Source organism: Acinetobacter variabilis (assembly GCF_000369625.1).
GTDB classification, from domain to species: Bacteria; Pseudomonadota; Gammaproteobacteria; order Pseudomonadales; family Moraxellaceae; genus Acinetobacter; species Acinetobacter variabilis.
This window is the reverse complement of the sequence record NZ_KB850113.1, coordinates 153,850-211,520: the sequence shown is the minus strand read 5'-3', so window position 1 is coordinate 211,520 and position 57,671 is coordinate 153,850. Positions and strand designations below refer to the sequence as shown.

Genomic DNA, 57,671 nt, shown 5'->3' with positions numbered 1-57,671 from the left:
CATCAATAATATGCTTCTGCTCATGCGGTGCCTGGCTTTGATAGAATAAACGGGCATGAGTGAAGTGATCGTTAAAGGACTCACTACGCTGGCGGATTTTATGACCGTCAATACGCTCCTGATAGCTTTCGAAACCACCTGCCTGAGTCGCACCTGGTGCTTCAGCTGGCCAGTTGTCATCAATCGAGTTTGGTTCGTAGTTGGCCTGTCCGGTATGAATAAGACGTTGATGCAAACCATCACGCTGATTGTTATGGAATGGGCAAACCGGCTTATTAATTGGAATCTGATGGAAGTTTGGACCACCCAAGCGGCTCAGCTGAGTATCAGTATAAGAGAACAGTCGTGCCTGTAGTAGCGGGTCGTTGGTAAAGTCAATGCCTGGTACAACATGCCCTGGACAGAAGGCTACCTGCTCAGTTTCACCAAAGAAATAATCAACATTACGGTTCAACACCATACGGCCAATTGGAGTCACTGGAACCAGTTCTTCCGGAATGATTTTGGTTGCATCCAGCAAGTCAAAATCAAATTTCATTTCATCTTCTTCAGGAACGATCTGTACACCTAATTCCCATTCCGGGTAATTACCTGAAGCAATTGCTTCATATAGGTCACGACGATGGAAATCCGGATCCTTACCTGCCAGTTTTTGCGCTTCATCCCATACCAGCTGTGTCAGACCTTGTTTAGGCGTCCAGTGGAACTTCACAAAAACAGCTTTATTTTCAGCATTAATTAAACGGAAGGTATGCACACCAAAACCTTGAATAGATCGTAAATTACGTGGAATTGCACGATCCGACATTGCCCACATCACCGCATGTGCAGATTCAGGTACAAGAGAGACAAAGTCCCAGAAAGTATCATGTGCTGACGCACCTGATGGAATCTCGGTTTGTGGTTCAGGTTTCAGCGCATGGACAAAATCAGGGAACTTGATGCCATCCTGAATAAAGAACACTGGCGCATCGTTGGCTACTAGGTCAAAGTTACCCTCATCCGTATAAAACTTGGTCGCAAAACCACGAATATCACGTACCGTATCTGCTGAACCGCGAGGACCTTGTACTGTAGAGAATCGAACAAAGACTGGAGTCTGAGCACCGGTATTGGTTAGAAACCCGGCTTTAGTCCATTTTTCATTGCCTGGATAAGCTTCAAAAAAACCATGTGCCCCAACACCACGTGCATGCACAATTCGCTCTGGAATACGCTCATGGTCAAAATGGGTAATCTTTTCACGGAGAATAAAATCCTCCATTAAAGTTGCTCCACGAACGCCCGCTTTTAGACTGTTCTGGTTATCCGAAATCTTGACACCTTGGTTGGTAGTCAGTGTCTGTTCGGTTGAGTCGCTACGATATGCATCAAGCTGCTCACTTTTTTTATTGGTATTCTGCTTATCTAAACCATTTTTACCTGTGGCTGGACTGTTCGCCTTAATTTTCATGAAATTTTCCTTGCTGATCTTGAGTTTAGTGAAGTCTTTTTTTGCCTATCTCAAATTCGCTTGAGTTTTATTCAACATCTTGCCGTTTTTACAGAAAAATAAAGTTCCACTTTTATCTGTATATGGTGAGCTGTTGCTGAGTATGAAAATCTTTTTATTGATTTCGTCTGTATCCCTAACATAACGAGATTTGACGAATACATTGCTGAGTCTTTGTAGTGGCTTGTTTAATAAAGGCACAGTTCTGTTATTTTTCTTAACTAGACAGTTTTTTTTACCGAGTAAAGATCACAAAGTTCAAAAAATTTAAAGCTGATAGTTTTTACTAAAGGATAAAATCATGAAATAAAGGCTTAATCATCTAAAAGTGAAAACAAGTTTTTAAAAAACTGATCCAGACATTTGAGTTTTATAAGGTAAAACTAATTTCTTTGTACAGTTACAATCCTGTCACCAGGCTATACAGAACGCCTAAACTTATATCTTTGCCCGTCCTATAAACTATATAACTCAGAAGTTCTTAAATTATTTCCACATATAAATAGTGGCAAAAATCTATTTCATATAAATAAAAGGTCATGCTGCCAAGATTTCCTATCTTTTCAGCCATGACTGGCAAACTTCTATTTTAAAAGATATCTCTCTACAAAATTGTTAAGGAGTAAAACATGGGCTCTTCAGAAAAAAATGCTAAAGCTATGAAAATTGATATTGGTATTTCTTACGAAGACCGTGCCAAAATCGTCGAAGGTCTATCTAAATTATTGGCAGACAGCTATACCCTCTATTTAATGACCCACAACTTTCACTGGAATGTCACCGGACCACAGTTCAATAGTCTGCACAGCATGTTTATGACCCAATATACCGAACAGTGGAATGCTCTTGATCTGATTGCAGAACGTATCCGGGCCTTAGGCTTTGCCGCACCCGGCACTTACCAGCAATTTGCTAAGCTGACTGCTATTAAAGAAGTAGAAGGTGTACCAGATGCCCAAGAAATGTTGCGTTTATTGGTAAATGCTCATGAAACTGTAGCTCGTACCGCACGCAATCTTTTTGAAGTTGTTGATGAAGTCAACGATCAACCGACTGCAGATTTAATCACACAACGTCTTGATGTGCATGAAAAAACAGCCTGGATGTTAAGAAGTACTTTAGAGTAATTAATTTTTCTCATTGAGAAAACAACTGTAAAATCAAAAAATTAGCTTTTCCTAAAATAAATAAGTGTTCAAATTTAATTGATATCCTTTTGAGCACTTATTTATCCCAACTTTCACCCTATAGTGAAGGCTTTGAAAAATAAATATTTACCTTTTAAAAGATTATTTTTTAATCAATAAATCTTTATTTATTATCTATTTAATTATATTAGGCTAGATAAAAAATTTAGCTTTTAAGTAAAATTTTCTTATATTATAAAAATATAATTTTTACTAAATCAGTATTTTATTATTTTTTTGATCTTAGTCTTTTTCCATATCTTTTAAATATATTGAACAAATGAACCAAACCATTTCTGCTTACAAAATAAGCAACAGATTAAGCTTCAAAAATGCTTACAAACTGAATATTATTCATCTAAAATAGAGAACCACATCACATAATATAATTATTGAAATATATTGTATACATTTTGTATTTCTGAAAGATTTAAGGGATTAAGTTATGAGTGTTCAAAAGTTGCTCATTTCACTCAAACTTAATTTACGTAAATTGATTTTAATCCTTTTACTTGTGAGTCTGGTGATTCTTTTTTCAATTACATTGATTGTGAGCAATGTAATTCACCGACAGCAACTGATTAATAATTCTCTTGCAACTAATTATGAGTATGCAGCTAAAGTTGCTTCTATTTCTGATTTATATTTTAAAAATATATTTAATGATTTAAGCCTCAGTGCCAATATTATTAATAATGGCTTTCATAATGAGCAGTTATAGGACTTACGCACTATTATTTAAAGATTCTCTGTGGTAGCAGATGATTTTTATCGAGAATAAAGTCATCAATGAAGTTTTTGATAACTGGTCTAAATAATTTCTTCTGCCAACGATATACATTTTCAAAGATCCGCTCAAACTGGTTCTTTTGTATCTCGACGTAGGCCATCAAGGCTGAAAAAATATGATTCAAAATCAGTTTAGATCGTCTTACTTGAAACTTTTCAATATGACAAACCTGTTTAATCACCCGGTGATATTGCTCTATTTTCCAATGACTTGAATGTAATTCATCAAAACCCTCAAAGGACAATAAATCATCTTCATCTTGATGCACAATATAAAACCTCTGCTGTTCTTTTAACTGAGTCTTAAATAATTGTACAAAGCCAAAATCTTTGAGCCAGACCACTTGACCCTGATGGAAATTTGGCAATAAACGCAGTTGAAACCATTGTCCTTTTTCTGGGGAAACCTTACGGTTACAGTCGATACCAAACATAAATCGAATACCATATTTTCTTATGGTTTTTAGATTTCCAGTCGATGAATACCAACTATCACCTGTAATAAATTGAATCTTTGCACCCCAATTGAGTACTTCACTTAACATATCCATAAAGTAATCATTCTTGGTTTTACTTTCAGATTTGTCATAAATTCGGAAATTAATTGGAATATTTTGACCATTCTGATCTGTCGCATACAAGGTAATGAGATTAATACCCTTGACGGATCGGTGGTGTTTGCCTGACCAAAAATAGCTAACCAAGTCCATATGTTGACTATAGGGTTTATCTAAAACAGTATCATCAATACTGACTATAAGTTTATTATTATCAATATGTTGAATTGCTTCTTGATATAGGTCGTGAGGTGTGTAGTCTTCACGTTCTAGAAAGCGATTTACACTATCATGCGAGATGTTATAAGTCTCGGCAAGTTGTGTGCAGCTAATAGAGTTCGGTTCTGTCATGAGAAAGCCCATATAAATGGGTAATGTACAAGTTGCTGTAGAAGCATGTTTAATTCGTCTGATCACAGATACTTTATAAAGTATTTTAATACTTTTTTGAATCCGTCAATGCGTAAGTCCTAAGTTATTAAAAACTGAATTAAACAGATTGATTCAACAATCTAATTCTTTTAGCAGTGTTTTGATCAGCGATGCAGATGGTCATGTCATCGAATATGCGCCTGAAACCTTGAAATTAGATAAAGTTGCGATTATCCGGTCTTTGGGCTTTAGCAAATCACTCGAATCAAAGAAGCCTTATATTTCCTCACCATATTATTCATTAAAAGGTAATCTAGTCGTCCTGGTTAGTTTTCCCATCTTTGATCAGAATAATAAATACCAAGGCTTTATTGCAGGGTTTATCTATTTACATGAAGAATCCTTATTAAAGACAATTTTAAGCGAAAATTATGGTTATAAAAATAGCTATTTATATGTTTTTGATAAAGAAGATAAAATTATTTATCATCCAGAAAGAGAGAAAATTGGAAAAACATTCCAACACAATACCGGTTTAGCTTATATGGAGTCTCATAGCTCAGGAAAAATAAAATTAAACAACGATATGGGAGTTAGCGAACTAGTAAGTTTTGCAAAAATTCCTACGACTAACTGGACCGTGGTGTTTCAGCAGCCTACAGAAGATTTATTCGCCCAAGCCCGTCTTCTTGCCTACAAAGTGATTGGCACAATTTTTGTTATCTATATTATTATCTTTTTAATCATCTGGCGTATTTCAAAATTTATTACCTCTCCATTAAATGATCTTGCCAAAATGGCAAGTCATTTGAATGATCCAGGTATCACTGAAAAGATTAATCATATTAAGCCTTGGTATTTTGAAGTTTTTAAATTCAAGAAGTCCCTATTATCTAGCGTAAACGTTTTTAATCAGGAAATCGAAGAACTTAAACAGGACACTTTAACCGATCCTTTAACCGGCTTTTATAATCGCCGTGGCTTTGAACTATTTTTAAATGATTTGATTAGCAATAAAATTTATTTTGCTGTGGTGGTTTTAGATATTGACTATTTCAAGAAAATTAATGATCGTCATGGGCATGATATGGGTGATGTGGTATTAACCAAAGTTGCCGGATTCATTCGGGAAAGTTTTCGTGAACAGGATATTTGCTGTCGGGTCGGCGGTGAAGAGTTTATTATTCTTGCGCCAGTTAAAGAGATTTCACAAGCCACTAAAATTGCTGAAAGATTAAGGCACAAACTGGCATCGACTTATTTACTAGAAGTTGGTGTAGTGACTGCCTCACTTGGTATTGCACACTGGCCTTTAACTTCTTCTGATATTAAAGAAGTTTTAAAACAAGCAGATACAAATTTATATCAAGCCAAACATTTAGGGAGAAATCGTGTGGTGACAGGTGAAAAAAGTGCCTAGTAATAATATTTTTATACAGTTATTAAGTAGATAATTTAAATATATTATTTTGTTATTGTGTTATAGCGTTTAGATCTTTAATTCCAAAAAACAGTATAATTTCTCTAATACTTCTAGGTTTATATAGAGGTTTATACTTAAGGATACAATATGACTTCTTTTTATAATGGAGGCACCAGCCAAGAGATTTTTAATCTGATTGGTCAAGCTGCTGCCTTAGAGGATATCATAGATGCGATTACCGCATGGTTAGGGGATAAAATTCCGGATGCGTTGGTATCTGTCATGTTGTATTCGGAACAGGAACAAACGCTTAATTTAATAAAAGAACCAGCCTATTTTTCCAGAGAATATATAGCCGCTTTAAAGGATCTAAAAATCGGTCCGAATGTAGGCGCTTATGGTGCAGCTGCATATCATCGTCGTTTAGTGGTCTGTGAGGATTTACTCAATGATCCAAACTGGGTCGCATATAAAGATCTGGTTAAACAAAATGGTTTAAGAGCCTGCTGGTCCCTACCAATTGCCCATGGGAGTGGCAAACTTTTTGGCTCTTTTGGTACGTATTATCGTTCGATCAAGTCTCCTACTCCCAATGAAATTGACCTGCTGCAATATGCAGCTTCGCTGATCGCCTTAACCTTTGAGCTGTATGAAGAACGCAAAAAACGAAATCAACTCAAAGATAAATATCAGTCATTTTTCTCTTTTCATCCCGATGCAATTTTTGAGCACAATCTGGATGGCAATATTGTAGATGCCAATCTGGCCACCAAGTTTTTTAACGAAGTTGGTGTTAAATCGCATATCGGAACTAAAATTGATCATTTTATTGAACCTGAACATCGCCCTCTTGCCTTAGAAGCCTTTGAGCAGGCCAAGCATGGCTTGACTGGACATCTTGAAGTTCAGGCACATAACTCGGCAGGACAGAAATACTGGCTCGATTTAACTTTTTTGCCAATTAAAGTGAATGAGGAAATTGTCGGTATCTTTAGCGTGGCACGCGACATTACTGAACGCTATCAAAACAATGAAATGCTGCGCTTAATGAAACGTAGTGTCGATGCAAATCCGCATGGCATTATTTTAACTTCGGCAGAAAATGACCAGCCTATTGAATATGTTAATCCGGCCTTTGAGCAGATTACCGGTTATAGTCTGGAAGAACTCAAAGGGAAAAATTGCCGCATCTTGCAGGGACCCGATACTTCAGCGGAAAGCGTCCAGCAAATCAGCGAAGCCATTCAGAATAAATCTGAAATCAAGATTGTCCTGAAAAATTATCGTAAGGATGGACACTGGTTCTGGAACAAGCTGAATCTCGGCCCGGTCTTTGATGAAAATCATAAATGCACTCATTTTATTGCTATTCAACAGGATGTGAGTCAGCATGTTGCCCAGCAAGAACTAATCGCTTATCAGGAATCACATGACCATTTAACCGGCTTTATTAACAATAAGCTGTTTGAAAAAGTGATACAGGAAAAACTGCATTTAGCTCAGACAGGTTCTGCAAATCTGGTGCTTTTATATCTGGATCTGGATGATTTTGAACCTTTGAATCAAAGCCTCGGTCATGATATTGGCGATAAAATTTTAAAACTGGTGGGCAATCGTCTGAGTCAAAATCTGCAGCCTGAAGATGTGATTTCCAGATTTTCAGGAGATGAGTTTGCAATTTTATTAACTCAAATGACTGATCTCAAGCAAGTCGCTGTACGTGCCGAAGAAATCATCGCCGGATTATCTCAACCTTTCCATGTGGATGGCTATGATATTCACCTGAGTGCCAGTATTGGTGTCGCTGATGCTGATCCAGACATTAAATGTGTTAAGCAGTTTATCAATGCTGCTAAAGATGCCATGCGTGACGCCAATGCCGAAGGGGGTAATACCTGGCACTGGTATAATTTCACGAAAGAGCCTTTACCGAAGGTAGATTATGTACAGCTTCGTCATGAACTGATGGTCGCGCTGCATGAACAGCAATTTAAACTGTTTTATCAGCCAATTCTGGACAGTGAAACGGGTAAGGTCAAATGTCTGGAAGCTTTGATCCGCTGGCAACATCCAGAAAAAGGCTTTATTTCTCCTGCCGATTTTATTCCTTTTGCAGAAAGGACCGGTCAAATCGTCTCGATCGGCGAATGGGTACTCAGACAGGCTTGTGAGGAAGTCAAAGCCTGGAATATGCAGCATGAGACTCAAATTTCGGTTGCCATCAATCTATCTCCTTTACAGTTTAAAAGAAGCGGATTCCTAAGCGATCTACAGCAATTATTAGCAGAAATTGAATTCCCACATGAGTTACTAAAACTGGAAGTAACTGAAAGTATGTTGATTGCTAGCGGTGATAAGTCGATTGAGATCTTAAAAAATGTCCGGGCTTTGGGTATTAAAGTGTCGGTAGATGACTTTGGCACTGGTTATTCGAGTTTAAGTTATTTACGTAGCTTACCGATTGATGAGATCAAATTGGATCGCAGCTTTGTCCAGCATTTACCCGGCAATCTACGAGATGAGGCAATTATTGAAGCTATGATTACCCTAGCACATAAGCTGGATCTGGAAGTTGTTGCGGAAGGAATTGAAAATCCTGAACAGGCTGAGTGTTTAAAATCGCATCATTGTGATTATCTGCAAGGTTTTTATTATGCAAAACCTGCCCGGCTCAATCAGCTGGAGTTAATCAGTTCCTGATTAATATGCCCTGTTTGAACTGTACAGTTTCAGCTTCTAAGTAAGCTAACTCTTCTAAATGATGGGTCACATAAATCATGGGTAGATTTAACTCATCTTTCATCCGTTTTAGAAAAGGTAAAATCTGTTGTTTTAACTGCTGATCCAGGCCTGTTAAAGGTTCATCCAGCAATAAAAGATTCGGTGAAGACAGTAATGCTCGGCCAATAGAAACGCGCTGCGCTTCTCCACCTGAGAGCTGGTGTGCTCTACGATATATTAAAGGTTTTAATTCTAATAATTCTACGATGTCTTCAAACTGGAATTTTCGATTTTCTCTAGATACCAGTTTTTCTGCATAGCATAGGTTCTGCTGCACGTTCATATGTGGAAACAGCAAAGCATTCTGGAAAACTAATGCAATCTTGCGCTGATGCATTGGAATATTAATTTTCTTTTCTGTATTGATTAAGTCCTGCTGATTAAACTGAATATATCCTTGGTCAGGTTTTAATAGTCCGACAATATTTTTGAGTAAAGTACTTTTTCCACTTCCAGATGTACCGACAATCCCTAATAGTTGCTGCGACATTTCCAGTTTAATATTCAACCCGAAATCGGCTTGTTGATATTGAAAATCACATTTCAACATTTCAGCCTCCCAATTTCCGTTGATAGTTTTGCAAAATAAAATAATTGGCAATTAAGGCAGTAAATGCCAAGAAAATAGACAATGTCACCAGACGCATCGCCATTTCTTCACCATTTGGTTGTTGCAGTAAGGAATAAATTGCGATGGGAATAGTGCGGGTTTCATTCGGAATATTTCCCACAAAAGTAATGGTGGCGCCAAACTCACCCAGACTGCGGCTAAAACACAAGATGCTGCCAATCAGCATACCGGGAATCGCCAGAGGTAAATTGATATTCCAAAATACTTTCCACGGTGCTGCGCCCAATGAACCTGCGATATGTTCGAGTTGCTGATTCATAAGCTGAAAAGACAGACGAATCGGTTGCACCATCAATGGGAATGCCACAATCATCGAGGCCAATACTGCCCCTTTCCAGTTAAATGCCAGTTGCAGTCCGAGTGTATTGAAATATTGGCCAATCATGCCTTGATTGCCAAACAGCACCAGAAGCAGATAACCCAAGACCACAGGTGGCAGCACCATAGGCAATTGCAAACATGCTTCGACCACAAACTTAAGCCGAAATTCATATCTGGCCAAAACCCAAGCCAATGCTACTGCAAAAGGTAAGCAGAATAAGGTTGCAAAGCTGGCCACTTTGGCAGACAGATATAGCGCACTTAGTTCTTCTAGACTTAACATCTTGCAGTTATTTCTCCAGTCATTGTCTAGGGATTCAGCCTAAATCCATATTTTTGAAAGATGACTTTGGCCTGTGTACTTTTTTGTATAAATTGTTCAAATTGAATGGCATCCGCATTTTTTTCGCCCTGTTTGGTCAACGCAATCGGATAAATAATCGGATGATGCGAATCTGCCGGGAAGGTACCAATAATTTTCACTTTTCGGCTGATCAAGGCATCAGTTTTATAGACAATCCCAACTTTACATTCACCTCGTTCGACAAAAGCCAAAGTCGAGCGTACATCATCTGTTCCAACAATTCGTCCTTTCAAGCCATTTAACCAGTTCAGTTTGGTCAGACTTTGCTTAGCATATTTCCCGGCAGGCACTGACTCCATTTGCCCGGTACATACATAACCTTTAAAAGATTGGGCAAAATCAAAATTGGATTGGGGTTTAAAATGAATAGTCAGATGTTTGGGACTAATGGCCACCAACTGATTTAACAGGATGGGATGAACTGAACTGGAATTAATCAGTTTCTTTTGTACCAGATAATTCATCCAATCCTGATCAGCTGAAAAGTATAGATCACTACTGGCTCCTGCTTCGATCTGCTTGGCTAAAGTAGAAGATGCACCAAATACGGAAATAATCTTAGTTTGTGGATGTTGAGCTTGGTAAGTTCTGGAAATTTCGGTCACAGCATTATTTAGACTCGCTGCGGCGTAAACTTTCACTGTTCCTGCATGGACGGAGGACAACATCGTGGCAATGCACATGGTTAAAAACAGAGATTTTTTCATGTGCATCTTCCCCATCAGTGAATAAATAAACCTTGAACAATATCCCCTTCTTTTAGGCTTTTTCCTGCCGGAATTCGAACCAGACAATTGGCCTGCATGAGATTGCTCAGCATATGTGATTGCTGTTTGGGCAGACTTTTAACTCGTAAAACCGACTGCTCAAAACTGGCGGACATTCTTAAAAAGCGCTCTCTGGCATCCATTTTTAGATCATGGGTGAGTACAGCATTAAACCAGTTCGGCTGAGATTTGTGTCCTTGTAAGGCATTTAATAAAGTTGCGGTGTATATCTGTATGCCCACATACACTGCTGCGGGATTTCCCGGTAAACCCAGCAGATAACAATGTGAACTATCATCGCGCTGTAACTGAGCAAAGAACATCGGCTTGCCCGGCTTCTGTTTTACTTTCCAGAATATCTGTTCGAAACCTAAATTTAGTGCTACAGGCCGAATGAAATCATAATCTCCGACAGATACCCCACCCGTGGTTAAAATCAGGTCATGGCTTGCTGATAATTCTTGAATGAGATTCCGTACTGCCGCCTCAGTATCTGCAACATGAAAAATTTCAACTTGCTGCCCGACTTGCTGAAACCAAGCTTCAATCAAGGGACCGTTGGCATCAAAGATTTTACCCGCTACAAAGTCTTCTATACTTTCAGCAACTTCATCACCTGTAATAACTACAGCCACTTTAGGATATTGAAGAACCTCAACAGTATTGATCCCCGCCATACTTAAAGAGGCAATTGCACCGACTGACAGTTGCTGACCTTTATTGGCTAATAATTGCCCGGCTGAAATTTCTTCGCCCACATCGCGAATATCGGCATGAACTTTAAGCTGTTCCGTAATTTTGATTCTGGATGAATCAATCACTTGAACAATTTCCTGTCGTGCGACCGTAGTAGCCCCAAGCGGAATTTTAGCACCGGTAAAAATCCGCACCGCTTGTCCGGCTTGGAGTTCTATCTCATCCTGTTGTCCCGCCCGAATTTCACCGATGAGCTGAAACTCACTTTCTGGTTCAATTGCAGATTGGGTACACAACGCATAACCATCTACGGCACTTTGCGAAAATAACGGTAGATTAATCCCAGAATAAATATCTTCTGCCAGATAACGATTTAAGGCCTGATTCAACTTCAATCGTTCAGTTGCTAACACTTGAGTATGCTGCAAAATTAATTCTAAAGCCTGATCGACTGTAATCAGATCATGTTCTGCTCCGCATCCAGACATTATTGATAACCGCCTTGATGTGGAATATTTTTTTGCACATCAAATAAATGTACCAACGCTGGTAGTACAGCAATTAAAGATTCTTTTGCCCCTTGTCGGCTGCCCGGTAAAGTCATTACCAAACTGTTATCAATATAGCCAGCAACGCCACGACTTAAAGCCGCATAAGGCGTGCGTTTCTGCCCGAAACTGCGTGAAGCTTCCATGAGTCCAGGAATTTTCCGTTTCAGTAAAGGCTGTAAAGTTTCAACCGTTAGATCTTTAGGACCTAGGCCTGTTCCACCCACAGTCAGGATCAATGGATAGTCATTTTTTTGCTGTTCAACTAGTGCCAATAACTGTTCAGGGTCGTCTGGAATTACCTGATAGGCAATATTTTCAAAATTGGCTTCTTGTAATATTTTTAGGACATTTTGCCCTGCTGTATCCGGTTTTTTACCGGCAGCGACTGTATCTGAAAGCACAATGATGGATGCTGGCAAGGCTTCTTTTAAGACACGGGTAAAATGCGATTTACCGCCTTTTTTCTTTTGTAATTTACATTGATCCAGACATAGATCTTCCGGTTCACAATGTGGTTTGAGCATATCGTAAAGGGTCAATCCAGCCAGACTAACGGCAGTCAAAGCTTCCATTTCCACACCAGTTGGACCAATAGTCTCTACTGTGGCAATAATTTCGACATGCGCATCACACAGCTCATACTCCACATCTGCACGATAAATTGGTAAGGGATGACAAAGTGGAATCAGTTCATCGGTTCGTTTAGCCCCTAAAATCCCGGCGATGCGAGCTGTCTTTAGTGCATCACCCTTTTCCGTATTGCCATTCCGTAATAATTCAATGCAATGTGGCGGTGCATGCAGAATCCCTGTAGCTACTGCAGTCCGATAACTTTCTGCTTTCATCCCGACATTTTTCATTGCATGATCCTATAGTTCATTTCTTCTTTAAACGTGTGTATGTTCTGACTTATATTGGCCATTGATAGATGAATGGCGTATTCTCTTTGGCATGATGGCAATGTTGATGCGTCTCATCTGAATGTTTTGGATGATGATGCATGTGAGCAGTTTCTACATCTTTACGGATACAACATCCCTCAACATATTGACTGCTGCCATCCATATAAAACTCTTCTTTCCAGACTGGTACTTCATGTTTAACCCGCTCCACTGCTTCCTCACAAGCGGCAAAAGCCTCACGTCGATGTGCAGCATAAGCAATCGCGATAATGGCTTTTTCACCAATATCTAATGCCCCAATTCGATGAATCACCCGCACATAGGATACGCCGTATTTGGCCTGGATTTCCTGTTCAATCTGGCGAATCATTTTTTCTGCAACAGGTGCATAGGCCGTATATTTCAGTGCCTTGACCGCTTTACCTTCATGGTGATTGCGTACCGTTCCGATAAATACGCCGACTCCACCACATTCAGGAAAAGACTGGATCGGATCAAAACTTTCCAGATCTAAAGCAGTATTCTGAATCCTAGAAAATTGCTTGAATTCGCTCATTTCAGCCTCCTGCTACAGGTGACAACAGCACCAAAGTACTGTCAGCATTAAGAGGTGTCTGACGTGAAATGATGTCTTCACCGATGGCACAGGCACAGCGTTCAATCATGCCAAATGCATCTGGATAATCTTGTCCTACCTGATTCAAAACTTCAGATACGGTACTTTGAGATTTACAAATAATTTCGAGATCTTGCGGTAACTGTCGTTCTACCGCACCGAAGGCTTCAATTCTGATTCTGATCTGTGACATCTTAGCCTCCTATCATGTACATACTAATTTTGCGGCTGTTTTGATTCATACTTTGATTTTTTAAGCGCTGCTCTATGGCGTGAAAGCCCTGTTCTTTGTTCCAGATATATCGGGATAAAGCGCCATACAAATTCAACTCACTTAGAGCGGTAGATGAATTTAGTGATTTGATTTCATTTTTAAGATTCAAGCCTTGAGGTGCAAACAGGCAATTGTAAAATTCACCTTGTGCAGTCAATCGCAAGCGGTCGCAGCTGCCACAAAATGAATTGGTAATAGTTGAGATAATTCCAATCGGATGGCCATCAATCAGATACTGGCGTGCGGGTTCCGAAGCTGATTGGGAAGTATTATTAGTTTTTTGAGTGAGCGTAAATTCAGTCGCCAAAGTTTCTAAAATGTATTGTTCACTGACTACATACTCAGTAGACCAATTGTGATCACCATCAAGTGGCATAAATTCGATAAAGCGCAGGACAATATTTTGCTGAACTGACCAGCGCGCTAATGGCAGGATCTGATTATCATTGATACCCTGCATCAATACGGTATTGATCTTAATCGGTAATCCAGCGGCTTGTGCTGCCTGAATTCCTTCCAGCACAGGTGCCAAATCTTTTTGAGTTAGCTGCTTAAACTGATCAGCATCCAGACTGTCCAAACTAATATTCAGATCATCAAGTCCCGCCTGCTTTAAGGCTTGTGCATATTGTTTTAAGTAATGCGCATTGGTGGTCATGGAAATACGTTGTAATCCCAGCTTTTTCAACGCTTGCAGTTGTTCAACAAAATGAACCACTCCCTGACGCATTAAAGGCTCACCACCAGTAATGCGGATATACTGGATGCCATGATGCACCATAAAATCGCAAAACTGATACAGCTCTTCAAAACTGAGCAGATCGTGTTTTTTCATCCATTCCGGATGTTCCGGCATACAATAAACACATTTAAAATTGCAGCGATCGGTCACTGAAATCCTTAGCTTGCGCTTGCCACGACCGAATTGATCGACAAACAAGGCATCATTTTTAAGCTGTGTCATCATATTCATGTTGAACATCCATCTTCAGGCATTGGGTGAGTTGTTGCACATATACAGTGCGCGAAACTCAAATCGCCCAATCTTGTAATAATTAGATTTGCAATAAGTGTTCCAACTTTGTGCCAAAAGCAAAATATTCAGTTTTTAGTGCAGAAATTTGAGCTGTTGATACTGTTGCAGTTCATCCAGCGAGTTAATACTGTGAAAAAATAGCGCACGATTTTTAAAACGTGCCACTTGTGCGTGCAAATCAGCAAAACAGTGTTTAAGGCTGCGCTGTTCCTGTTCAAGATATAAATTCAAGGTTGCCAGACTACTGCGTTTGACCAGACAAAATGGATAAAGTGGCTTGCCGTTAATTTCCACATAGGCCACTTCAGCCAGGCTGTTTTTGGCTAGAGCCTGGTGCAACTTGAGCAATACTCTGGAAGGAATATAAGTTACGTCACAAGGAACAAACAGCACATAATCCGACTGTACATGCGACCAGGCACTTTTCATGCCCATTAACGGCCCCTGGAATCCTGGCTCATCATCTTGATAATAATGAACACTAGGAATAAGTTTCTGGTAAATGGAATAGTCGCGATGGCTGTTAATCCAGACCTGTGCAACATTCGATTTCAGCTGTTGGTGAATCTTGATCAGCTGAATCTGGTCATCAAATTTCTGCAACAGTTTATTGATGCCATTCATGCGTCTTGCCTGTCCACCCGCCAGAATTACCAGATCAGTACGTGGATAGGCTGTTTTATTATTTTCTCTCTCGGCTCCTTTTTTCATTCTACCGTCTCCAATTGACATGTTTTAATCAGGCCACGGATTTCAGGTAAACACGAACCACAATTCCCTCCGGCTTTTAAACATGCGGTCACCTGTTTTTCATCCGTAATATTTTTAGTTTTAATAGTTTCAATGATGCGGTTTTTACCGACTTTAAAACAGCTACACACCAGTGGACCTTCATTATTTGCCATCGACATCGGCTGTCCGGCAAGTAAGGCTTTACGGTGCATAGCACTTAAACGTTCACGTTTAAACAGACTTGCTACCCAGTCGCGGTCCGGCAATAAGGCCTTCGGTGCAATATATAGGCTGGCAATCACATGACCATCCTGAAGTATCACACTATGACTAATGTGGGCGGTCTGATCTTCGAGATTCAGCCATTCAAAACTTTCATCCTGAAATGGCAATAATTCTTTTAAATGCTCAGTGGTGTAGCTAAATTTCTTCCGGTCTGCCAGTTCATAACGTATGGCCTTGCTGGTAGTGATTTTAGTCCACCACACGGTGGCTTCAATCGACGGCTGTACGATTTTTTCAAAGCCTTGACGCACATAAAATACGCCTTGCCACTGGCTATAAAATGGATGGATGATAACCGGAGTATGCTTGAATTCTGGCTCACCCGAAATAGCATCCACTACCGGATTCACCACCTTGCCAATCCGGGCATCGGATGCGACCTGATCATTCCAGTGAATCGGGGCAAAGACCTGTCCACGGCGGATATTGTCACTAATAGTCGCACGCAAGACACAATTGCCCCATTGCGATTTGACTTCTACCAGCTCGCCATCTTTAATCCCGTATTTCAAAGCATCATGTGGATGAATCTCACAATAAGGTTCAGCACGATGTGTGCTGAGATTTGCAGATAATCCAGTGCGGCTCATAGTATGCCATTGGTCACGAATCCGACCAGTATTCAGAATTAAAGGATATTCACTGGAAACCTGATTGACCGGATCAATTGCAGTAGTTGCAATAAATCTTGCTTTACCATCAGCATGACTGAACTGGCCTTGGGCAAATAATCTTCCTACAGATTGAGCAGGTTGCTGTTTACCCCAAACCGGCCATTGCACTGGTTCCAGTTGCTCATATTCTTCTGCGGTTAAATTGCTTAAGCCTTGCAGATTAAAATAACGGAAATATGGGGTTTCTAGACCTTCGGAAATTTCTACATTCTGATAGGCAGAGAGCTCGGCATGCTCTTTAAAAATTTCATGACTATTGTGAAAATCAAACCCTCTGAAGCCCATTTGCTTCGCCACCTGTGCAATCGCCCACCAGTCAGCTTTGGCTTCACCCGGCGCATCTAAAAAGGCATGTTGCCTTGAAATACGGCGTTCCGAATTGGTGACGGTTCCATCTTTTTCGCCCCAGCCTAAAGCTGGAAGTAATATATCAGCATATTGAGTAGTATCCGTATCCTGACAGATATCAGAGACCACTACGAATTCACATTTATCCAGAGCACGCTTCACTTGATCGGCATCGGGCAAGCTGACGACCGGATTTGTGGCCATGATCCAGATGGCTTTGATCTTGCCGCTTTCGACTGCCTGGAATAGATCAACTGCCTTAAAACCCGCTTGCTTGGCAATATATGGACTTTGCCAGAAGTTTTGCACCAGCTGTTGATGCTCCGGGTTCTCTAAATCCATATGGGCTGCCAGCATATTGGCCAAGCCACCGACATCACGGCCGCCCATCGCATTTGGCTGGCCGGTCATAGAGAATGGGGCTGCACCGAGCTTACCAATTTTTCCGGTGAGCAAATGGCAGTTAATAATACTGTTGGCTTTATCTACGCCACGGGATGACTGATTTACGCCCATGGAGAACAACGTCATGACTTTGTCAGTCTGGGCAAATTTTTCAAAGAATTGACTCAGCTTACCCGCTGAAATACCGGTGCGTGCCGCAACATCTTCAATCGAAGCTTCCGCAGTACTGCTGGCCAAGGCCTGTTCCAGCCCTTGGGTATGTGCAGCAACAAATTCCTGATCTACATCACCATGCTGATATAAGTACTGTAATAGGCCATTAAATAGTGCAACGTCTTGCCCTGGCAGAATAGGCAGATGCAGATCTGCTGCTTCACAGGTACTGGTAAAACGCGGATCAATCACCACTACAAACAGGTCACGTTGTTCCTTGGCTTTCATAATGCGCTGATACAGCACTGGATGGCACCAAGCGGTATTGGAACCGACCAGTACCACCATATCGGTATGTTCAAAATCTTCGTAGCTGGCTGGAACCAGATCTTCACCAAAAGCTCGTTTATGTGCAGCAACAGCTGAAGACATACACAGGCGTGAATTGGTATCAATATTCGCCGTACCGAGATAGCCTTTGACGAATTTATTCACCACATAATAATCTTCGGTCAGCAACTGACCTGAGACATAAAATGCAATACTGTCTCGGCCATATTGATCGATGCATTGCTGGAATTTATTGGCAATGGAAGAAACTGCAGTATCCCAACTGGTAACTTCACGCTGATCTTTACGACCCAGCATTGGCTGCAGTAAACGGGTTCCCAGTCCTAAAGTATCTGCCAGATTACTACCTTTGATGCATAACTTGCCGTAATTAGAAGGATGGTTGGCATCGCCTTCAACAGTCACTTTCGGGCCTGATGTGGTCGGCGTTACATGTGCAGTCACACCACAACCCACGCCACAATATGGGCAAGTGGTCTGTGTGGTTTTAGTTTTTAATTCTGTGGAGCTATGCAGTTCCACTACTGGGATACTATTCATTGCTGCTGTGCTCCTTAATCATCTAAATTCACTTATCTCGCCAAATCTAAAATGTCTAGCTTTTACAGGTTTGATTTAAATTTTTTCTTGGTCTCAAAAGCTTTAATCCTCCCCAACCCTCCTTTGTTAAAGGAGGGAGATTCCCCTCTTTTTAAAGAGGGGTTAGGGAAGATTTATGTGATGGATTACCCTGCTTTCTTTAATGCAAAATCCCGACCAAACAGCAGTTTATTTCGAATCGAAGTGATCGGTGTCTGATCTGCAATTAGCTCAGCATACCAGGCACCATCCTCAGTATCCCCAAACAGCACGGCACCAATTACTCTATCTTTTTGAATAATAATGCGTTTATAGATCTGACGTTTCTCATCATTTAGCACGATATCTTCAAAATCCTCTTTTGGCTCGAAGTCACCTGCCGAAAATACATCACAGCCACTTACTTTCAGCTGAGTCGGAACAGTTGGCGCTTTGAACGTCAGACTGCCATGCTCGGCCAGATGTGATGCACAAATAAACGCCTGGCCCCAAAGTGGTTCAACCAGCCCAAAAGTTTGACCTCGATGTTCAATACATTCACCCACCGCATAAATACTTGGGTCAAAAGTCTGCATGGTGTCATTCACTAATACACCACGGTTACAACGTAAGCCTGCACTTTGTGCTAAAGCCATGTTTGGACGGATCCCCACGGCAAACACCACCAGATCAGCATCCAGCACAGTCCCGTCTTTGAGTTTGACTTGAGTCACATGACCCTCTTCACCGATCATGCATTCGGTATTCGCTGCAGTCAGGATGGTAATGCCTTTCTGCTCAATCGCTGTTTTCAGCATCTGGCTGGCTTTACTGTCTAGCTGGCGATCCATGATGCGGTCCATCAGGTGCAATACAGTCACATTCATGCCTTGCTGTTTTAGTCCATACGCTGCTTCCAGACCTAAAAGTCCTCCGCCAATGACTACGGCATTTTTCTTGGTTTTGCAGTAGTCCAGCATGTTGTTGACGTCATAAATGTCGCGGAAGCTCAGTACACCTTTTAAGTCACTCCCCGGAATTGGCGGAACGAACGGCTTGGAACCCGTTGCCAGAATCAGGCGGTCATAACTGATCACTTCGCCCTTTTCGGTATATACGTGTTTACGAGGACGGTCGATGCGAACCGCCGGATCACCGGCAATCAGACGGATGCCTTTGTCAGCATACCAGGCATGTGGATGCAGCATGATGTCATCAATGGTTTTCTCACCAGACAATACTGGTGACAACATAATGCGGTTGTAGTTGCCCCACGGCTCTTCACCAATCACAGTAATTTCATAACGGTCAGGTGCCATATCCAGCAGGTCTTCCAGACAACGCATACCAGCCAGGCCATTACCCACCAAAACCAGCTTCATCTTTTCCTGAGAAGTACCATTATTGGTGATATAGGTTTTTTGAGGGGTCGGACTGATCCAGACTTTGCCATTTTCAATCTTGCTTGGAAATACCAGCAGTTTTTGGTCTTTATCTTCCAGACAGCGTCCGGTTGCCAGACTGAAATGCTGCTTGTAAATCGGTGAAGCGACGACGCGTTCCCCTTGCAGATCACCCAGAATCCCGCGTGACATTACAAATGCTTTACTAAATGGATCCTGGTTACTTAAAGCATAAACACGCTTTTCATGACCTACACGGAACAAAGCAATTTGCTGATTTTCAATTAATGCACCTACACCGGTATTCGGGGTAATATCATCCAGTGCACACACTTCCACCCAATTCAGTTCATTCATATCTTTAAACATTGTCATATTCTTGCTCCTTTATTCTTTGAATCAAGCTTCAACTACCGGAATACGGCTGGCATTGCGTTCAGCTTCAGTTTTTGGACGGATCTGACCACGCACTTCAGTAAATTGAACGTACGGATCGTTTTGCTGTTCAGCCTTGGCATTAATAAAGGTTTTGAAACGTTTACGGACTTCTGGATCTTCAACTGCAGTACGCCATTCATCCTGATAAGTGCCCACTACATGCTCCATACGACGCTCGAGTTCTGTTGCCAGACCCAATGAGTCATTCACAACGACATCTTTCAGGTAATCCAGGCCGCCTTCGAGGTTGTCACGCCATACCGAAGTACGTTGCAGACGATCAGCCGTCTGGATATAGAACATGAAGAAACGGTCGATATAGCGGACTAAAGTTTGTGTATCCAGATCTGATGCCAGCAGTTCAGCATGACGCGGTTTCATACCACCGTTACCGCAGACATACAGGTTCCAGCCTTTTTCAGTGGCAATCACACCGACGTCTTTGCTTTGTGCTTCGGCACATTCACGGGTACAACCAGACACGGCCATTTTTAGTTTGTGTGGAGAACGCAGACCTTTGTAACGATTTTCCAGGAAGATTGCCAAACCAACAGAATCATCTACACCATAGCGGCACCAAGTGCTACCGACACAAGATTTCACTGTACGTAGTGATTTACCGTAGGCATGACCAGACTCAAAACCGGCATTGATCAGTTTTTCCCAGATTTCTGGCAATTGATGCACTTGTGCACCAAACATATCGACACGTTGGCCACCAGTCAGTTTGGTGTACAAGCCATATTCTTTGGCAATTTGACCAATTGCAATCAGGCCTTCTGGTGTCACTTCACCGCCCGCCATACGTGGCACGACTGAGTACGAACCGTCTTTCTGGATATTACCCAAGTAATAGTCGTTACTGTCTTGCAGGCCGGCATGGCTTGGTTTCAGAACAAAGTCATTCCAGCAAGATGCCAATATATTTGCCACAGTCGGTTTACAGATATCACAGCCCATACCATGACCATGTTGATGGATCAGGTCATCAAAAGTTTTGATCTCGTTAACACGTACCAGGTGATACAGCTCTTGGCGTGAATAAGCGAAGTGTTCGCAGAGATGGTTGTTTACGGTAACGCCTTGACGTTGTAATTCAGACTTCAGGACTTGCGTCACCAGCGGTGCACAGCCACCACAAGCCGTTGCGGCTTTGGTGCATTTTTTAAGAGCACCGAGAGAAGTTGAACCATCGGCAATCGCTGAACAGATATCCGCTTTAGATACGTTATTACATGAACAAATCGTCGCGCTGTCTGGAAGCAGATCTACACCGGTGCCACCCGTTTTCGCTGCTGCTTGGTCAAAGCCTGGCATGATCAGGCTTTCCGGATTTTCTGGAATTTCCAGACCATTCAGCATCATTTGCAGCAGGTCGTTATATTCTTTAGCACAACCCACCAGCACTGCACCGAGCAGTTTGGTTTTTTCTGCATTGACTACAATTTTCTTGTAGATCTGTGCCGCTTCATCGGCATAGAAGTAGCTCATTGAACCTGGTGTCATGGCATGTGCATCGCCAACTGATGCAACATCAACTCCCATCAGTTTCAACTTGGTGCTCATGTCCGCGCCAGCAAATGCTGCACATTCTTCTTGCAGTATATGCTTTGCAGCGATACGTGCCATGTCATAGCCTGGAGCCACCAGACCAAAAATCTTGTTATTCCAGAGTGCACATTCACCAATCGCGTAAATATCTGGATGAGAAGTCTGACAATAATCATTGATCATGATCCCGCCGCGCTCACCAATCGCCAGGCCGCTTTGACGTGCCAGTTCGTCACGTGGACGGATCCCCGCAGAGAACAGGATGATGTCGGTTTCTAGTTCAGCGCCATCACCAAACTTCATCACGTGCTTGGCATTGACACCATCTTCAATAGACGAGGTGGCTTTTTGGGTATGGACTTTAACGCCCAGATCTTCGATTTTGCTGCGTAATACTTTACCCCCAAGATCATCAATCTGTACTGCCATCAGGCGTGGTGCGAATTCGACCACATGCGTTTCCAGATTCAGGTCACGCAACGCTTTTGCCGCTTCCAGACCCAGCAAACCACCACCGATCACAACACCGTTTTTGGCATTCAGGCTCGCTGCCCGGATTGCATCCAGATCTTCAATGGTACGATAAACAAAGCAATTTTCACGGTCGTTGCCTGGAATTGGTGGAACAAAAGCATAGGAGCCGGTAGCTAAAACCAGTTTGTCATAAGCAATCACATCGCCATGATTAGTGGTGACTGTTTTATTAACAGTATCGATTGCAGTCGCTTTGGTACTCAAACGCAAATCAATTCCATACGCATCTGCAAAGTCATTACGGCAAAGGGTTAAATCCTTGGCTGATTTTCCAGTGAAATATTCAGTTAAATGTACACGGTCATAAGCCAGACGCGGCTCTTCTGCCAGAATCGTGATTTCAACGTCATCACCTGCATGCTCAAGCACAGATTCAATAAATTTGTGTCCTACCATGCCATGGCCAATCATTACCAGTTTCATATTCCTTCTCCTAAATTTTCTAAATCTTGTATCTTGTGTTTTAAGCTAGGTTGTTTCGTTCAAGGACAGCTTCTTCATACAGCTTTTGCTCTTTGGCTTTATGCTCAACCGAGAAGCGAATCATCAGAACAAAACTTGCTGCAATCACGACCAGGCCGCCAAGTGCCATCAGACAGGTTTGAATATCCAGCATGCCTTTAAGTAAGAATCCTGCTGCGACCGCACCCACGTTACCGCCTGCACCGATAATGCCAGCCACACCCCCTAAAGCATCCCGGTCAATAAATGGCACCAGCGCATACGTTGCACCACATGCCATGTGGGTAAATAATGCGAAGACAGTCATTGTGATGATGGCCAGCATGGCACTGTTCATTTGCGAGAATAAAATCAGGAATAAGCCTTCCATCAAGATCATGGCAAACAGCACTTTGGTACGTCCGTCCAGGCCTTTTTTGATGGCGACTTTATCTGAAACAATGCCACCCAGTGCACGGGCAAACAGTGCTAGCAGACCGAAGATCCCGGCGGTCATACCTGCTTCTTTTAAACCAAAGCTGAAGTTTTCTACGTAGTACATGGCTACGATGTTATGAATGAAGATTTCGATACCGAAACAGGCCGCATAAGCGCCAAATAAAATCCAGACACGGTAGTTACGGGCCGCATGCATCAGAATTGCCATGCCACCTTTTTTCTCGCTACCAACCTGAATTCCTGCTGCACGCAGTTCTTTAAAGTTGCCTTGTGGACAGTCTTGGGTAAATTTCCAGTACAATGCACCGACGATCAGCATCATCAGGCCTGGAACAATTAAGGCAATTCTCCAGCCCATCGCCTGTTCAACACCGAACAGCACCAGCGCAGCCAGAAGTAATGGCATCAAGGCTTGAGTCGCACCGCCACCGGCATTTCCCCAACCTGCTGATGCAGCATTTGCAGTACCCACGACATTCGGCGCAAACATGATGCTGGTGTGATATTGGGTAATGACGAAACTGGCACCAATGGCGCCAATCAGTAAGCGGAAAAACAGAAAGGATTCATAGCTATTCGCAGAGGCCACACCAAAGACCGGGATACTGCCGAGTACGAGTAAGGCGGTATAGGTTTTCCGTGGACCATATTTGTCACATAGCGGACCGACAATCAGTCGAACCAGAATGGTGATCGCGACTGCTGCAATATTGATATTGGCGATTTGATCTTTGGTTAAGCTGAATTCACCCGCGATCACAGGCATCAGCGGTGCACAGGCGAACCAGGCAAAGAAGCAGACAAAAAACGCGAGCCAACTCATATGGAAGGCTCTCATTGCTGCGCTGCTGAAATTCAAAAGACTTATTTTTGTTGCTTTCTTTTCATATAAATTTGAAGACATCACCATCTCCTTCCAGAACTGAACGTATAGGCTTATCTGCTATGCGAATCGCTGCACACCAGATGCGATCAGAACGGACGTCATTGGCCGTCTTACAAATTTCTTTAGAGTCGTCTTTGACTCAAATTCTATTAAGCACAAAGCGTGCCAACAAAATAACTTTATGAATAAGTATTTGTATTTATATTATTTATCGGCTTTGTTGCACAAAGATTTGAAATGCAAAGCGCCCCTAATTGAGCCAAATTTAACGCGTAACTTGGGTAAGTGGTCGACCTAATTCCGTAAATCTGTTGAGGACTGCTACACGTGCATGAATTTCATTCACCTGACTAGGAAAGCTTCTTGCCATTAATTTATCGCCTAATAATTTGATGCAATGCATCTTGGTTTCCACCAAACTGCGGCGATGATAGCCTGACCATTTTTTCCATAATGTCCTGCCTAAACGTTTAACTGTTCGAAGTAATTCATTTCGCTCTAGCGAGCTACTCTTTGTATCTTTCCATGGTTTCGCATTTTTTCTAGGTGGAATCACCGCATGTGCTTGCCGATCTGCAATGACCTGACGGCATTGCTTGGTGTCATAAGCTCCATCGGTATAAACAGAGTCAATCTGCTCATCTTGTGGAATCTGATTAAGTAAATCACCAAGCACCTGTGAATCACTGACATTATTGGTTGTGAGCTGAATAGCGCGTATTTGTAGGGTTTTGGCATCTATACCAATATGTAGTTTACGCCATTGGCGACGATATTCAGCTCCATGTTTCTTGCGTTTCCATTCGCCCTCACCTAGAAACTTCATGCCTGTAGAGTCTACGAGTAGATGCAGCCCATCGCTACTTTTTTGGTAGCTGATTGCAATATCAATATGCTTTTGTCTTCTACAAAGCGTACTGTAATCTGGTGCGGTCCAATTTAATCCGCAAAGTTTAATCAGACTTTGCACAAAGCCAGTGACTATACGTAAAGATAGACGGAATAAGGATTTAATCATTAAGCAGCATTGGATAGCTGCGTCGGAGTAGGTTTGATTTCGCCCTTGTTTGCCTTTTGATGGCGCATACCATTGCGTAGCAGGATCAAACCAAATGGCAATATTTCCGCGACTCATGAGTGCTCGGTTATATGCGGGCCAATTGGTTGTGCGGTAGATTTTGTGTGTAGGCTTCTTCATTTGAAAATTATATCGCTGAAAAAGCCTTTACAGATAGGTTTGTGCAACAAAGCCGTTTTCTATTAGTTAATACTAATTCTTTATCAGGATTTTCTGCTAATTGTTTTTTCAAATTTGCAGCACTGCTCCTTGCCACAATAGTAGTCATTTGAGGGTATTTTCCTAAGGTTATATTTTTTTGTTTTCCCTGAAACCGATAGGAGTATATCCATGTCTTTCTACCATTCGCAAAAACATGAAGTTGAAGACCTCCTCCATCACTTAATTTAAGAGGAGCTTTGCCAATCCCTGAGTGTTTTGCATCTTTAATTTCCTGAGCTTTTAACATCTTTATCTATTCCAAAATTTAACTTGGAAATAGTTTTATACCAACACTTATACCAACACAATGCGTGAGACTTTAAGAGATTCAAAGGAACTTCAAGAAACAAAAAGGGCATGAAAATCATTAATTTTCATGCCCTTACAGACCATATGAGACTATATGGATTTGAATTTTGGTGGAGATGGCGGGAGTTGAACTCACTAGAACTCAACCACATCAATTTCTATCTAATATAAGTTATTGAATTATCTATTATTCAATTACTTGCATATGATAGTTTGTGATAGCCATTAAAAAAAGTGTGGCAAAAAATGTGGCAAAGATTTATTTAGCTTAGAACTAATAAATCTTAAGTTTGCATAACCTTTTCATAGAAACAGACGTTCTTTCTTAGAAAAGTAGCTAATCCAATTTCTCCCAAAATTTTGACATATCTTCTCATTCAATTTGAAGAGAAAAGGCTATTTTCCTAGAAAATAGCCTTTTTTATATGCTAATTTAGCTAAGTTAACATTTGATGTTGGTCAATAAAGCATACATAATTGAAATTTCAATACCTATTTATTTAAAATTTATAAGATATTTCAATAGCCTTAAACTCACCTAACAATCTGATTAATGATTAAATTTTACAAAATAATTTCACATTAAAACATATACTTAAGCCCTAATTGAGCTTGTATATCATCAGAATTTTTCGCATTTCCTGCTACATCACCAAACATATTCCATTTAGAGTTGTTTGTTAGATAGTTGAATGTAATGCCATACAAGAAGTAATCCTTGTCGTAAGCAGGTGCTTGGTAGCTCACACCAACAGTATTATCTACGTTTGATACCAAGTTAACATTTGGTAAAGAGCGATCTACCGCATTAGCATATTCACCATAACCACCTAGCGCCAAGTTTTTAGTAACTTGATAGTCGAATCGAACACCTACGTGCAGTTTATTTTCTTTAGCTGTTACATCATCAACAGTAACACCCATTTCACTAGATTCATTAACCTTGTCCAAAGTAACACTGTTAAAGCTTAGTGCAGCATATGGGGATACAGACCATTGATTGTTAATGAAGCTATAACCTACTTCACCGTATACACCATACTTATCTAAATCAGATTTAGCATTGCTTTGCTCTGAATCCACACCGTTTGTTACGCTACGTTTAAATTCAACATCACCAAAACCATATTGAGCATTAGCTGCGAAATACAAGTCTGATGCGGTATTCCATTTACCATAAACACCAAAGGTAGTCAGGTCAGTTTCACTTGTACCATTTGATTGTGAAAACTTAGAGTCATCTTTGTAAGTTGAAACATAAGCACCTAAAATCGCATTATCAGCCACTTGGAAATCCGAACCAGCGGTCAAAGTTGAGATTTCTGAATCAACCTTATCCCATCCTTTAGCTTTTGTAGAAGTCTCCTGATAAGCGCCATTTACCCACGCACCTGTTACACCTTGTTTAGATACTTGGAATGCACGTTGAGCGACTTGCGCATTGGTCATTGCATCGTTGTGCAATAATACAGATGGTATTTCCGCAAATAACGCCCCCGCATTAGTATTCAAGACAGCTTGTGCTTGCTCAGCAGTCACCGCTTGCTGTACTTTCGCTACATAGCTGGTTAATTCAGTTGATTCACCATTCACAGCTTGCGCATTCGCTTTAGCCATAAGTTGGTTAACTAAATCACCAGAAGCATTAGACAGACCACCGTTCAAAGTACCTGCTACTTTAGCATCTTTTAACTGAACATCTACTGAATAAGTATTAGCATCCTTAGTGGTTTCACCGATTTGAAGGAATGCACTATTAGCAGTAACCGTATTAAAATCACCTGTAATAGAACCTGCTTTAATTACATCATGTTTACCAGCAGTAACCATTTTTTGATCTTGAGCAGTAACTTCTAACGCACCATCTAGATTAGCAGCACCAGTAACAGTTAAATAGTGTTCCAATCCATACACTAATTTTGCTTGTTCATACTGATTGTAGTCACCAGCGATAGTTAAGCGACCCTTTTCCGTTGAAACAGTACCACCATTATCAACAGCACCCACCTCACCAGCACCTGTTAATAAACCTGTGCTGTATACAGACGTTAATGGAGATTCAATACTACCATTCACACGTAATTCACCATCACTTACAACAGTATTACCAGAGAAAGTGTTATTGCCACTTAGTACCAATGTACCCTTACCACCTTTTACTAACCCTGCATCACCAGTGATGTTGTTAGAGAAAATAGCTAGACCTGAATCAACTTCTGCATTAAAGGTTTCACCAAAAATTTGGCTAAACATTTCAGGGCCTTTCAAAGCCGAAGCTTGATTAAAATAACCCCAACCAAAAGTTTCATTAAATAATTTTTTACCTGAACCATCATCAACATAATCAGCAGTAGTCAAAATAGTTTGACGCACTTGATCGGCTGTCATCCAAGGATATTTAGACCAGATTTGAGCAGCCAATGCAGTAATTTGAGGTGCAGATGCAGATGTACCTACAAAAACAGCATTACCATTTAAATTTTCGCTATAAACAGGAACTTCATAATCAGCAGCAATACACCAGCGAGCAGCATCCCCACACGCATTTGCACCCGTACCATCTTTTGCACGGTAAAGAGCTTTTTTAGTAGAATCTAGACCAGTTGCAGCTAAAAGCCCCTTCTCAATACCCTCACCCCCAACGAAAGTTGGAAGCAAGGCTTCAATATTAGGCGTAGAAGAACCTTCATTACCTGTTGAGAAAACAATCAATGAACCACCATCGGCCAAATTCATTGCATATTTAGTAAGTGTTTTCTTGTATTCAGTTTCGGCAGTACGTGTCCCAAATGAACCATTAAACAATTTCACACCATGCTTATCATGCAAGTCTTGCATAGCAAGGAGAGCGCCTGATGCATAGCCCAGACCACCATTTTGATCTGAAGTGCGTGCGCCATAGATTTCAGCAATATCTTTAGCAGCACCCTCAGGAATATTTTCGTACTCTGGATCACCATTTGACTTAGCAGCAATAACGCTTGCAACTAAAGTACCGTGATTGTTAATACTTAAATCCTGAATATCAATTCCTGCGTTTGTGAGATCGGTAACAGTGATCTCACCTGCTTCATAATCTTCAATGTATTTATAAACTTTTTTAACTGCATGCTCTAAAATATCATTTTTTCGAACGCCAGAGTCAATAACACCAACTTTTACTTTATTTGCAGATGTATTAGGTTCTGCAACATTAAAGTTTTCTTTCTTATACACATAATCTTGTTCAGGAGTTGTAGTTGGTTCTTTATCACCTGAACCAGTACCTGTATCTGAACCAGTACCTGTATCTGAACCAGTACCTGTATCTGAACCAGTACCTGTATCTGAACCAGTACCTGTATCGGGATTCTCAACCCCACCCACTGGTGGTGTGGTTACATTTGGACCATTTGATGCAGAATTACCTCCGCCACCACCACAACCAATTAAAATGGAGGTTATTGCTACTGATAAAACCGTTTTTGTAAAGAAATTATTGAACACTCAACACCCCTATTTTTCAATTAAAATAAATATATAATTTTTTAAAACAAATATATAATTTTAATTATAATTAAAAAAAATCTTAGAACAATTATTCAAAAGTAGAATACACCTCTTGTGTTAGTCAAAATTTAATCAGTGATAAGCGTTGATTTTTAAATAAATATCAAAGTCTAAAATAGTCAAAAATGATAATTTCGCGAGAGGTCTAATATTCATATAATTTATTTATAAGAAATCATGAAACTATTTTTAAAATTTATAAATATTTTGAATGCATGGCAGAGTAAAACTTGAAGTGCGACATAAACCACCTAATTAATTTAAAGGGTTTATGGAGTATAGGACTTACGCATTGACGGATTCAAAAAAGTGAACCGTACCGGGTTTGTTGAAGACCAAACTTTCTGAGATGAGAAGCATTGCCTCGCAAGACGTAGCGAAGCGTAGTGTTCCGATGAAAAAACCTAAATATACCCCTGAAATCAGAGATAGAGCGGTCCAATTATTGATTGAATCTGAAAAGATTATCTTTCTACTTGGGCTGCAATCAAAGATATTGCATTAAGATTGGTTGTACGCCTGAAACATTACGTATTTGGCATCAAAAATATCTGGATAAACAAAATCCAGTTAAAGTACAGCAGCTTTCAGATCAAGAACGTAATAAACAACTCGAACGTAAAAATAAAGAACTGCAACGTGCTAACGAAATTCTACGTAAAGCAGCCGCTTTTTTCGCCCAGGCGGAGCTCGACCGCCCACACAAATAATGGTGGATTTCATCCATAACAATAAAGACCTATCTGGCGTTGAGGCGATTTGTAAGATTTTACCGATCGTAGCCTCTACCTATTATCGAACCCTAGATCTCGTTGATGAAAAGCATCGCTTTGCAAGGGAACATCGAGCGAAACGAGATCTACATGATGAGCATCATGCTGAACAAATCAAACGAATTTGGAAAGAAAGTTCAGTTCGTTATGGTGTACGTAAAGTTTGGCAAAAACTGAAACGTGAAGGCTATATTATTGCGCGCTGTACAATGGTTCGCTTGATGCAGAAGCTAGGTCCACAAGGTGTTTAGCGTGGTAAGAATAAACAAACTACCCGTAGCCTAGATGTTCAAAATTTTAATACTGATCATCCTGACCCTTGCGAAGCAGTGCTCAGGTCGCTGACTTCACGTATATTCAAACCAATTCAGGTTGGGTCTATATCGCCTTTATTATTGATGTGTTCTCACGAGCAATTGTTGGATGAAAAGTATCAACACGTATGAATACAGACATGGTCCTGGATGCATTGGAGCAAGCATTGCATGATCGAGGTATGCCAAAGAACGTGATTCACCATTCCGACAGAGGTATGCAATATCTTTCCATTCGTTATACCAATCGTTTAGAAGCAGCAAATTTACGAGCATCACTCGGTACGACTGGTGATTCATATGATAATGCTTTGGCTGAACTAGTGAACGGCTTATACAAAACAGAGGTGATTAAATATTTAAAAACAGATTGGCAAGGTTTAGCGGATGTGCAACTTGCGACATTAAATTGGATGGATTGGTTTAATAAAAAGCGTGTACACAGTGCACTGGGTTATGTATCGCCTTTTGAGTTTGAAATAATGTATATGACAAGATTAACCCGTTAGGTCGTCAGGTGGCCTAACTTAAATAAAAAAGTCTCCGACAAACACGGTACGGTTCACCTTATCAAGTTGTTTTAGGTCCTTCAAATAACAGGACGTAATTTCAGCAGAGGGTTAAAAAAAACAATTGAGCTTTCGCTCAATTGTTAAAGGGAGAATAATTAAAGATCAAGTGTGATTTCTTTGCCTTTCGCACGTGAAACACAAATCATCATAGACTTTTGTGAGGCTTTTTCATCATCACTTAAATATTGGTCATAATGCAGTGCTTCACCTTGCAGAATGGCAGTCTCGCACGTTCCGCATACACCTTCACGACATAAGCATTCAACATCAATATTTAAAGACTCAATCGCTTGAAGAATGGTTTGATCTGCCATCACTTCAATTCTCTGATTTGATTTAGCCAGTACGATCGTAAATGCTTCACCATTCTCAGGAAGAGTAGAAGCGAATTGCTCCCAATGAATATTTTCATCACGGTAACGATTTTTATTACAAGTCTCGATCACTACATCAATCATCGGCTTAGGCCCACATACATACACATGCGTTCCTTTAGGCTGACCTGCAATTACTTTATTTAAATCAAGTTTTGAGCCTTCACTATCAATATAACTAAAAACTTTATCCGTATGCGGACCTCGTTTGAGTTCATCCAGCAAGGCAGCATGTTCTGGTGCACGGAATGCATAATGCAATTCATAATGAGCGCCACGTTCAAGAAGTTCATCCATTTGGGGAATAAATGGAGTAATGCCAATACCACCAGCAATTAAAATATGTTTTTCGCCATGTGGTGACAGCTCAAATAAATTTTTTGGTGACGAAATTTCAAGCTGAAAATTTTTTACACACTGATCATGCATAAAGACTGATCCTCCTTTACCATCTATATCTTTACGTACACATATTTGGTAAGTAGATAAGTCTTTTTGATTACTCATTAGTGAATAAGCATTTGAAAGCTTATCGTTCATTTTCACAATAATATGACTTCCACCTGTAAACGCTGGAAAGTCCTGACCATCCTGGCGTTTAAAGGTAAAACGCTTAATGAGCGGTGTGAGTTGTTCTACTGTCGTCACTACAGCAGGAAACATTTGATAACTCTCAGTCATTTTAAAATCCTAATTTGCAATACTATAGTGTTAAAAGAATTAAACACCAAGACATAAGTATTTGATTGTCATAAATTCCTCTAAACCATATTTAGAACCTTCACGACCAACACCTGATTGTTTCACCCCACCAAATGGCACGACCTCATTTGAAATTGCAGTGGAATTCATTCCAACCATGCCATATTCCAATTGTTCTGAAACCTTAAAAATACGAGAAATATTTTCTGTATAAATATAAGCAGCCAAACCAAAAATGGTGTCATTTGCCTGTGCAATCACTTCTTCCTCAGTTTCAAAACTAATCAAGGGTGCGACAGGACCAAAAATTTCTTCAGATACAATTTCCATCGATTGATCAACATTCGTTAATACAGTCGGTTCAAAGAAACTATAACCGAGTTCATGCTTTTTACCACCACAAGCAATAGAAGCACCTTTAGCACATGCATCATCAATCAATTTTTGCGCTTTAAGGACTGCTTTTTCATTTATTAAAGGACCAATTTGCGTACCTTCATCAAGGCCATTCCCTACTTTCAACGCTTTAACCGCAGCAACGAATTTTTCGCTAAATACCTTATAAATATTTTTATGCACATAAATACGGTTGGCACAGACACAGGTTTGACCTGCATTGCGATATTTCGCAAGTATTGCACCTTGTACCGCTTTATCGAGGTCTGCATCTTCAAAAATGATAAGCGGTGCATTACCTCCAAGTTCAAGTGCAAGTTTTTTAATGGTCGGCGCACATTGCTCCATCAGCAAACGACCCACCGGTGTAGAACCTGTGAACGTTAATTTTTTAACTTTTTCATGTGAAGTAAAGACTGAACCAATTTCAGCGGACTTACCTGTCACCACATTAATCACACCTTTAGGAATACCCGCCTGTTCTGCCAGTTTTGCTAGAGCTAGTGCACAATATGGCGTTTCATTGGCAGGTTTAATAACAATGGTACAACCTGCTGCAAGTGCTGGTGCAGCCTTACGAGTGATCATCGCAATAGGAAAGTTCCACGGTGTAATGGCAGCAACCACACCTACAGGTTCCTTAATCACCAAGAAACGCTGACCTGCATTGGTTGTCGGAATCACATCACCATAGATCCGTTTGCCTTCTTCAGCAAACCACTGAATAAATGAAGCAGCATATTTGACTTCACCTAAAGCTTCAGCAAGTGGTTTGCCCTGTTCAATGGTCATAATTTGCGCCAATTCATCGGCATGTTCTAAGGTTAGTTTATGCCAAGCAAGCAGTAAATCAGCACGGGCTTGAGCTGTTAATGCTTTCCAAGACTGTAATGCTTTATATGAACTTTCAACAGCTTGTATGGCTTCGACTTGCCCCATATTTGGAATCGAGCCAATCAATTCTTCATTTGCAGGATTGGTCACTTCTATACGGTGTTGGTCTTGAGCTTCAATCCAAATGCCATCAATGAAAGCATTTTGCTGAAATAAACTATTATTGTGTAATTCTGACATCTGACTATCCTTCTACATTTTATCGCGAGTAACACCGTCACTCATCTAGACTCAATGCAAGCCTAGATGAGTATATCCAACCATTATTTCTAACGATGAATTTTTGATACTAAGTTTTGGAAATAGGCGATACCATGTTCACTAATTCCTGAACGCTCTCTATCCGTCATAATACGACCTTGCCCACGATAACCACGAGATTTCAAACCACGTTGTACACTTTCCACCAATTCTAAATCTTCTGGACGAAATACATTTCTATACCATTCGATTAAATCTTTCTGATCCTGCGTTAGCTCTTCATTGGTAAAGTAAATATCATAATGCTGCAGCGTCGTTTCAGCATCAACAGGAAATTCATAAATCACCGTCATGAAATTACTGCCCGGCGGCACATTAAACATGGTACTTGGCCAAGTCCAAAAACCGTGAAACTCTGGGTCGGTAATAGATGGATCTATTTTAAATGACTTTTCCGAAGAACGTGCATAGCCATACTGTAATGTCCAGTTCTGATGAGTCGTATGCCAGTATTTATCCACTTGTACAGAATCGGCAAAACCAGGATGTGCAGGTCCGCAGTGATAACATTCGAGATAGTTATCTACAATCACTTTCCAGTTTGCAGGCGTTTCTGTGACAAAACGAGCCGCAAGTTTAAGATCTTTAACCACTGTACAAGCTTCAGCTAATTTTGCTGCGAAACCAGGTAGTTGATCTTCAACACAGGTTGCATTGTCATCCATATTGATGAAGACAAAACCTGCATATTCTTCAACTTTCAACGGCACCATACTTGAGTTTTCTTTATCGAAATTCTCTACATGGTCACAGTTTCGCGCCAACGCCAAACTTCCATCAAGCTTAAATGTCCAAGCATGATACGGACATGTAATCACGTTTTTAGCTTTACCACTGCCACTGAGTAACTCATGACCACGATGAGGACAAACATTATAAAATGCGCGTAGCACCATATCTTTGCCACGAATAATCACAATATTTTCATCAATGACTTTACGGGTAATATAATCATTAGAATTGGCTAACTCACTGCCATGAGCAACACAGATCCAACTTTTTGCAAAAATTTCCTCTTTCTCACGCTCATAAACCTGTGATGAGGTATAGAACACTTTTGGAAAAGTCCATGCATTATCTGGATCAGCACAAAAGTCTTCTGGTAAAGTTTCTGGTGAATTCATGATTATAACTCCATTCATTTCGTCTATAATTTTCAATTTTAAATTAGGTCTAAACCTTGTGAATCATCTGTTGTATCGCTTTCAGCATTTGCTGATAAAGCTGTTGCACTTCAGGACAATCACGCATTAAACGTAATCCACCATGCAATATCCCTTTAGCGATATGAAAATGTTGATTAATACCAGCCTGTGCCAGTTTTTCAGCAAAATATTTGCCATCATCTGCAACAGGATCAAATTCAGCCACCGCAATAAAAGTTTCTGGCATATCTGAAAAATCATCAGCTAATAATGGCGCTAAACGCAGATCATTCCATTGCGATTGATCGGGTGCATATTCGCGTAAGTAATACTCACAATCTGCCCGTGTTAATAAAGGAGCATTCGCATGCAAACGATAAGCGGGCAAATCAAAACGAGTGCTCAACATCGGATAAACCATGACCAAACCTTTGGCCTGTTGTCCTGTATGTTGTAAAGCCACGGTTAGCGCTGCTGCCAAATTGCCCCCCGCACTATCACCTGCAATAATGATATTGTTGGCATCAATATTCCACAGCGCAGCATGTTCTCTTAACCAGGTATAAGAAAATTTACAATCATCGTGTGCTGCTGGAAAATGATGTTCTGGCGCCAAACGATAGTCGACACACAACACAGCAATGTTCAGGTCTCGGCAAATAGAGCTGAGTAAAAACTCATGTGAATCTAAACCACCGACTACAAAGCCCCCGCCATGAAAATACAGCACACACGGCCAGCCTGTTACAGGTGCTGTCACCGCTTTAGGTTGATATAAACGGATACCAAGCTTATGGTTTTCATGTTCAAGATCGTAATCTTGAATATCAATACGACCATCCCTAGGTAATGTGTAATGCAGGCACATCGCATCATAGGCTGCTCGACATGAGTCTAAATCAGTATCTGCTGCACTATAAACACTGCTCCAATACACCAGACGTTGCATTTCTTCGCTCAGAACATACGCTGTATTGATTTCAGTCATGACGCATTACCTCTTTCAATATTTTTACGTACCAACTCTGCGGGTTTTAACACTTCGATGGATACATTACGACTGTCTTTATGTTCCGAAGTTGACTCAGTTTCCTCAAAGCTTTTTTGCTCAATCAAATGTGAAGGAATTTTAGAATAGTCTTCAATCAACCATTTAATTAAGCCATAGGTCTGAATTAAAATAATCACGATAAAGGGCAAGGCAGTTATAATGGTCGCCGTTTTCATGGTGTCTAGCGGAGCTTTAGAAAAAATCATCGCAATTGGCACCAGTGTCAACATCACACACCAAAATAAACGTGCTTTCGGTGAAGGATCCTGTCCTTCCTGTAGGCCACGTGTACAGGTTGCAGTAACGGCATAACCGACGGCATCCATATGTGCTGCCAAAAAGATCACCATAATGCCAAGGAAAATCCACATCATTAATTGACCGGCAGGCAATAAGCTTAATAACTGGCCAATCGCAACTTCACCACCTTGCTGGCTTAAAATCTGTGGCACATTCACAGCACCATGAATAAAGTTGTAAACACTGAAGTTTTCAAACACACCAAAGACAAACCACAAGCCGACGCTGCCGCCCACGATCATCGCTAAAATAATTTCTTTAATGGTACGGCCTTTAGATACACGAGTCACAAACAGTGCCACACCCGGTGCATATGAAATCCACCATAGCCAATAAAATACGGTCCATTCACGAGTAAACTTTCCATCTCCCATCGGGTCAGTAAATAAACTCATATCGACAAAATTGGTGGCCATCAAGCCAAAACTCATCAAAGAATTATTTAAAATAAATTGGGTTGGACCAAAAACTAGTACGTATACAGCAAACAGCACCACACCTAAACAGACCATGCTGCTTAAACGCTTCATACCATTTTCCATACCGACATAAGAACTCAACGCAAACACCACCGATACCGCCAAAATGATAATCACTTTTGTGGTAAAGGTATTCGGGATTCCCGTCAACAGGGACAAAATATTGGTAAAAGTAACCGCGGTTAGTACCAATGAAATCGTCAATGCACCAAACATACACAGCAAGAACAATAGATCGACCAGACGTCCTACAAAACCTGTGGCTTTAAAGCCTGTAACAGCTTCAATAATGGAGGCCAGACTGAGACCTTTATTCTTACGCACATGAAAGCTATAACATAACGACACTGAAGCCAGTGCATAAATGGCCCATGCGCTCGCGCCTGAATGAAAGAATGAATAGGCCACACTATATTTTAATGCTTCTGCAGATTCTGGAGTTAAGCCTAAACCAGGCGACTGGTAATAATATGCCCAATCCAAAAAGCCCCAATACAGACTTGAAGAGCCAATGCCCGATAAAATGAACATAAAAATCCAAGACATTGTGCTATATTCAGGTTTGCCTTCACCCATTTTAATTTTGCCATATTTACTAAAAGCTAAAATTAAAGTGAAAATAATGGACAAGAATCCAAATAATAAAACAGGTGTTGTAAATAATGATGTTGCCCAAAACATCATCTTTTCTGCCAAATGAATCGACGCTTGCGAGTATATAGCCAGTCCAACTACAGAAATAAAGACGACAAGTAAACTAATAGATGCCAGTACTTTATCTGTATGAACTTTTGTTTTTTGATTTTCCATATCAATAAATCCGTTCAAAGTGGATATTTATTCCATGATCGATCAGTCCATCATTTTTTGTTAATTAATGAGGCAATCGCATCTCCTACTTCATGTGTTTTAGCCATTCCACCTACATCTGTTGTTTTTGGCCCATTTACCAATACATATTCAATAGCTTGCATAATATCCTTACTTGCATCTTCAAATGCTTGTTCGCCATTACCCAAAAATTCAAGCATCATTGCACCAGACCAAATTGTAGCAATTGGATTCGCTATTTTTTGACCGAAAATATCGGGAGCTGAACCATGAACAGGTTCAAATAAAGACGGAAAATCACGTTCTGGATTTAAGTTTGCAGATGCTGCCAAACCAATCGTTCCTGTACATGCGGGACCTAGATCAGACAGAATGTCACCGAATAAATTAGATGCCACAACAATATCGAAACGCTCAGGTTGCAGGACAAAACGAGCTGCTAAAATATCAACGTGTTGTTTATCTGCTTTTACCTCGGGATATTGTTTTGCCATTTCATCAACACGACTATCCCAATAAGGCATACTCACTGCCAGTCCATTTGATTTAGTGGCTGCAGTAATTTTTTTTGCTTTACGCGTCTTTGCCATTTCAAAGGCATACTTCAAAATTCGATCAACACCATGACGAGTAAACACTGCTTCTTGCACGACGAACTCACGGTCTGTTCCTTCAAATGCTTTTCCACCCATCGCAGAATATTCGCCTTCGCTGTTTTCACGCACCACGAAGAAATCAATATCACCTGGTTTTTTATCTGCTAGTGGAGACTTCACACCAGGCATTAAACGCACTGGACGTAAATTGACATATTGATCAAAACGACGACGAAATTGTAATAAAGAGCCCCATAGAGAAATATGGTCAGGTACTTTATCGGGCCATCCAACAGCGCCGAAAAAAATGGCATCGTATTGCTTTAAAGTTTCGAACCAATCATCTGGCATCATCTTGCCATGTTCAAGATAGTAATCGCAGCTTGCCCAATCAAAGTTATCTAATTGAAGCTCAATTCCATACTTTTTCGTAGCAGCCTTTACAACCTTGATACCTTCTGGTAGAACTTCTAAACCAATCCCATCGCCTGCTATGGCGGCAATCTTATATACTTTAGCCATACTATCCTTTGACTTTGTTAGTGAATATCCTGCTAAGTCACTAACATGATCGTTTCAGATAAAATGATCAATATTCAAACCATCAGGCTTATGGACACGGATCGTGAATAATCTACCTAACTTATCGGATTTTAAAGTTTTTTGTGTTGTAGCGAAGCGTCGAAGTTTTGTCGAATCTGCAGAAGAGTTGGGTTCGTCTCCTGCTTACGTAAGTAAGCGGATTAATATTTTGGAGACGAATTTAAACTGTAAACTTTTTCATAGAAGTACTAGACATGTTAGCCTTACAGAAGATGGCAAATTAATTCTGGAAAAAATAACGCATATATTAAATGAGTTTGATGACCTGAGTGAATTGCTTAATAATCCTTCAGGTACTCCGACCGGGCACTTAGATATCGTGAGTAGTTTCGGATTTGGTCGCAAACATGTTGCACCCATTCTGTCTAAATTACTGAATCTGTATCCGAAACTCACCCTTCATTTCAATACGATTGATAATACCAAAGACTTGATTCAACACAGCATTGATCTGGATATTCGAATTGGCAATGAAATTGCGCCAAACATGATTGCAAAGAAGTTAGCTTCAAACTTCCGTATTTTATGCGCCTCACCTAGCTATTTACTCAAAAATGGCATTCCTGAAACAATTGAAGACTTACAACATCATGACTGCTTAACTATTAGTGAGCGTGATCAATCCTCTGTTTTACTCAAACTAAGACATAAAAATGAAGATACCGTGACCCATGTTCGACCACGTTTCGTTTCCAATAATGGTGAAATTATTCATCAGCTTGCAATCGATGGACAAGGTATTATTTTACGTTCTGTATGGGATGTAGCAGATGAACTGCTCTCGGGACAATTGCAGCATATTCTACCTGAATATTGGCAAGATGCTGACATTTGGGCAGTTTATCCCTCACGCTTAAAAACTTCATCAAAATTACAAACTTGTATTTTATTTATTCAGCACGAATTATCCAACCGATTATATTTAACTCAAAAGCTAAATCGAGGTGAATTAATCACCCCTGTAGATAACATGACCACACACACTGAAAAAGTTTTTTTATGATAAAAAATCGCCCATTCAATATGAGCGATTTTTTAAACTAACATATTATTTTTTAAAAATAATATCCTAAAGATACATAGAACATCTGATTCCACTGATTACTGTCACCTTGTGCCAAAGCCTTACTACTGCCACCTGTCATTGGATCATTCTTACTCCAAATATATTCACCTTGTACGCCAATCGATTTATAATTGAAATAAACACCAGTCATTAGACGTTCTGAATCTTTAAAACCTGCTTCATCTTTTAAAAATTGACTGTAGGAAATGTAAGGTTTGATATTTTCCAGTTTAAACACTGGCTTATCTATAACATAGCTTAATTCATTCACCACAAATTTAGCCTTATTTGCTACTTGATAGGGAAAATCAAATGCCCCAATAGTTGAATATTTCGGGTGTAGATCATCAGCATTTTTAATATCTTGCGCACCTGTGACAAATAGCCATTGCCATGCATTTAATTCAGTTAATGCAAATACACTCCAGGCATCGCGTGTACCATCAAGCTGAGTTCTTTTATTTTCCAAATCGGAATACCAATAAGTACCCCCTATTTCAGTTTTTAAAGAAGCATCAGCATTTAAATTAATTTTTTTGGAAGCTCGTCCAATCCACATATTTTTTTCTTCAATATCTGTTCCTTCATTTAAATTATCTGCTTGCACAAAGTTTCCAGAATAGCGACTTGAGTCTTTTGAGGTTCCCTTATAATTACCACCATCTCTTGGATAAAAACCGAGTGCAACATGATAATCATCATTTTTAAAGCGATATTTAATTCCTAAGTTTTGAATATCTTCCAAGCCTACGGTATTTAGAATAGTTTCATAATAACTATTACCCCATAAACGGTCATAACCAAAATCTACGAACTGTAAGCCAGCCGTTAAACGCTGTTCTTCATTAAATTTATAACCTGCCCAAGCATCTTTTAAGAATACTGCATCACACAAAGACTCATATTGATAACAACGTGTGTCTATCGAAGCGATCCAGTTCGGATTTTCATACCCCAGCACAAGCTTGATATCTGCAAGCTTCCAATCATCATTCTTAGATCCTTGTAGCGCTTGATCAGCATAATCTTTGTGCAAAAAGCGAGTACGCACCGCTCCTGAGATTTTAAATTGCCCTTCTTGAAGATTACGATCTCCCCAGCTTAAGTTTTCAGCGAAACTGTTAGAACTAAAAAGCAATGAAGCTAAACTAAGAGAAAACAAAATTCTTTTCATTTCGACCATCCTTGATAAAGATAATTAAAATGAAGAAAAGCTATTGTTTAATCAATCACACAAATATGGCTTTTAAATTTACGAAGTGTGTTTAATATTAAAAAATAAATAGTATTCCCTTTTATTCATAATAAAATTTAATTATTTTAAAATATAAAAAACGCATTTTAATGCGTTTTTTATATCATTAAATTACCTAAAATATAGCTATTTATTAAAAGTATTTCATACTTATGAAATTTTATATAGCCAAGTATCTAGAGGTGTTTATAAATCAAATAACTTACCTGGATTCATTATACCATTTGGATCAAATACTTGCTTCAGAGCTTTCATATAACCAATTTCTTCTTCAGAACGGGTGTAATCGAGGTAAGGCTTTTTAGTCATACCGACCCCGTGTTCCGCAGAAATCGAACCGTCATATTTTTTCACAGTTTCAAACACATATTTATTTACCACCTGACATTTGGCAAAGAATTCATCTTTATTGAGTTCAGCAGGTTTTAAGATATTCAAGTGCAAATTACCATCACCAATATGACCATACCAACAAATATCAAAATCGGGATAATTTTCCGCAACAATAGTATCAATTTCTTTGATAAATGCAGGAACATGAGTAATAAGAACTGAAATATCATTCTTATATGGTATGAACGGGGCAATTGATTCAGAAATATCTTCACGCAAACGCCATAGACTCTGCACTTGTTCCAAGCTTTGACTCATCACACCATCCAGCACCCACCCCTTTTCCATGCAGTGCTCGAAGGTTTCCATCGCAGCATCCATAATCGGTTCAAATGGCGCTTCAAATTCTAGTAAAATATAGAACGGACAAGCGGTATCAAATGGACGTTGCACGTGACCATGATCTAGTACTTTCTGCATGGCCAGTTCACTAAAAAACTCAAATGCAGTTAAATCAATTTTGCTCTGAAAAGCATTTAATACTGGCATAAGCGCATCAAAGTTAGATACACCAAGTACAAAAACTTGCAAGTCATGCGGTTGACGCTCAAACTTGATTTCAGCTTCAGTGACCAAACCTAAAGTCCCTTCACTACCAATGAATAAATGTTGAAGCGCATAACCAGTCGCATTCTTGATCATACCTTTATTCAGATGAAGAATGTCACCTTTACCTGTCACAACAGTCAAACCAAGTACCCAATTACGCGTCATACCATACTTAATGACTTTGATTCCGCCTGCATTGGTGCCAATGTTGCCACCAATTTGCGAAGAACCCGAAGAAGCAAAGTCGACTGGATAATACACACCCTGATCGGAAGCATAATTCTGTAATTGTTCAGTCACCACACCTGCTTGAACACGTACCATACGATCTGCAGGAAAGAACTCAAGGATCTGGTTCATCTTATCCATACTGACTACAATTTCACCGTTCGCAGCTACTGCACCAGCAGATAAACCAGTACGTCCACCAGATGGCGTAATCGCAATATTAAATTGATTCGCCAGTTTAACAATCTGCTGCACCTGTTCCGTGCTAGAGGGAAAAATGATGATTGAGGGATTTGGATCGAAATGTTTAGTATGGTCTCGACCCCAGTTTTGAAGGCTATCCGCATCTACTTTAATGCGGCCTTCTCCAACGACGGCTGTTAATTGGTTGAATAACTCAGGTGTTAAAGCGACTGGAACATTCATGATTTACAAACCTGGAAAAAAGAAAATATGTGATCTTCTTTTGAAATGAAAAATATTACGTTTTGATTTATAAGACCCAAAAATCGAGATTATTACAAGACATCTAAAATAGAAGTCTAAAGATTAAACTTTTATCTAAATATTTCCTTTGTAATATTAAATTATTTTATATTTAAGTAGATGTAGGATAAAGTGTAGATTAAATATCTTGTAAATACGAAGTGTGTATAATCCACTTCATTATCCTATAAAATTAAGATAATTCTTACTTTATTTCAGTTTAAGATGGCTTTGTTGCACAAACCTATCTGTAAAGGATTTTTCAGCGATATAATTTTCAAATGAAGAAGCCTACACATAAAATCTACCGCACAACCAATTAGCCCGCATATAAACGAGCACTCATTCATCGCGGAAATATTGCCATTTGGTTTGATCCTGCTACGCAATGGTATGCTCCATCAAAAGGTAAACAAGGGCGAAATCAAACCTACTCCGACGCAGCCATCCAATGCTGCTTAATGATTAAATCTTTATTTCGTCTGTCTTTACGTATGGTCACTGGCTTTGTGCAAAGTCTGATTAAACTCTCTGGCTTAAATGGGACGGCCCCAGATTATTCGACCATATGCAGAAGACAAAAGCATATTGATATTGCGATTAGCTATCAAAAAACTTGTGATGGACTATATCTACTCATTAACTCTACTGGCTTGAGTTTTTTAGGTGAAGGTGAATGGAGACGTAAGAAACATGGGCCTGAATATCGACGACAATGGCGTAAACTACATATGGTATAGATGCTAAAACCCTTCAAATACGCGCTATTCAGCTCATAACCAATAATTTCAGTGGTGCATAGGTACTTGGTGATTTACTTGACCAAATTCCACAAGATGAGCGGATTGACTCTGTTTATACCGATGGAGCTTATGACACCAAGCAATGCCGTCAGGTCATTGCAGATCGGCAAGCGCATGCGGTGATTCCACTTAGAAAAAATGCGAAACCATGGAAAGATACAAAGAGTAGCTCGCTGGAGCGAAATGAATTACTTCGAGCAGTTACACGTTTAGGCAGGACACTATGGAAAAAATGGTCAGGCTATCATCGGCGAAGTTTGGTTGAAACTAAGATGCACTGCATTAAATTATTAGGAGATAAACTCAGTGCAAGGAGTTTTGATAGCCAAGTGAATGAGATTCATGCATGTGTAGCAGTCCTCAACAGATTTACGGAATTAGGTCGACCACTTACCCAAGTTACGCCTTAAATTTGGCTCAATTAGGGGCGCTTTGCATTTCAAATCTTTGTGCAACAAAGCCCTTAGCTTTTAAAACTTTAGTAAATTAGCTCTATAACATTAAAAAACCGATGTATAAACATCGGTTTTTTAATTTTTTACTTAGTTATGCAGGCGTAGCTAGATTTCCGACTTTAAGTAAGCTCACTTGCTCTTGTTGTCTTTGCATAATAATTTTACCATTACGCACACTTAAAATAGCTTTTACTTGATTAGCAACAACTTCATAATCATTTTTAGCCGGCATAATTATAAAACTGGCAGGACGTCCGACCTCAATCCCGTATTGATCCCCTAAACATAAAGTCTTGGCTGAATTATCTGAAACAAAATCCAAGCAACGTTGTAAGTCTCCGTAACCCAGCATATGACAGATATGTAAGCCAGCATCCAGAATACGAATAATATTACCGTTTCCTACTGGATACCAAGGATCACGAATTGAATCCTGAGCAAAACAAATATTCATGCCTGCACGGTCAATTTCTGGTACACGGGTCAAACCTCGGCGCTTTGGATAGCTATCAAATCTTCCTTGCAAATGAATACTTTCTGTAGGGCACGAAATAAAGTTAATTTTAGAACGTTTTAGTAAGCGGAATAACTTGTAACAATAGGCATTGTCATAAGATCCCATGGCTGTAGTATGGCTAGCTGTTACACGTTCCCCCATACCTCGTACATGTGCTTCATCTGCCAAAACTTCCAAAAAGCGAGATGCTGGATCATCAATCTCATCACAGTGTACATCCACCAGACAGTTATATTTTTCAGCTAAATCCATCAAGAAATGAACTGAACTTACACCTTTTTCACGGGTATATTCAAAATGTGGAATGCCACCAACTACATCAGCACCAAGCTTTACGGCTTCCTCCATTAAAGCACGACCATTTTTAAATGACTCAATACCTTCTTGTGGAAATGCTACAATCTGCAAATTCACTTTATCTTTGATTTCTTCTTTAACTTCAAGCATAGCTCGCATTGCAGTTAAGCTTGGATCAGTGACATCGACATGTGTACGCACATGTTGAATACCATGCTCAATGAGCATATCTAGCGTTTTTAAAGCACGTAGTTTAGTATCTTCAAAAGTGATCGTGGCTTTACGTTGCCCCCAACGTTCAATCCCTTCAAAGAGTGTACCTGACATATTCCACTCAGGCTCACCCGCAGTGAGTACAGCATCTAAATGAATGTGTGGATCAACTAAAGGAGCCATGACTAATTGTTGTTGTGCATCGATAGTATCTACATCAACTGTTTGAATGAGACTAGCCTGTTTTTCAATGGCTTCAAAGATGCCATTGTTGTAAGTAATACTAAATAGCCCTTCTTGTTGACGTAAAACTGCATTGATAATTTTCATGTTGGTTCCTTTTAAAATAATTAATGACTCATGTGCCAGATCAGTAATGCCATTGAAGCATTTAGACGGAAATTTGCCTCAGTTAAGACCTGATTTGTCAGTGATTCAATTTTTTGAATCCGTTGGTTTAAGGTGTTTCTATGGATACCAAGTCGTTTGGCTGTATCATTTAAGTTGCCATTTTCTTTAAGCCAGGCATCTAACGTTTCGAGTAGTACAAATGGATGCTTTTTATCGCTAATGAGAATACCCAAGGTTTCATGCATGAATTGCTGCAATACGCTTTTGTTTGGAATCGCTTTTAAAAGTTTTAGCACCCCCAAATCACGATATTGGCAAATACTATTTTTCATCTGCATTTCAAAAGCAATTTCCTGAGCTTGGGATGCTTCCCAAAATCCTCGTTGAAATGCCACTGCAGAATTCACTTCATTTGATAACCCTGCAAAGACTTTAAGGTTATTATCAAGTTGACTTATTTGATCGATCACTTCTATGAGTGATTTTTTCCACGCATCGATATCATGATCATCAAGGTTGAGTACCAAACTAAACTGATCCCCCTGACGGATGACTGGAATTTTCTGCTTCCACTGTTTGGACCATTTTTCCAAGGCTTCATAACACTGTTGTTTAATTCTGAAAAAATGATTTTCATGCACAGCATCAGTATCGGTATGAAACAAGGCATGAATATTGTGTAAGCGCAGTACTGTAATCACATGACGTCCAAGTAAGTTAATTTTTAACTGTTTGGCACGAAGTTGAATTGTCTCTACCGATGGAAAATCCCCTGTCAGTAATTGAGAGATTACATCTTCACTCGATTTTTTGACTTGAGAAAACTGAACTAGCTGTGTACCAATCGCATGCGTAACTTCAACCATCTTCAAACTGTAAGGTTGCTCAATTAACGGTAAACCAAGCTCATTTGCGCGTGAAATAAGTTTAGGTGGAATTTCATGGATATATTCCTGACCTGTCATAATGACAAGCGCAGCTACATTTCGTTCATATGCCTGTTCAAGTAAACCTAAGAGATTATTTTCATCACGGGTATAGTTGATTCCCGTAACAAATACAATCTCTCCACCCTCAATCCATTCAGCGATTCCTTCATTTTCTGCTACATAGAACCAGCGGACAGGCCGATGAATATTTTCTGTTCCACCACATAATTTTAGTGGGTAAAGTGAAGGTAGATTCAGGATATCTTGAACGGTCATATTCATCGCATTACTCCACTGCATCTACTATATTTAAGACAGATGATTCCTGACGTAATGGGAATAAATAATTCAACACACTATAAGTGGTACATGCCACCACAATACCCACAATAGGTGCAATCCATGGTGATACATAGGCAACAATTGCGCCTGTGAAATAAGCAATCAAACCAATCCAGTTAAAATTAGGAATATTTGCTTCAGCTAATAATGGATATTTTCCTTTATGACGAATCCAGTAATCCGCCATGATCACACCACCAAGTGGAGGAATAATTGCGCCAAGGAGTAATAAGAACGGAATCAATAGCTCATACATACCAGCAGCAGCTAAAATGATCCCCGCAACAGCAGCTACAAGCACCATGGTTTTACGGCGTTCACTTCTTACCATATGGCAAGCAGCAGTTGAAACACTATAGATTGCTGGGCCTTGGATCGTCCATAAGTTCAGGCAAAGCATCACTACTGCAGCAATAGATAACCCTTGTAAGACTAAGACCTCTACAATATCGGGTTGTTGATAAACGATTGCCATCCAAGCGCCTGCTAGGACCATTAGACCATTACCAATTACAAAGCTCACTAGACATGCCCAAATCGCGATTTTTCCGCTCTTAGACATGCGCGTCCAATTGGTAATTTGTGTTGCACCACTGGCAAAGGTACCAAATACCATGGTAATGGCTGTTGCCAATGTGAGTGTTTCTGTCGGTTGAACACTAGTTAAACCAGTCCATCCACCAATTTCTTTGGTCGCCAAGACAATAGAAGTAACGAGCAAAATAAACATTAAAGGAATCGATACACGGGATAGATATTCAAGTCCTTTAAAGCCAACAATTGCTGTAATGGAAAAACCGAGTCCAAATAGCACCATCAAAGGAATGAGTAAACTGTCAGAAAATCCTAATATTTTTCCAAGTGAAATCGCCAGAGTTGCTGTTCCCCAAGCAAACCAGCCTAATTCAGCAAAACCTAAAATAAAGTCTGATAATTTACTGCCCCAGTTGCCAAAGCAGAAACGTCCCATTAGAACTGTATTTAAGCCACTACGTGCAGAAATAAATCCCAAGGTCGCAGCATAAGCTCCTAATAGCAAGTTGCCTATGGCTACAATCCACAAAATATCAGTGAACTCAAAAGCCACCCCAATTTTTCCACCAGCGAACATAGTTCCTGTGAAAAAAGTAAAACTAAATAACACTAAGGCTATTGGGAAAAAGCCTTTACGTTGTGAAAGTGGTGTTTCTGTTAAAGGCGACTCTGCATGCGCGCTCATATTCAACACTCCTACTATTCAATTAAAATTCTTGAGCGCTGTATTGCAAGAGCTATGCCAATTTTTTAACGTTTAAATTTATTTAGGTTAAATTGTTAAATGTGGGCAATTTGCACATATTTTTACTTTTCATGCAGAGTAAATGGATAAACTACTGTGCTTTAATAACATTCAGTGATTTTATTTTGTGCATTTTAGAAACTGTAAATATTACAGAACATGCTGATATTAACGGACAGATAAGGAGACTATTACAAATGTAAAATTTCGGGTTGTTTTTCTATTTTTGTTTGATCTTACTCATTTCGACGCTCTTGTATGTCAGATGTCATTTTTCTCTTTCTTAAACGCTTTTTTCTTGGCAGTAAATGGATTTTTTGCACAAAGATGTGAAAACTTGTCCCCCCATTTTCATAGCAAAAATTTCACTTATTTATTAATACATAGTTTTTAAATAGTTTGAAGAAGAGGTGATGGCAGCTCAACTCAATAAAAAATCTGTTTGTAAAAAAAGAATAAGTTCTAGATCTTTACCCAAATTTACTCCATTATTTTATAAACAAGAGCTACTTCATTTTTATAAAAATGTTCAAGTCCGAAAACTATTATCATACTGATTACTTAGGGGAAGCTGGAGTCACAGAAACCTGCCTATATAGCCTTTTTAATCTCCTCCAGACTCATGCAGATCTAAGTTATGCTCTACTACTAACCAATAATCAGTTCCATGCATTTATAATTAAAGACAAATCTAATAGTTACTACATTATCCGTTCAGGCTTCACTTCGGGTTATCCAGGCGAAGGACCCAAAGGGTTAGCCAAAGCTTTAACTATTTTGAATAAACATCAAATCGAAACAGAAGAAATAGTTGTTACTTTAAAACTAATGAGTAAATTGAACAATTCATCACTTAGCGACAATGACATCGACTTTATTTTCAAAGAAAAAATCATTCGCCCTATACGTCTGCAAGACTATGTCTATCCTTTTGAACATGCAATAACTAAAACATCGAATCTAAAACGTTACTACCCACTTGAGCTTCCCTACTCAATTATTGATGATAGAATTTTTGATCTAGCACTACTTTTCAAACAAGATCCTGACTCGGCTTTAACAAAAGCATATAAACGGCTGGAAGATATTATCCGACTACGTACTGGCGTAAATGAACATAGTACGAAGCTGTTTGCACAAGTTTTTCAAGGTGAAAATGCTCTATTAACTTGGGATGTACCAGATACTGCAGAGATAAAAGGTAGAATCAATTTATTTACAGGTTCTTATATGGCTTTTCGAAATGCTAGGGCACACCGTGAAAAAGATGAAAATTTAGTTCATCAATATCGAGAGTTCCTGCTTATTAATGAATTATATCTATTAGAATCTGAAGCTAAGCCAACTTAACAAGAATAGTTGTCCAAGTAGTTATTATTTCTACATCTCAACTATGATTCATCTATTAGTTTATTAATCCAACTTGGCTTTTTAGCTCTCAAAAATGTCTGAAAATCCTCTTCACCCAACGATTCTTTTAATTTGTTAATCATTTTCACATCAACAACCTTAGGGCCAAGAAAATAAAGTGCTGATACAGCCCAACCAACTCTCTCATGAGGATATTGAAAAACGTCGAGACAACGTGTTTTTATTAATCTCACAGTACAATCAAAAAATAAAAACTCTCGTGAATTTCTATTAGTATAAAAAACCTCTATTTGTGGAACTTGGGTACTTAAACCTAAATAATTTGCTGATATCCCTCCATGTTCTTGAAACATCTCCCCAGTACGCCTTGATAAGACTTTTAAAGTATTCTGTATATCTGGAGTGAGAATCCTATTTGGAATCATTCTATTCTTTTTGGTCTTGTAATAGACCTTCGGAAAAAGAATGAGGGAATCACCATTTTTTATATAATCTCTCAAAATCCATTGCAGCTTTTTATCATTTACATGGACACTAAAATCTAAAGCACTAAATACTTTACCTTCCTCAATTTTTTTATATTCATCAATTACAATTTTATCTTTGGAAAACTTCACAAAAGATACCCTTCTAAACACCAATTAGTTTAATGTAGCTTGTATAAAACCATTTTCTTGTAAAGACCAAGCTCTAATTGTATCGCCATTACTACCATTACCAACAATTACAGCTAAAGGGTTCGGCAACGAGCTAATATTCTTTCGTGAAAATTCACGAAAGCTTTTTATATCTTGCGGGGACAAATTAGGGGTTAACTCAGCATGGGTATGCCAGTATCCTACCAAAACTAACCCTTGATTTTGATACTCAATAGCCTCCTGCTTACACCTATTGGCATCTAGTTCCAACCATGTTGGACCAGAAAGGTCAGCATTATGTGGAGGTGTAGCTACTGCAAGCCATAAACCATCCGACATACTTGTATCAATAAATAACTGCCCGCCTTTCTCATCTTCTTTTAATTTTTGTTGATGAGAAAAGAATATGTCTACCACCTCTGTGGACACTTTTAATTCAACATCAAGCGTTTTCCATCGCCATTCCCAAGCTAGATCATAGCTCACTAGTACACTGCTCCTTTGGCCACTCTCTGGAAATGACAATTTGCTTACAACCTTCAGGTACATTCGGTCCAACGTACATACCATTCAATTCACGTATCTTTTCAATATCACCTATACTAGTAACCCATGTCTCAGATTCTACTTTTCCAGTAAGTACATCAAATACCGATTGAGCTGTTATTGCCGCTATTGTATTAATTCCAATAGGACCACCAGGGATAAACGCTTCTCCACAACCAGGAAGTGGGATGACCCCATTATCCTTCCATTCTGAATGTTGGTGTAAAAAGTTTCCATGCTCATCGAATAAGTAGCGTCCATCAGTAATACTATTTGGTCTAGTTATCAGCACATGCCCTATAATTGCATGAGGCTCAGCCCAAGCTTGGATTAAAGCCCACTTAGGTTGCCTAACTTCATGCAATAACCATATAAACTCTTCTGAATTCCAATCAGCAGTTGTAATTACCACCACATCCATTTCATCAAGCATGCTAATATTCTTAATACATTCATACTGAATATATTGTGGAATTGATGTAATAGTGATATGAGACAAATCTTTTTGGATTCGCTCTTTTAATGCTTGGGTTTTATATTTACCTAAATCATCTACCCCTAAAATATGTCTTCCTAAATTTGCACTTTCAAATCTATCAGGATCAACAATGGTGATGTTAGTAATACCTGCCCTCACTAGATGCATAATGACTGAACTACCTAAAGAACCTGCACCAATTACTGCTATTTTTTTATTTGCTATATCATTATTTGATAGTTCTATGTTTCTTGAATGGATTACATTTTTTGCTAGCAAATGAACTGGACTATGTTCCAAACTCGACAATCTTACATCGTTATTCTGTTGCTTACGTAATCGACGTCCAGCTCGTTTACCATAAACTTGATGGCTATCACTTTTGATACCTTTGTGTTTAAGAGTTATCGCTTGAATAATGGGTGGCTCAGTATCCGGGAGTTCTAATAGTAACCATCTAATAGGATAACTATTGTTTCTTTTATCCCATTCTAATAACCTCTGAAAATCTACTGAAGATATATGATTTTCAATCCATTCAAAGACTTCATTGGAATTAGGAATTTCAACAGTTGGATAAGAATTTAAGCGAATAAAATATGCAACTGGTGCTAAAACTGATACTTTCTCTACCCTGTTTAATATTTTAGAAAGATGCTTTTCTATCATTGGTTGCTGCGATGCTAACCATACAACTTGATGACGTTTTATTCCTCCCCTTTGATCAGTGAGTCCAAAAAGTTCACCATTAGTTGAGGGATGTTCCAAAACAACAAGCTGATGGTTATTAAAATTTAATTGCAATCTCCAATAAGAACTTATTTCCCTATAAAATTCCTCGTTTCTTTCTTCTATATTAGAGGAAGGCAATACTAGCTCTAATATCTTTAATAGCCTTTTCAATGCATCATTTACTACACTCTCAGGAGAATTAGCTGCTGGATGTTCTCCAAATCCATACAAACATAAAGATTGTCGCATTGCATGGGGCCATAAGAGCCAAGGTGAAGGACTTATCTGTAGACGCAAGCCAACTGTTGGAAAGCCTTCACAAAAGCTAATCCTGAGTATTCGTGAAACACCTAAGAAATCCTCAGGTAAAAGAAATTCATACGCCAGCACCTCCTTTTCTTTTGGGTCTGTTTCTTTAAGCAAAGACATAGCATCTTCACCTAAATATTGGTGTAAAAATGCTATACCTTGTCTTATTTCTGGAGTGACTTTTTTCATCTTAACCAAGTCGACCTACTGGTTCATTTGAAGTATGAATTGATGCTGCAGATGAAGATGATCCTGTTAAGGCATTTAATGCTAGAGCATTGAGCGTTATTTGAGAGCTTCTTCCAGGTAATGTCCATGATTTATCAGGAACATTTATAATTTGCTCTTTGATAAATGCTCTTGGGACTCCAAAACTTTCCATAAGTTTATTTTCAAATGATGCTGAATTACCTAAGTCATTAAGTCCTATTAATACACTTTCTAAAGCTTGTGAATGCCACGCAAAAAATGCTTCTCGATAAGATTCACCCTCACCATTTGGACGATTCCATTTTTCAGCAAAGTTTTCACCTGAATCTTGAGGATTCAATACAGCAAAGCCTTCATCAACTTGGGTTATAAACTGTGGCATGTATGCAATGATTTTTACAATTGCTTCAATTGGCCTTAGAGCCTGAGCCTGTGATTCTTTATAAACTTTCTCATATGCTTTGGCAGCTAGAGTTGTTATCACTGCAGAAATCGGTCGATACTCAGGACTTTCTGAATTTAATGCCCACTGATCACGATGTCTTTTTAGTAATTTAATAGTTGCTCTTAATGGATTATGTTCAGCGTAGTCTTCATACAAAGGCAAAGGATCTTGAGTTGCACTATCCATAAGAACTTTGTTGCCAGCCATTTTTCGAATAATTTGGATTTCAAGCTTAGCCAAATTTTCTAACCACAGTGAATAATCACGAGGTGTACTACACTTCCAACCAGTCTCTCTATCTGGGACCTCTAAATTTCCGTAACCAGCTGATTGACCATTACCTCGTGCATTTCGTGAAGGTGTAACATCTATGTGGAAGCCTGGATTTTCATCTGCATAAACAATTCTAATGCCTCTACGCAAAGGTTTAATGGGGGTACTAGTTCTAGTCCCTTCTTCGAAACGCCTTGTTAGTGCATCTAATACTTCTTTTGAATCTACATTCTGTGCGTTAGGAAGTAAGATAATAGCATCAGCATCAATATTAGCCATATCCCCTTCTGCTTGAGGAGCTGGCTTAATTGTTGTCTTTAATCCAATCGAACCTTGCACAAAAATATGAGCATCTTTTAATATTTCATCTTCAGCTCCATTTAAAATCGCTTGTAGATTATTATATCTATCTGTTATTAGATCGTATTGAGCAGGGGTTAATGAAATTTTTTGAACAATATTCATTAAAACCACTTCCCAACTATCTATTTGTGTTGGATGCTGCGCTTGTGCTACCAAATCCATAATTCACCCCCTTCTGTTTACTTCTTCTAAAATTAAATTAAATAACTCTGCTTGAAATATCGCATCCTGCAAAGCGTGATGATTACTAGTAAAATTCGGCTTTAATTCTTCAACTATTTTACTTGATTTAGTTTCTGACCAATCACCACCAAAACAGCCAAAATACATAGATTTAATATCTACTGAGGTATAGCCAAATGGATTATTTCCTAGATATTTATGGAAGTAATAGTTTATAAATGACCAATCAAATCCAACGTTAAAACCAACAAATATAGGTATTTCGTTGGCTGTAACATTTTGATCAATCCACTTACAGCACTCAGCCATAGCCACATTTGCCAATAGCCCTGTACTTAATAAAGCATCTAAGTTAAACCCTGTCACTGATAATGCTTCAGGATCATACTTGTTTGAGATTGGCTTTAACTCACAGTAGAAATTGACAGTTGGTTTATCAACCAAACACATGCCAATTGACAATAGATCATAATCACCTGGTATAGGGCCTGATGTTTCTACATCCACTGAGATAAAAACTTCTTTTTTCTTAATTGTCATATTCTAGTTCAAAGCATACTTATTGAGTAAAATTTAGGAAATATCTATTTCCTGATCTGTTCCAACTAAACTAACTTTTTTTGCACCAATTTGGATAGTAGGCTCAAATGGACCGTTGTTACCAGTACCAGGTTTACGTTCATATAAGATAAAATCAGCATGATGGCGAGCCTGCATTTTTTGACCTAATCGTACACATGCAGTCGTTGGTGCAACCATAATTAAGTGAACTTTCTGAAGCCTCCATTCATCTTGAATTTTTTTATAGGCACTATCAATTGCCTCTCCTAAATGCTCTAAATCTTTAGGATGGCTAATAGCATTAAAAGAACACTCATCAAGTGTTATTTCTATAGTTGGCAAAAGAAATTCATCCTTGAATAATTGTTCAGGTAATTCAGTTCCGGGGATTTTTGCAGTTATATTCACCAATAAAAGAGCTTCATTTTCCTCACCAACTTTCTCTTTGTGAGTTATGACTTCAAATTTATTTTCTTGTGGTTCAGTAACTTCAGACCACGCCCATTGTTTGCCTTTACATTCTATTTGTTGTCTATGGTACTGAAATAAAATAATGGGATAGCTATCTCCGATCAACCGACCACTTAAGATAAGAATAGACATGCCATGTAAAGGAAATAATGCTAAAGGTTTACGCTGTCGATCTTGAGCTACTCCTTGAAGTGTTCTTTTCAGCATAGATATATCGGAGCTTAATAATCGAAATGCACTAGCCCAATAAAATGGATTATTTGATGCGCTAAAATATGCTGTATTATTAAGGAAGTATTCTATATTTGTGGAGTTACGGGTTTTTCTCAACCACATAGCTTCATCAGCATCCCGGCTATTAAAGACAAAAGGTTGACCTTCAATTGCGCCACCAATAACAATCATTTGATATTCTGGGAACTTTAAAAAACTTAACAGTCTATTAACCTCTTGTACACTCTCCTCACGCATCTTACGCAAATCTTCAATGCCATACTCATTTGGTGCAATTTTATCAATCAACTGATGACACTTATCACACAAAAGCATGATATTGGTTGGCTCATCTGCAAGTTTTTCAGAATCTTGATTACCCCTTGGCCCATCTTCAGATGAAGCTACAATATGAGCAAAATAACTATAGTTCCCGCTCATACTTGGGCTTAAATGCTCTCTTAGATCAATACCACACCCATAAAATTGACATCTCCATGCAGCAGAACATGCTACTTTAAACTTTGTAGCAGGAGAGACTTCGCCCTTTCTACCTGTGGTTAAATCATTTGATTTTTTTAACCAAGCGTTAATTGTCGTTATGGTTGTAACTTGTATTGCTTCGTCAAAAGATGGCTGATTTGATAAATCCTTAGATGTACTTTCAAGAATTAACAATCTTTTTTTTGTAATCCATGGCTTTAGAGCAGCAACTACCTCTTCACCTAATTCACCACTGCCTAATTCAATCCCAGGATTTTCATCTTCAGATTTTCTCACATAAATTTTCGCGTAAAATTTATTCAAATATAATAGAATTTTTGAATCAACTTGAAGAAGTTGTTCCTTTAATATTGTTGCAAACTCTGAATCATTAAATGCAATTGACACTATTTTTATCTCATTTTCCTTCTATTCCAACATCTTAACTTTAATATAAAATATTAAGAAGGAAGTTTAACGCTGATTACGACAAGTCTTGTCGTTTAAATAAAAAACTATTCAAGATAAGTTGAGAAAGTTGAAAAGTTGAAAAGTTGAAAAGTTGAAAAGTTGAAAAGTTGAAAAGTTGAAATTATTAAGGGGACTATAATCAATATGAAGTCCCCTAAGACAATAAGCCAATTAATTAGTGCATGTATTGCATGTATTGCATGTATTGCATGTATTGCATGTATTGCATGTATTGCATGTATTGCATGTATTGCATCTTATTAATTTACTATTTATGTAGGTAGTCTCCAATACCACGCTTGCTCTCTTTTAAAGCTTATTGCGCCTATATCTCTGATTGCTCTACCATAAGTGGCATCTGATATACCTTCTTCCGAACATAATGATTTCAAGTGTTTAGAAGCGATAGTCTCATTTTTAGATAATAGATCTAATATAAGTTTTTTTGCCCTATTAATTTCAGTTGCTTTTTCCTTTTTATTACCTGATTTAGTGTCAAATGAGCCAATGAAAGGTTCAAGCCAAGTAGTTTTAGACGTTTCTATCCCTTTGCCAACAGTAGCTGATTCAATTCGATATCTCATGTGAGTATCCGATTGTTTAGTTGTATTCGTTTTCACTCTAGATAAATAAAAATTGTCTTCACTTTCATCTTTTAAAGCACATAGTGCCATTCTTGCTTTTGCTGTAAATGCTTGAGATCCTAAAAATCTTTCAACTAAAGGCATATTCTCTTTACCTGCACTTTTAGATAGATGAGTAATACAGACAACCGCACAGTTATAATCTTCCGCAAATTTACTCAAGGGATCTAACGCTTGTCGCACCGTATTGGCTTTATTTAAATCACCTTGTACCAACCCTACGACAGGATCAATAATTAAAAGCCGAAGTTCAGGATTTGCTTTGGCATAGTTTTCTAATGCTGTTATATCCTCTATCCCAAACGACCTAATTTTCCCCTTTCTATCAACTACTCCATCCATCACAGCTATATTATCTAAATTAGCTTCATAGGACATAATCCGAGGCTTAAGCGTATCATCTGCAGCATCTTCTGTTGAATAAATTAATACTTTTCCAGGTTTCTCACATTTACTGCCATCAGGAAATACCCCTCCAACTGAAATTGTTGCTGCAATTGAAAGCATGAGATTCGTCTTACCACAACCTCCAATACCGGCTAATACAGTTATTTTTCTAGCAGCTAACCATCCCTCCCAAATCCAATCAGTTGGCTTTTCTTCAATTTGAGACAGTGTTCTTACAACTAATGCAGTGTTCAGCTGCTTTGTTGCTTCAATTGGTGGCTCCTGACCTATCATGTTCAATCTTGCATCTTCAATATTTTTTAAATGACTTACCTGTTCCATTAGGTATTTATATTTATGCTCATCATTAAGATGTTGAAGATTATTACTACTAATAAATAAATCCTCATTCATTGTTGGCGGTTGCGTGCCAAGCATAACTTTAAAAATATCTTCTCCAAAATTATTATTAATTATATAAAAACCATCATCATTATCGGAAACATAGACAATAGGCTGTCTATTTTTAGCGAAAAGCTTAAAAATAGAGACATCATCTGTTGTAAAAACCCAAGATTTATATTTGATATCTAAATTAGCAACTGGAATTCCTTTACCGATAGAAAAATTAACGTTAATCTCCTCAATCTTTTTTTGAGGCTCACTTAACTCATCCCATTTAGATGCAACACCATTAATTAAATATCCTGTTGCTTTATTAATATCACTTTTATCACATAACTTTATAGCATTACAACCTTCACAATTAAAATCAGGATATTTTACATATATATTACTCATCTGATTAACCTTATATAACCCACTATCATAATCCTCAATTAAAAAATTATTTTCAAAATCCTCAATTGATTTAAAATACTCAACCTCCTTTCTCTTATTAATAATAGAAAAAAATACATCCCCATCAATCATTAACTCTTGCTTAGAATCTGAACTATTAATCAAATTATTCACTTTTACCTCAAATAATTAAAAAACAAATATTTAGTAAACAGACTAACCAACATACCTATATTTTAATTCAGTCTGCATGAGCATTAAATCAAACTTAGAAATTCAATGATTGATTTGGTTCTTAAAATCAAAAAAAAGTATATATAAAGTTTTTTTTAATTTAATAATCAATGTCTTATAAAAAATCAAAAAACTGGGGTATAACAGATTTACGCATTACACTCCACTAATAAAAATACCAAAATAAATTTAATGAAATGTGGTAAATGTGGTAAATGTGGTAAATGTGGTAAATGTGGTAAATGTGGTAAATGTGGTAAATGTGGTAAATGTGGTAAATGTGGTAAATG

42 protein-coding genes, 2 pseudogenes and 1 other annotated feature (1 of these 45 running past the window's edge) are annotated in these 57,671 nt (G+C 39.0%); of the genes and pseudogenes, 8 read left to right on the top strand and 36 right to left on the bottom strand.

Annotation, left to right across the window (positions count from 1 at the left end; genetic code table 11):
• Window positions 1-1,453 carry the 5' portion of a catalase HPII gene (gene katE / locus F897_RS06700; RefSeq protein WP_005234456.1) on the bottom strand. It extends 671 nt beyond the left edge of the window, so only the first 1,453 of its 2,124 coding nucleotides appear in the window; the start codon lies at window positions 1,451-1,453; its stop codon lies beyond the left edge, outside the window.
• A 668-nt stretch (window positions 1,454-2,121) separates the two neighbouring features.
• Between katE and F897_RS06695 the strand changes: the two genes are divergently transcribed.
• Together F897_RS06695 and F897_RS06690 are read left to right on the top strand one after the other, a co-directional pair.
• Window positions 2,122-2,619: a Dps family protein gene (locus tag F897_RS06695; RefSeq protein ID WP_005234455.1), complete on the top strand. Its 498-nt coding sequence runs from the start codon at window positions 2,122-2,124 to the stop codon at window positions 2,617-2,619.
• A 505-nt stretch (window positions 2,620-3,124) separates the two neighbouring features.
• Window positions 3,125-3,400 carry a hypothetical protein gene (locus F897_RS06690; protein ID WP_005234454.1) on the top strand — a complete coding sequence of 92 codons (276 nt, stop codon included), beginning with the start codon at window positions 3,125-3,127 and terminating at the stop codon, window positions 3,398-3,400.
• A gap of 13 nt (window positions 3,401-3,413) precedes the next feature.
• Here F897_RS06690 and F897_RS06685 read toward each other — a convergent pair whose 3' ends face one another.
• Complete coding sequence (locus F897_RS06685; RefSeq protein WP_082188707.1) at window positions 3,414-4,442, bottom strand: IS701 family transposase; 1,029 nt, start codon at window positions 4,440-4,442, stop codon at window positions 3,414-3,416.
• An 82-nt stretch (window positions 4,443-4,524) separates the two neighbouring features.
• On the opposite strand from F897_RS06685, the gene F897_RS06680 reads away from it, so the two are divergent.
• Together F897_RS06680 and F897_RS06675 are read left to right on the top strand one after the other, a co-directional pair.
• Complete coding sequence (locus F897_RS06680; protein ID WP_338072310.1) at window positions 4,525-5,817, top strand: sensor domain-containing diguanylate cyclase; 1,293 nt, start codon at window positions 4,525-4,527, stop codon at window positions 5,815-5,817.
• A gap of 150 nt (window positions 5,818-5,967) precedes the next feature.
• Window positions 5,968-8,520, top strand: a complete 2,553-nt coding sequence (locus tag F897_RS06675) for a bifunctional diguanylate cyclase/phosphodiesterase (protein ID WP_005234449.1) — start codon at window positions 5,968-5,970, stop codon at window positions 8,518-8,520.
• Here the strand turns inward: F897_RS06675 and F897_RS06670 are convergent.
• The 16 genes from F897_RS06670 to F897_RS06595 form a co-directional block, all read right to left on the bottom strand.
• The gene (locus F897_RS06670; protein ID WP_005234447.1) at window positions 8,510-9,151 is read right to left on the bottom strand and encodes an ATP-binding cassette domain-containing protein; all 642 of its coding nucleotides are present in this window, start codon (window positions 9,149-9,151) and stop codon (window positions 8,510-8,512) included. The genes F897_RS06675 and F897_RS06670 overlap by 11 nt on opposite strands.
• A gap of 1 nt (window position 9,152) precedes the next feature.
• Window positions 9,153-9,836 carry a molybdate ABC transporter permease subunit gene (gene modB / locus F897_RS06665; protein WP_005234445.1) on the bottom strand — a complete coding sequence of 228 codons (684 nt, stop codon included), beginning with the start codon at window positions 9,834-9,836 and terminating at the stop codon, window positions 9,153-9,155.
• A 26-nt stretch (window positions 9,837-9,862) separates the two neighbouring features.
• Window positions 9,863-10,624 (bottom strand): molybdate ABC transporter substrate-binding protein, encoded by a 762-nt coding sequence (gene modA / locus F897_RS06660; protein WP_005234443.1) that lies wholly within the window; start codon window positions 10,622-10,624, stop codon window positions 9,863-9,865.
• Window positions 10,625-10,638: 14 nt separating this feature from the next.
• The gene (locus F897_RS06655) at window positions 10,639-11,868 is read right to left on the bottom strand and encodes a molybdopterin molybdotransferase MoeA (protein ID WP_005234442.1); all 1,230 of its coding nucleotides are present in this window, start codon (window positions 11,866-11,868) and stop codon (window positions 10,639-10,641) included.
• Window positions 11,868-12,791, bottom strand: a complete 924-nt coding sequence (gene moaCB, locus F897_RS06650; protein WP_005234440.1) for a bifunctional molybdenum cofactor biosynthesis protein MoaC/MoaB — start codon at window positions 12,789-12,791, stop codon at window positions 11,868-11,870. Before moaCB ends, F897_RS06655 begins: the two co-directional genes overlap by 1 nt.
• A 49-nt stretch (window positions 12,792-12,840) precedes the next feature.
• Window positions 12,841-13,389, bottom strand: coding sequence for a molybdenum cofactor biosynthesis protein MoaE (locus tag F897_RS06645; protein WP_005234438.1), 549 nt, complete (start codon window positions 13,387-13,389; stop codon window positions 12,841-12,843).
• A gap of 1 nt (window position 13,390) precedes the next feature.
• Window positions 13,391-13,642, bottom strand: a complete 252-nt coding sequence (locus F897_RS06640; protein WP_005234437.1) for a MoaD/ThiS family protein — start codon at window positions 13,640-13,642, stop codon at window positions 13,391-13,393.
• Between the two features lies 1 nt (window position 13,643).
• The gene (gene moaA, locus F897_RS06635) at window positions 13,644-14,696 is read right to left on the bottom strand and encodes a GTP 3',8-cyclase MoaA (protein WP_005234435.1); all 1,053 of its coding nucleotides are present in this window, start codon (window positions 14,694-14,696) and stop codon (window positions 13,644-13,646) included.
• Window positions 14,697-14,831: 135 nt separating this feature from the next.
• On the bottom strand, window positions 14,832-15,470 hold the full coding sequence (gene mobA, locus F897_RS06630; protein ID WP_005234432.1) for a molybdenum cofactor guanylyltransferase: 639 nt from the start codon (window positions 15,468-15,470) through the stop codon (window positions 14,832-14,834).
• Complete coding sequence (locus F897_RS06625; protein ID WP_005234430.1) at window positions 15,467-18,247, bottom strand: nitrate reductase; 2,781 nt, start codon at window positions 18,245-18,247, stop codon at window positions 15,467-15,469. The genes mobA and F897_RS06625 overlap by 4 nt, the downstream gene beginning before the upstream one ends.
• Before the next feature lie 185 nt (window positions 18,248-18,432).
• On the bottom strand, window positions 18,433-20,043 hold the full coding sequence (gene nirD, locus F897_RS06620; protein ID WP_005234429.1) for a nitrite reductase small subunit NirD: 1,611 nt from the start codon (window positions 20,041-20,043) through the stop codon (window positions 18,433-18,435).
• 24 nt (window positions 20,044-20,067) lie between these two features.
• Window positions 20,068-22,614 carry a nitrite reductase large subunit NirB gene (gene nirB, locus F897_RS06615; RefSeq protein WP_005234427.1) on the bottom strand — a complete coding sequence of 849 codons (2,547 nt, stop codon included), beginning with the start codon at window positions 22,612-22,614 and terminating at the stop codon, window positions 20,068-20,070.
• A 40-nt stretch (window positions 22,615-22,654) separates the two neighbouring features.
• The gene (locus F897_RS06610; RefSeq protein ID WP_005234426.1) at window positions 22,655-23,995 is read right to left on the bottom strand and encodes an MFS transporter; all 1,341 of its coding nucleotides are present in this window, start codon (window positions 23,993-23,995) and stop codon (window positions 22,655-22,657) included.
• Window positions 23,996-24,242: 247 nt separating this feature from the next.
• On the bottom strand, window positions 24,243-25,175 hold the full coding sequence (locus tag F897_RS06605; RefSeq protein WP_082188706.1) for an IS5-like element IS17 family transposase: 933 nt from the start codon (window positions 25,173-25,175) through the stop codon (window positions 24,243-24,245).
• Between the two features lie 7 nt (window positions 25,176-25,182).
• Window positions 25,183-25,503 carry an Arm DNA-binding domain-containing protein gene (locus tag F897_RS06600; RefSeq protein ID WP_005234424.1) on the bottom strand — a complete coding sequence of 107 codons (321 nt, stop codon included), beginning with the start codon at window positions 25,501-25,503 and terminating at the stop codon, window positions 25,183-25,185.
• 644 nt (window positions 25,504-26,147) lie between these two features.
• Window positions 26,148-29,051, bottom strand: a complete 2,904-nt coding sequence (locus tag F897_RS06595; protein ID WP_005234422.1) for an autotransporter domain-containing protein — start codon at window positions 29,049-29,051, stop codon at window positions 26,148-26,150.
• A gap of 457 nt (window positions 29,052-29,508) precedes the next feature.
• Here F897_RS06595 and F897_RS16990 point away from each other — a divergent pair.
• Window positions 29,509-30,727, top strand: a pseudogene (locus tag F897_RS16990) (IS3 family transposase).
• Window positions 29,782-29,899 (top strand) — a sequence feature (AL1L pseudoknot). Its footprint overlaps the pseudogene before it by 118 nt.
• 141 nt (window positions 30,728-30,868) lie before the next feature.
• Here the strand turns inward: F897_RS16990 and cntB are convergent.
• The 6 genes from cntB to F897_RS06550 all read right to left on the bottom strand — a co-directional run bounded on the left by cntB (window position 30,869) and on the right by F897_RS06550 (window position 38,324).
• Window positions 30,869-31,828: a carnitine monooxygenase, reductase subunit CntB gene (gene cntB, locus F897_RS06575; RefSeq protein WP_005234416.1), complete on the bottom strand. Its 960-nt coding sequence runs from the start codon at window positions 31,826-31,828 to the stop codon at window positions 30,869-30,871.
• A gap of 39 nt (window positions 31,829-31,867) precedes the next feature.
• Window positions 31,868-33,319, bottom strand: a complete 1,452-nt coding sequence (locus F897_RS06570; protein ID WP_005234415.1) for an NAD-dependent succinate-semialdehyde dehydrogenase — start codon at window positions 33,317-33,319, stop codon at window positions 31,868-31,870.
• Between the two features lie 89 nt (window positions 33,320-33,408).
• Window positions 33,409-34,524 carry a carnitine monooxygenase subunit alpha gene (cntA, locus tag F897_RS06565; RefSeq protein ID WP_005234406.1) on the bottom strand — a complete coding sequence of 372 codons (1,116 nt, stop codon included), beginning with the start codon at window positions 34,522-34,524 and terminating at the stop codon, window positions 33,409-33,411.
• 49 nt (window positions 34,525-34,573) lie between these two features.
• Window positions 34,574-35,533, bottom strand: coding sequence for an alpha/beta hydrolase (locus F897_RS06560; protein WP_005234400.1), 960 nt, complete (start codon window positions 35,531-35,533; stop codon window positions 34,574-34,576).
• Window positions 35,530-37,191: a BCCT family transporter gene (locus F897_RS06555; RefSeq protein ID WP_171065456.1), complete on the bottom strand. Its 1,662-nt coding sequence runs from the start codon at window positions 37,189-37,191 to the stop codon at window positions 35,530-35,532. The genes F897_RS06560 and F897_RS06555 overlap by 4 nt, the downstream gene beginning before the upstream one ends.
• A 44-nt stretch (window positions 37,192-37,235) precedes the next feature.
• Window positions 37,236-38,324, bottom strand: a complete 1,089-nt coding sequence (locus F897_RS06550; RefSeq protein WP_005234396.1) for a tartrate dehydrogenase — start codon at window positions 38,322-38,324, stop codon at window positions 37,236-37,238.
• A gap of 103 nt (window positions 38,325-38,427) precedes the next feature.
• Here F897_RS06550 and F897_RS06545 point away from each other — a divergent pair, with 103 nt between their 5' ends.
• A complete protein-coding gene (locus F897_RS06545; protein WP_005234393.1) occupies window positions 38,428-39,408 on the top strand; it encodes a LysR family transcriptional regulator in 981 nt (326 codons plus the stop codon).
• Between the two features lie 52 nt (window positions 39,409-39,460).
• Here the strand turns inward: F897_RS06545 and F897_RS06540 are convergent, their stop codons facing one another.
• Window positions 39,461-40,645 carry a porin gene (locus F897_RS06540; RefSeq protein WP_005234391.1) on the bottom strand — a complete coding sequence of 395 codons (1,185 nt, stop codon included), beginning with the start codon at window positions 40,643-40,645 and terminating at the stop codon, window positions 39,461-39,463.
• Between the two features lie 267 nt (window positions 40,646-40,912).
• Complete coding sequence (locus F897_RS06535) at window positions 40,913-42,322, bottom strand: FAD-binding oxidoreductase (RefSeq protein WP_005234386.1); 1,410 nt, start codon at window positions 42,320-42,322, stop codon at window positions 40,913-40,915.
• Between the two features lie 341 nt (window positions 42,323-42,663).
• Here F897_RS06535 and F897_RS06530 point away from each other — a divergent pair.
• Window positions 42,664-43,595: pseudogene (locus F897_RS06530) on the top strand (IS5 family transposase).
• A 136-nt stretch (window positions 43,596-43,731) separates the two neighbouring features.
• Here the strand turns inward: F897_RS06530 and codA are convergent.
• From codA to codB, 3 genes are read right to left on the bottom strand one after another with little or no spacing between them, the layout of a single operon-like run.
• A complete protein-coding gene (codA, locus tag F897_RS06525) occupies window positions 43,732-44,997 on the bottom strand; it encodes a cytosine deaminase (RefSeq protein WP_004730470.1) in 1,266 nt (421 codons plus the stop codon).
• 20 nt (window positions 44,998-45,017) lie between these two features.
• Window positions 45,018-46,229 carry a PucR family transcriptional regulator gene (locus F897_RS06520; protein WP_004730472.1) on the bottom strand — a complete coding sequence of 404 codons (1,212 nt, stop codon included), beginning with the start codon at window positions 46,227-46,229 and terminating at the stop codon, window positions 45,018-45,020.
• A 4-nt stretch (window positions 46,230-46,233) separates the two neighbouring features.
• Window positions 46,234-47,508 (bottom strand): cytosine permease, encoded by a 1,275-nt coding sequence (codB, locus tag F897_RS06515; protein WP_004730473.1) that lies wholly within the window; start codon window positions 47,506-47,508, stop codon window positions 46,234-46,236.
• Window positions 47,509-48,093: 585 nt separating this feature from the next.
• On the opposite strand from codB, the gene F897_RS06510 reads away from it, so the two are divergent.
• Window positions 48,094-48,918: a TIGR02391 family protein gene (locus F897_RS06510; RefSeq protein WP_005234380.1), complete on the top strand. Its 825-nt coding sequence runs from the start codon at window positions 48,094-48,096 to the stop codon at window positions 48,916-48,918.
• A gap of 41 nt (window positions 48,919-48,959) precedes the next feature.
• Here the strand turns inward: F897_RS06510 and F897_RS06505 are convergent, their stop codons facing one another.
• From F897_RS06505 to F897_RS06475, 7 genes are all read right to left on the bottom strand, one after another.
• Window positions 48,960-49,556 carry a DUF6088 family protein gene (locus F897_RS06505; protein ID WP_005234369.1) on the bottom strand — a complete coding sequence of 199 codons (597 nt, stop codon included), beginning with the start codon at window positions 49,554-49,556 and terminating at the stop codon, window positions 48,960-48,962.
• Between the two features lie 24 nt (window positions 49,557-49,580).
• Window positions 49,581-50,063, bottom strand: coding sequence for a Mov34/MPN/PAD-1 family protein (locus F897_RS06500; protein WP_005234367.1), 483 nt, complete (start codon window positions 50,061-50,063; stop codon window positions 49,581-49,583).
• Window positions 50,053-51,831: a HesA/MoeB/ThiF family protein gene (locus F897_RS06495; protein ID WP_005234365.1), complete on the bottom strand. Its 1,779-nt coding sequence runs from the start codon at window positions 51,829-51,831 to the stop codon at window positions 50,053-50,055. The genes F897_RS06500 and F897_RS06495 overlap by 11 nt, the downstream gene beginning before the upstream one ends.
• Window position 51,832: 1 nt before the next feature.
• The gene (locus tag F897_RS06490) at window positions 51,833-53,095 is read right to left on the bottom strand and encodes a nucleotidyltransferase domain-containing protein (protein WP_005234363.1); all 1,263 of its coding nucleotides are present in this window, start codon (window positions 53,093-53,095) and stop codon (window positions 51,833-51,835) included.
• Window positions 53,096-53,098: 3 nt separating this feature from the next.
• On the bottom strand, window positions 53,099-53,656 hold the full coding sequence (locus tag F897_RS06485; protein WP_005234361.1) for a 3'-5' exonuclease: 558 nt from the start codon (window positions 53,654-53,656) through the stop codon (window positions 53,099-53,101).
• Between the two features lie 33 nt (window positions 53,657-53,689).
• Window positions 53,690-55,252 carry an SAVED domain-containing protein gene (locus F897_RS06480; protein ID WP_005234359.1) on the bottom strand — a complete coding sequence of 521 codons (1,563 nt, stop codon included), beginning with the start codon at window positions 55,250-55,252 and terminating at the stop codon, window positions 53,690-53,692.
• A 335-nt stretch (window positions 55,253-55,587) separates the two neighbouring features.
• A complete protein-coding gene (locus tag F897_RS06475; protein ID WP_005234357.1) occupies window positions 55,588-57,321 on the bottom strand; it encodes an AAA family ATPase in 1,734 nt (577 codons plus the stop codon).
• Between the last annotated feature and the right edge of the window lie 350 nt (window positions 57,322-57,671).

Coding starts and splice junctions, on each gene's coding strand:
- F897_RS06695 (WP_005234455.1), top strand. CDS start 2,122: ATGGGCTCTTCAGAAAAAAATGCTAAAGCTATGAAAATTGATATTGGT.
- F897_RS06690 (WP_005234454.1), top strand. CDS start 3,125: ATGAGTGTTCAAAAGTTGCTCATTTCACTCAAACTTAATTTACGTAAA.
- F897_RS06675 (WP_005234449.1), top strand. CDS start 5,968: ATGACTTCTTTTTATAATGGAGGCACCAGCCAAGAGATTTTTAATCTG.
- F897_RS06670 (WP_005234447.1), bottom strand. CDS start 9,151: ATGTTGAAATGTGATTTTCAATATCAACAAGCCGATTTCGGGTTGAAT.
- modB (WP_005234445.1), bottom strand. CDS start 9,836: ATGTTAAGTCTAGAAGAACTAAGTGCGCTATATCTGTCTGCCAAAGTG.
- modA (WP_005234443.1), bottom strand. CDS start 10,624: ATGAAAAAATCTCTGTTTTTAACCATGTGCATTGCCACGATGTTGTCC.
- F897_RS06655 (WP_005234442.1), bottom strand. CDS start 11,868: ATGTCTGGATGCGGAGCAGAACATGATCTGATTACAGTCGATCAGGCT.
- moaCB (WP_005234440.1), bottom strand. CDS start 12,791: ATGAAAAATGTCGGGATGAAAGCAGAAAGTTATCGGACTGCAGTAGCT.
- F897_RS06645 (WP_005234438.1), bottom strand. CDS start 13,389: ATGAGCGAATTCAAGCAATTTTCTAGGATTCAGAATACTGCTTTAGAT.
- F897_RS06640 (WP_005234437.1), bottom strand. CDS start 13,642: ATGTCACAGATCAGAATCAGAATTGAAGCCTTCGGTGCGGTAGAACGA.
- moaA (WP_005234435.1), bottom strand. CDS start 14,696: ATGAATATGATGACACAGCTTAAAAATGATGCCTTGTTTGTCGATCAA.
- mobA (WP_005234432.1), bottom strand. CDS start 15,470: ATGAAAAAAGGAGCCGAGAGAGAAAATAATAAAACAGCCTATCCACGT.
- F897_RS06625 (WP_005234430.1), bottom strand. CDS start 18,247: ATGAATAGTATCCCAGTAGTGGAACTGCATAGCTCCACAGAATTAAAA.
- nirD (WP_005234429.1), bottom strand. CDS start 20,043: ATGACAATGTTTAAAGATATGAATGAACTGAATTGGGTGGAAGTGTGT.
- nirB (WP_005234427.1), bottom strand. CDS start 22,614: ATGAAACTGGTAATGATTGGCCATGGCATGGTAGGACACAAATTTATT.
- F897_RS06610 (WP_005234426.1), bottom strand. CDS start 23,995: ATGTCTTCAAATTTATATGAAAAGAAAGCAACAAAAATAAGTCTTTTG.
- F897_RS06605 (WP_082188706.1), bottom strand. CDS start 25,175: ATGAAGAAGCCTACACACAAAATCTACCGCACAACCAATTGGCCCGCA.
- F897_RS06600 (WP_005234424.1), bottom strand. CDS start 25,503: ATGTTAAAAGCTCAGGAAATTAAAGATGCAAAACACTCAGGGATTGGC.
- cntB (WP_005234416.1), bottom strand. CDS start 31,828: ATGACTGAGAGTTATCAAATGTTTCCTGCTGTAGTGACGACAGTAGAA.
- F897_RS06570 (WP_005234415.1), bottom strand. CDS start 33,319: ATGTCAGAATTACACAATAATAGTTTATTTCAGCAAAATGCTTTCATT.
- cntA (WP_005234406.1), bottom strand. CDS start 34,524: ATGAATTCACCAGAAACTTTACCAGAAGACTTTTGTGCTGATCCAGAT.
- F897_RS06560 (WP_005234400.1), bottom strand. CDS start 35,533: ATGACTGAAATCAATACAGCGTATGTTCTGAGCGAAGAAATGCAACGT.
- F897_RS06550 (WP_005234396.1), bottom strand. CDS start 38,324: ATGGCTAAAGTATATAAGATTGCCGCCATAGCAGGCGATGGGATTGGT.
- F897_RS06540 (WP_005234391.1), bottom strand. CDS start 40,645: ATGAAAAGAATTTTGTTTTCTCTTAGTTTAGCTTCATTGCTTTTTAGT.
- F897_RS06535 (WP_005234386.1), bottom strand. CDS start 42,322: ATGAATGTTCCAGTCGCTTTAACACCTGAGTTATTCAACCAATTAACA.
- codA (WP_004730470.1), bottom strand. CDS start 44,997: ATGAAAATTATCAATGCAGTTTTACGTCAACAAGAAGGGCTATTTAGT.
- F897_RS06520 (WP_004730472.1), bottom strand. CDS start 46,229: ATGAATATGACCGTTCAAGATATCCTGAATCTACCTTCACTTTACCCA.
- codB (WP_004730473.1), bottom strand. CDS start 47,508: ATGAGCGCGCATGCAGAGTCGCCTTTAACAGAAACACCACTTTCACAA.
- F897_RS06510 (WP_005234380.1), top strand. CDS start 48,094: ATGTTCAAGTCCGAAAACTATTATCATACTGATTACTTAGGGGAAGCT.
- F897_RS06495 (WP_005234365.1), bottom strand. CDS start 51,831: ATGAAAAAAGTCACTCCAGAAATAAGACAAGGTATAGCATTTTTACAC.
- F897_RS06490 (WP_005234363.1), bottom strand. CDS start 53,095: ATGGATTTGGTAGCACAAGCGCAGCATCCAACACAAATAGATAGTTGG.
- F897_RS06485 (WP_005234361.1), bottom strand. CDS start 53,656: ATGACAATTAAGAAAAAAGAAGTTTTTATCTCAGTGGATGTAGAAACA.